Below are 57671 nucleotides of genomic sequence, written 5' to 3' on the forward strand. Positions count from 1 at the left end.
CGCATGTTCGACGGTCTGCTGCCGCCCTACGCGAACATCAATTCACTGCGCGTGGCAGGCGGGCTCGGTACCATTCCGCGCATCGTTGCCGAGAACATGGAGATCTATGCCCGTCGGCTGTCGGTGCAGGAGGGGCTCGATCGAATCGAAGCCGTCTATAAGCCATATCACGCGGCGTTGCGGCGGCTGATCGCCCGCACGCATGTCCAGTTCGGCTTCGGCGTGCTGATCGATTGCCACTCCATGCCGGGCAACGTTCGCGTCGCCGGCACCAATGCGCGGCCGGATTTCATCATCGGCGATCGCTACGGCACCAGTGCCTCGGCCGATCTGTCGCGTGCGGCTGTCGCCATCTTGGAGGAGATGGGCTTCACGGCAATCCGCAACAAGCCATATGCCGGCGGGTTTATCACGGAGCATTATGGCCGCCCGTCGCGTGGACTGCATGCGCTGCAGATTGAAGTGAACCGCTCGATCTATGTCGACGAAGTTACGCTGGAGAAGCGCTCCGACTTCGCCTTGGTTGCCGCAGCGATCACCGCCTTCATGCGCCAGATGGCGGTCTATGTGGCGCAGTTCGCGACCGACACCGCCCTCGCTGCCGAATAGGCCTTCAAGACATCAAAAAGAGACCGCCTCGCGGCGGTCTAAGTCTAGGGAGGAAACACCCAAGGAGGGCATTTACAGTCAAAGACTGTGGGCAAAAGCTACTATTGCGGTGCACAATTGTCAATCAAAATTTTGCAGTGCAAAAATATTGTGCAGCCGGCTAAAAGCTGCCGCTCTCGTTTGCAACGGGCGGCAATTCGGCTATGAAAAGCGGCACTCGCGCGCCACCAATGGATTCCACCATGTTGCCTGATCGCTCGTTCTTCAATCGCCTGGCGGAGGCCGCCAAGGCCGAAACGCTGCCACGGTTCCGTTCCGGACTTGACGTGACCAACAAGCTATCGAGCGGCTTTGACCCCGTCACCGAAGGCGACAGGGCGGCGGAAGTCGCCATTCGGGCGCTGATCGAGGAGCATTTCCCGGATCACGGCATTCTCGGCGAAGAGCACGGCAATGTTGGCCTGGACCGCGAATATGTCTGGGTGATCGACCCGATCGACGGTACGCGCGCGTTCATCTCCGGTGTACCGGTCTGGGGAACGCTGATCGGTCTGCAGCGAAACGGCCGGGCCGTCATGGGCATGATCGACCAGCCCTTTACTGGCGAAAGCTATTTCGCAGATGCGAACGGTTCGATCTATAACGGCCCGGAAGGGGAGCGGCGGCTGCAGGTTCGCGATTGCGGCGCACTGGCGAACGCCATTCTCTTCACCACCTCGCCGCATCTGTTTGCCGGTGTCGAGATGGAGAAATACCGTGAGATCGAGAGCCAGGTGCGGCTCTTCCGCTATGGCACGGACTGCTACGCCTACGCGCTGCTGGCCGCCGGCCATGTCGATCTTGTGATCGAAAACGGCCTGAAGCCCTACGATGTCGGTGGCATCATCCCCGTCATTGAGAATGCCGGCGGAATCATCACGACCTGGGATGGCGGGCGTCCGGAAAATGGCGGCTCGATCATTGCGGCCGGCAGCCGCGCCGTCTACGAGCAGGCGATGGCGGTTCTCAATCGATAGCATCCACCGGCATTTGTCGCGGTCGCTTGGATAGAGACCGGGCTAGGTACCAAACCCTTCGACTTCCTCGACGGCCTCGGCGTCACTGCCGGGGATGAAGGCGTGAAAGGCGGCAAGCGCCGCCTTGCGGTAGACGTCGCGTTCCTGCAGCACCTCATGCCGCGCACCATTGATCGGCACGAACTGGGCGGCGCGGAAATAGCGCGAGATCCGCTCCTGCGCGATATAGGGCACGATGGCGTCGCGCGTCGGCGCGATGACGACCGTCGGGATGGTGATCGAGAACAAATGGCTCGGAGCGGTTACGCGGTCGATCGTCAGCAGCGAGTCGTACAGCCAGCGCGCTGTCGGGGGGCCGAGCGTCAGCTCCGGATGTGCGGCGGCAACAGCGACATTGCGCTCGAAACGGGTCTCGTCCGATGTCAGAGGGTTGTCGCTGAACGGCTTCTCCTTGAGCTTGCGCGTCAGCGGGAACGAGCCGAGACCGAGCGAACAGGCGATCCCGGCAAGCGCCCGGATCGTACCTTCCGATGCTGCCTGACCTGAAAGACCAATAAAGGGTGCCGTCAGCACCATGCGCTCGATACGTGTCGATAGGTACGGGGCGGCGGACATCGCGATCAGCGCTCCGGTCGAATGCGCCAGAAGAAAGAACGGCAGGCGGGTATCCGGCAGCACGATTTTCTCGAGGAACGTGTCGAGGTCGTGCTCGTAATCGACGAAGCGGCGGACATGGCCATAGGTGCGCGTCTTCAGAAGCCGGTCCGAGCCGCCCTGGCCACGCAGATCGAAGGTCGCGACCCACAGGCCCTTGGCCGTCAGGTCGCGGATCGTCTCGAAATACTTCTCGATATACTCGTTGCGGCCCTGGAGGAGGACGACCGTACCCTTCGCCACCGGCGCGTCGGAGCGGAAGACGGCATAGCGCAGCCGATGGCCGTCATGCGTTTCGAAGAAGCCTTCGGTTCGGTTCTCCGGAGCCGGATTTTCGGGGGTCGAGAAAAGAACTTGTTCCATGGCCGATCGATCGTGTGCTTCGCGGATTCGCCTATTGAGTAAAACGGATAGCTGATTGGGCTGTCAAATCAAAGAAAAGAGGCTTGGTAACAGGCGGTGAACGTAAGCTGGCCGTTTTGCCGTCACGCCATAAAAAAAGCCGGCATGCTGAACTTGAGGTTCCGCGATGCCGGCTGGAGATCGGGCTGAAGACGAAGGGACGATACACTCCAGCCATCGGGCCAGTGTCACCCGATAGGCACGATTCCTAATCCCCTGCGCATGAATGGCTTCCGAACCGGCTGTTCATGCGGGGTTCACGCTGCGTGAGTTCCCTCCCAACGCCAGGGTCTTGAACTGCGCAAAGGCCATCCCCATCTCAATCCTGCGGGTGCCAAACGGGCCTGCTAAACCGTCCCGAAGCTGCCGATCAAGGGGTTTCAGGGGCAACTATCGCAACACGTCGCTTCCTTAAGGAGGACATCATGCGTCACGTAGACTTCTCTCCCCTTTATCGTTCGACCGTCGGTTTCGACCGTCTCTTCACCATGCTCGACAGCCTCGGCCAACCTGACCAGGGCCAGACTTATCCGCCCTACAACATCGAGCGTACTGGTGAAAACACCTACCGCATCACCATGGCCGTTGCCGGTTTCGATGAGACCGAAATCTCCATCGAGGCACAGGCTCACGCTCTCACCGTCAAGGGTGAAAAGAGCGAAGACAAGGTTGATGGCAGCGAGTTCCTCTATCGCGGCATTGCCAAGCGCGCCTTCGAGCGCCGCTTCCAGCTTGCCGACCATGTCGAGGTTACCGCCGCTTCGCTGAAGAACGGTCTTCTCCACATCGACCTGCTTCGCAGCATTCCGGAAGCCATGAAGCCGCGTAAGATCGCGATTGCGGCTGAGCCGGTCAGCGCGCCGAAGGCCATCGAGGCACAGGTCACCAACTAACCCAATCGGTCCTCCCAAGACCAAGCATGCCGGCGGCGCTCGTTTGAGCGCCGCCTTTTTGTTGTCTGCCATCAAGCCGGGCTTGCCGCTTCCTCGGTTTCTTCCGTGGTGATGCGATGTGCCGTCTTTGCCGCGTACTTCTGTGCGATGACCGCGCAAACCATCAGCTGGATCTGGTGGAACAGCATCAGCGGCAGCACGATCGCGCCGATCGATTGCCCGGCAAAAATGACGCTGGCCATCGGCGCGCCGCTGGCGAGGCTCTTCTTCGATCCGCAAAAGGTGATGGTGATCTCGTCGGCCTTGTTGAAACCGAGCAGGCGGCTGCCAAACATGGTGAAACACAATACGAAGGCAAGCAGCGCCGTGTCGGCGATGATGACGGCCGCGATGTCGGTGACCGAGAACTCGTGCCACAGCCCTTCAACGATTGCCTTGCTGAAGGCGAGGTAGACGACCATCAGGATCGAGCCACGATCAACAGGCATCAGCAGCGTCTTTTTCGCGCGGATCCAGGCCCCGATCCATGGCTGCAGCACCTGGCCGACGATGAACGGCAGCAGCAGTTGCATGAGGATTTGCCCGAGCACCTCCCATGAGAAGCCGCCATGGCCGCCGACGGAAAACAGCAGTCCGACCAGCAGCGGCGTCAGGAACATGCCGAAGATGTTCGATGCCGATGCAGAGCAGATGGCGGCCGGTACGTTGCCACCTGCCATGGAGGTGAAGGCGATCGACGACTGCACCGTCGAAGGCAGTACGCAGAGATAGAGTATGCCGAGATAAAGAGGCTTCGGCAGAATCCACTCCGGCACAAAGCCAAGGCCGAGGCCAAGGATGGGAAACAGGCCAAACGTCGTCAGCAGGATCACGAGATGCAGCCGCCAGTGCAGAACGCCGGCGATAACGACGTCGCGGGACAGGCGTGCGCCATGCAGGAAGAAGAGTAGGGCCACCGCGAGGTTCGTCGCTATGCCGAAATAGCCGGCAAAGGTGCCCGTGGCCGGCAGGAATGAGGCGAGGATGACTGTGCAGACGAGCAGGATCGTAAATGTATCGGGCAAGAAGCGGCGCATGGCTTTACTCATCGGATCGGTGGATCATTTCTCTTTCTTCCATTATGATACAGGATGCAAGGAATAACAGTTATCGTATTTCTGGATCACCATGCTCGATCTTACCCAACTCCGCAGCTTTGTTGCCGTCGAACAGATGGGAAGCTTCACGCTGGCTGCCGAACGGCTCGGTCTCGGGCAGTCGACCGTCAGCCAGCACATCCAGCGGCTCGAAAGCGCGGTCGGGCGGCGATTGCTGGCGCGCGACACCCACAAGGTAGTCATGACGACAGACGGGGAAGCGTTGCTCAGCCACGCGCGGGCGATGCTGGCGATCGAAGCGCAAGTGCAATCGCAATTCAAAGGGCAAAATCTGCGCGGCAACCTGCGGCTCGGCGTCTCCGAGGATTTCGTGACCAGCCAGCTTCCGGCGGTGCTCGAGGATTTCGTTCGCTCGCACCCCTCCGTCGATCTCGAGCTGACGGTAGCCCTGTCAGGAACGCTTTACGAAATGCAGGACAACGGCGAGATCGACCTCGTGCTGGCGAAGCGCCGGTTGGGCGATGCGCGCGGACGGCTGGTCTACCGTGAGCCGCTGGTGTGGCTGGCGCGTGATCCGGAGCATGTCTTAAGCGGTGGGCCTCTGCCGCTGATCGCGTTTCCGCCGCCGAGCGTGACGCGCAGCATCGCGCTCGAAGCCCTGGGCCGAAGCCAGGTCGCCTGGCGGATCGTCTGCACCTGCGGCAGCCTCAGCGGACTGACGGCGGCCGCACGGGCCGGCATGGGCGTGCTGGTGCAGCCGCGCAGCATGGCACCTTCCGGTCTGAAGGAGATCGGGCGCGATAGGCTTCCCATCCTCGAGGAGGTGGAGTTCGTCCTTGTGCCGCGCAAGGGCGCCGACCAGGCGCTGGTGCATGCGCTGTCGGAGGACATCCTCGGCAAGGTACGTCGTCTTGGTTCCGGCGGATGAGACCTGTTAAGGCGTCTTAAGTGGCGGTGAAGGCGTTGTGATAGCAGACTTTGCCGACAGGCAGCGGGCCATCGAACCGTTGGCGCATGAAATATTCCGCCGGCACGCCCTCGAAAATCAGATTGACGTCATTCTCGAAGCCGAAGCGCTCGTAGTAGCCGGGGTCGCCGAGAACAACGCAGCCCCTGGCGCCGATACCGGTCAGCCGCGACAGGCCGTCGCGAATGAGGTTTCCACCGATGCCCTCGTTCTGGCGGTCGGGTCGCACCGAAACCGGACCAAGCCCGTACCAGCCGTAGTCGCCACCATCGATCGTGACGGGCGAGAAGGCGACATGTCCGATGACTGCGCCACCGTCGACGGCGACGAGCGAAATTTTCAACGCGTTGGCCTTGCGGAGCGCGTCGATGATTTCCGCCTCTGTCTGGCTACCGTATTCCATCGGCGCGAAGGCCGCCTTTGTAATCTGGCGGATCGTCGCGATGTCGCTCGGCTGTTCAGGACGGATTTCCATCGGCGTTCTCTAGTCGTCTTCAGGTATCAGGGCATGGCCCGTGATAGCGCGACCTCGGCATGGTGGCCAGCAGATCGGCAATCAATCATGGTCCGATCACGCAATAACGCTTCGTTGCCGCGCAATGTTCATTCGCTGCCTCGCCCAAAAGTTAATGGCCTGCTTGCCATCTTAAGGTGCCCTCAACCGTACCACTTAGGCATCTGGTTAGGTTCGGAGCCTAGGCTCGGATCACCATGGTCGATCTTCGGGGCAAGGAGAACGGACCGATGACGTATGGTGTACTCTTCGTATCCGGGCTGGTTGCCTGTGTGATGCTGATTGTCGTGGCAGGACACGACGCGAAAACGACGGATGGTGGCAAGCCGCAATCCGCCGTGACAGGCCATCAGAATTGAGGCTCAGAACTCAGTTTGCGAGGCAGTCCAGGAAACCATCGACATCTGCCTCGCTGGTCGCAAAGCTGGTGACGAGGCGGATCAGCGTCTCATCCCGGCCGACAAGCTCGGGTGTGGCCGGTGGCACCGGCCATTCATAGAACTTCGCGCCCTTTTCTTGTGCCGTTTTCGCCGCGCCTTTCGGAATGACGGCGAAGACTTCGTTGGCCGAGGTCGGCCACGCCAGCCGGGACGCGTTGCTCGCGGTGATGCCCGCGCGCAGACGATCGGACATACCGTTCGCATGGCGGGCGAGATCGAGCCAGAGATCGTGCTCGAAATAGGCATCGAACTGGGCGGCGATGAAGCGTGACTTCGAGAACAGCTGGGCGGCGCGCTTGCGGATGAACGGCATCTCCTTGGCCTGCTCCGGATTGAGGAAGACGATCGCTTCCGCGCACCAGCAACCGTTCTTCGTGCCGCCGAAGGACAGCATGTCGATGCCGCGCTTCCAGGTCATCTCGGCCGGGCTGACACCAAGGGAGACGAGGGCATTGGCAAAGCGCGCGCCGTCCATATGAAGCGGCAGCCCGTCCTTTCGGGCGATCGCAGCGATCTCGTCGATCTCCGTGAGCGAGTAGACCGTTCCGGCTTCCGTTGCCTGAGTGATCGTGACCGCCGTTGCCCGCCCGTGCTGCACTGCCGTCTGCGGGAACTCCGCGATCCTTTCCCTGAGTTTTTCCGGGTCGATCTTTCCTTCCGGGCCAGGAACGCCGAGCAGGCGGGCACCGCTGAAGAAGTCGGGTGCGCCGCATTCGTCCGCAATCACATGTGCTTCGGAATGGCAGAAGGTGATGCCGCCCGGCCGTTGGACGCTCGCGAGCGACAAGGAGTTCGCTGCTGTGCCGGTGCCGACGAAAAGAACGGCGACTTCACGCTCGAAGACTTCTGCAAAGCGGCGCTCGACACGCCGGTCGAGATCACTTGCGCCATAGGCCGCGGCAAAGCCGTCGGATTCCCTGAGCAGACGTTCGGCGATGGATCGATGGGCGCCTGCCCAGTTGTCGGATGCAAAATACATGAAAGGAGACCGCTTGGGATGTGGTGGAGGATCAGGTTCGGCGGCGACATTACGCCAACGCTCCGGCTGGTCAAAGGGGCGGCGTGAAATCCATCACAAAAATTGACGTCGGCAATCAATAAACAAAATAATGCGTAAACGTGTAATTTTATGTCTTGCCGATAGGCTATTTGAGCAATATTAAGTCGTAAACCGCCGATTTTTTGAATCTGCACTCTTGCGAAGGCCAGATGTTTCTGGCATAGATCAAGTGAATTAGGACAGTGTTGTTGTCCTATTTTGGCCGCGACGGCCGAAGAGGCGCCAAAAAACCTTACACTCGTGGGGTTTCACGCTATAGTTCTTCAAAAGCGGGTAAGAGCCCGCATGCGGAGGCGGATGGCAGGCGCAGGAGCGCACGGTTGCTTTCCCTGGAGAGCCTGCCGCCGGCGACCGGATCTTCGATAATGCAACAGCGCTGTAACGCGCCGAACCTAGGATCAGGGACGGCGCGGGACAAGAAGCCGCCCGCGGCCCCGCGGGCTCTGACAGGAGGGAAAGATGACGAAGACGCCATCCACGGGTTTTGACCAGTTCGCAGCAGCAACGACGCGCGCGACGGCCAATACGCGTAAATTCGCCTCCGGTCTGCCGCGAAAACAGGGGCTTTACGACCCACGCAACGAGCACGATGCCTGCGGCGTCGGCTTTGTCGCCCATATGAAGGGTCAGAAGTCGCACCAGATCGTCAAGGACGGTCTCTTCATTCTCGAGAACCTGACGCACCGCGGTGCCGTCGGCGCCGACCCCCTTATGGGTGATGGCGCGGGCATTCTCGTGCAGATCCCGGACCGCTTCTTCCGTGAGGAAATGGCCAAGCAGGGCATCACCCTGCCGAAGGTCGGCGAGTACGGCATGGGTCACATCTTCATGCCGCACGATGAAAAGCAGATCGCGCATTTCAAGAAGGTGATCCAGGACGTCATCACCGATGAAGGCCAGGTCTTCATCGGATTCCGCGACGTGCCCGTCGACAACTCCTCGCTGTCGAAGGCGCCCGACATCGCCGCCACCGAGCCGCATCACGTTCAGGTCTTCATCGGCGCTGGCAAGGACGCGGCGACGAACGACGAGTTCGAGCGCCGCCTGTTCACGCTCCGCAAGGTGATCTCCAACCGCATCTACGACGAGTTCGACGGCGAGGAGAGCAACTTCTACCCGGTGTCGCTGTCGTCGGCGACCGTCGTCTACAAGGGCATGTTCCTGGCCTATCAGGTCGGTGCCTACTACAAGGACCTGTCGGACCCGCGCTTCGAGTCCGCGGTTGCCCTCGTGCACCAGCGCTTCTCGACCAACACCTTCCCGTCCTGGAAGCTGGCGCACCCTTACCGCATGGTCGCCCACAACGGCGAAATCAACACGCTGCGCTCCAACGTCAACTGGATGGCGGCGCGCCAGGCATCGGTGTCTTCGCCGCTCTTCGGTGAGGATATCTCCAAGCTCTGGCCGATCTCGTATGAAGGCCAGTCGGACACTGCCTGTTTTGACAACGCGCTCGAGTTCCTCGTGCGCGGCGGCTACTCCATGGCACATGCCGTGATGATGCTGATCCCGGAAGCCTGGGCCGGCAACCAGTCGATGGCGGCCGAGCGGAAGGCATTCTACGAATACCATGCGGCCCTGATGGAGCCGTGGGACGGACCGGCTGCTGTCGCCTTCACCGATGGCAAGCAGATCGGCGCGACGCTCGACCGTAACGGTCTGCGCCCGGCCCGCTATCTCGTCACGTCAGACGACCGCGTCATCCTCGCTTCGGAAGCCGGCACGCTGCCGGTGGCTGAAGAGGATATCGTGCAGAAGTGGCGCCTGCAGCCGGGCAAGATGCTGCTGATCGACATGGAGAAGGGCCGCATCGTTTCCGACGAGGAAGTGAAGTCCGAACTCGCGACCAAGCATCCTTACCGCAACTGGCTGGATCGCACTCAGCTCATCCTCGAAGACCTGAAGCCGGTCGAGCCGCGTGCGCTGCGCCGCGACGTGTCGCTGCTCAACCGCCAGCAGGCTTTCGGCTACACGACCGAAGACACCAAGATCCTGATGTCGCCGATGGCGACCACGGGCCAGGAAGCCGTCGGCTCGATGGGCACGGACACGCCGATCTCGGCCATGTCGGAAAAGTCGAAGCTGCTCTACACCTACTTCAAGCAGAACTTCGCGCAGGTTACCAACCCGCCGATCGACCCGATCCGCGAAGAGCTCGTCATGAGCCTCGTTTCGTTCATCGGGCCGCGTCCGAACATTCTCGACCATACCGGCATGGCAAACGCCAAGCGCCTGGAAGTGCGTCAGCCGATCCTTACCAACGGCGATCTCGAAAAGATCCGTTCGATCGGTCACACGGAAGACCGCTTCGACACGAAGACGCTCGACTTCACCTATGATGTCGAGCGTGGCGCCGAAGGCATGCCTGAGATGCTCGATCGCCTCTGCGAGCGCGCGGAAGCGGCCGTCAAGGGCGGCTACAACATCATCGTTCTCTCCGACCGCCAGATCGGGCCTGATCGTATAGCGATCCCGGCACTGCTGGCGACGGCTGCCGTGCACCATCACCTGATCCGCAAGGGTCTGCGCACCTCGGTCGGCCTCGTCGTCGAGACCGGCGAGCCGCGCGAAGTGCATCACTTCTGCCTGCTCGCAGGTTACGGCGCCGAAGCGATCAACCCTTATCTTGCCTTCGACACGCTGCTCGACATGCATGCCAAGGGCGAGTTCCCGAAGGAAGTGGACGCCTCCGAAGTTGTCTACCGCTACATCAAGGCGGTCGGTAAGGGCATCCTCAAGGTCATGTCGAAGATGGGCATCTCGACCTATCAGTCCTATTGCGGCGGTCAGATCTTCGATGCGATCGGCCTGCAGCAGGAACTGGTTGACAAGTACTTCTTCGGTACCGCGACGATGATCGAAGGCGTCGATCTCACGGCGATCGCCGAAGAGACTGTTGCGCGTCACACCTCCGCCTTCGGCAAGGATCCGCTGCTCGCGACCACGCTCGATATCGGTGGCGAATATGCCTACCGCATGCGCGGTGAAAGCCATGCCTGGACTCCGGATGCGGTGGCCACACTGCAGCACGCCGTTCGCGGCAATGCCGAGGACCGCTACCGCGAGTTCGCCGAGATGGTGAACACCTCGGCCTTGCGCATGAACACCATCCGCGGCCTCTTTAACATCAAGAGCGCCGAACAGCTCGGCCGCGAGCCGGTTTCGGTCGATGAGGTCGAGCCTGCTGCCGATATCGTCAAACGTTTCTCGACGGGCGCGATGTCCTTCGGCTCGATCTCCCGCGAGGCGCACACGACGCTCGCGATCGCGATGAACAAGATCGGCGGCAAGTCAAACACCGGCGAAGGTGGCGAAGAGTCCGACCGCTACATGCCGCTGCCGGATGGTTCGTCGAACCCCGAGCGTTCGGCGATCAAGCAGATCGCGTCGGGACGTTTCGGTGTCACGACCGAATATCTCGTCAACGCGGATATGCTGCAGATCAAGGTCGCGCAGGGCGCAAAGCCCGGCGAGGGTGGCCAGCTGCCCGGCCACAAGGTCGACGCGACCGTTGCCAAGACACGTCACTCGACCCCGGGTGTCGGCCTTATCTCGCCGCCGCCGCACCATGACATCTATTCGATCGAAGATCTGGCGCAGCTGATCTACGACCTGAAGAACGTCAACCCGACGTCCGATGTCTCGGTCAAGCTCGTCTCGGAAGTCGGCGTCGGCACGGTCGCCGCCGGCGTTGCCAAGGCGCGCGCCGACCACATCACCGTCTCCGGCTTCGACGGTGGCACCGGCGCATCGCCGCTGACCTCGCTGAAGCATGCCGGTTCTCCGTGGGAAATCGGCCTTGCCGAGACGCAGCAGACGCTTGTCTTGAACGGCCTGCGTTCGCGTATCGCCCTGCAGGTCGATGGCGGTCTGAAGACCGGCCGCGACGTCATTATCGGTGCGCTTCTCGGTGCCGACGAATTCGGCTTCGCGACCGCGCCGCTCATCGCCGCCGGCTGCATCATGATGCGCAAGTGCCACCTGAACACCTGTCCTGTCGGCGTTGCCACGCAGGATCCGGTCCTGCGCAAGCGCTTCAAGGGCACGCCTGAGCACGTCGTCAACTACTTCTTCTTCGTCGCCAACGAAGTGCGCGAAATCTTGGCCTCGCTCGGCTTCACCAAGCTCGATGACATCATCGGCGCTTCGGAGCTGCTCGAGAAGGACGAGATGCTGGCGCATTGGAAGTCCAAGGGCCTCGACTTCAGCCGCATCTTCCACAAGGTCGAGGCGCCGAAGGATGCGACCTACTGGACATCACGCCAGAAGCACCCGATCGACGACGTTCTCGACCGCAAGCTGATCGCGGAGGCCGAGCCGGCACTGTCTTCGAAGACCCCTGTGTCCTTCGAGGTCGATATCAAGAACGTCGACCGTTCGGCTGGCGCGATGCTGTCCGGCGAAGTCGCCAAGCGCTACAACCACCGCGGCCTCAAGGACGACACGATCAACGTGACGCTCAAGGGCACGGCCGGCCAGTCGTTCGGCGCCTTCCTGGCACGCGGCATCACATTCAATCTGGTCGGTGACGGCAATGACTATGTCGGCAAAGGCCTCTCGGGCGGCAAGATCATCGTCCGGCCACCTGAGAATTCGAAGATCGTCGCGGAAGAGTCGATCATCGTCGGCAACACCGTTCTCTATGGTGCGACCGAAGGCGAGTGCTACTTCCGCGGTGTCGCGGGCGAGCGCTTCGCGGTCCGCAACTCGGGTGCGATCGCCATCGTCGAAGGCGTGGGCGACCACGGCTGCGAATACATGACGGGTGGTGTGGTGGTCGTTCTCGGCCAAACGGGCCGTAACTTCGCGGCCGGTATGTCCGGTGGCGTTGCCTACGTACTCGACGAGGCCGGCGATTTCGCCAAGCGCTGCAACATGGCGATGGTCGAGCTCGAGCCGGTTCCTGAGGAGGACGACATGCTGGAGAAGCTGCATCATCACGGCGGCGACCTCATGCACAAGGGACGCGTCGACGTCTCCGGTGACATGACGCGCCACGATGAGGAGCGCCTCTACCAGTTGATCTCCAACCACCTGCACTATACGGGCTCCACCCGCGCCAAGCAGATCTTGGACAACTGGGCCGACTACCGTCCGAAGTTCCGCAAGGTCATGCCGGTCGAGTACCGCCGTGCGCTTGAAGAAATGGAACGCGCCCGCATGGGAATTGCGGCCGAGTAAATACGCTTACTTCCGTTGCGCCGGCGAAGGCTGGCGCGGCGGATGACCGAAATATCTCAATGACCCACGGATCGGCAGCAGCCTCAGGCAGCGCAGACGCGTGGATAGCACTCAAGGGATATGCTGGATGACGGTCGAAAGAAGCAACTTGCCTCCACTGTCGAGGCTGACGATGGACAACTGGCCGCAGGCGAGGCGGTCATGAGTGTAAGGGACGAAAATATGGGTAAGGTCACAGGGTTTCTGGAAATCGACCGGCAGGTGGCAAAGTATCAGCCTGCCTCGGATCGCATCCGGCATTTCCGCGAATTCACGATCCCGATGTCGGACCAGGAAGTGCAGAAACAGGCAGCGCGCTGCATGGACTGTGGCATTCCCTATTGCCATGGGCCAACCGGCTGCCCTGTTCATAACCAGATCCCGGATTGGAACGACCTCGTCTACAACAACAACTGGGAAGCGGCGATCCAGAACCTGCATTCGACGAACAACTTCCCGGAGTTCACCGGCCGCGTCTGCCCGGCGCCCTGCGAGGAAGCCTGCACGCTGAACCTCGAGGACACGCCGGTTGCGATCAAGACCGTCGAACAGGCGATCGCTGACAAGGCCTACGAGCTCGGCTTCATCCGTCCGCAGCCGGCAACGGTTCACACCGGCAAGAAGGTTGCGATCGTCGGTTCCGGCCCGGCCGGCATGGCGGCTGCACAGCAGCTCGGCCGCGCAGGGCATGAGGTTCACGTGTACGAACGCGAAAGCAAGCCCGGCGGCCTGCTGCGCTACGGTATCCCTGACTTCAAGATGGAAAAGAACTTCATCGATCGCCGCGTCGAGCAGATGAAGGGCGAAGGCGTCACCTTCCACTGTGGCGTCAATGTCGGTGTCGACGTGAAGGTCGAGCAGCTGCTCGCAGACCACGATGCGGTTCTCTATTGCGGCGGTTCTGAAACGCCACGCGAAGCGGGTATCCCGGGCATCGAGCTTTCGGGCGTCCATGACGCGATGCCCTACCTCGTGCAGCAGAACAAGCGCGTCGGCCGTGAAAACATCGACAGCGTCGGCTGGGCCTCTGACCCGATCCTCGCCGGCGCCAAGCATGTCGTCGTCGTCGGCGGTGGCGATACCGCATCGGACTGCGTCGGTACGGCGTTCCGCCAGGGCGCGGTGAAGGTCACGCAGCTCGACATCCGCCCGCAGCCGCCGGAGAAGGAAGACAAGCTCGCTGTCTGGCCGTTCTGGGCAACGAAGATGCGCACGTCGTCCTCGCAAGCGGAAGGCGCAATTCGCGAGTTCCAGGTGGCAACACTCGAGTTCGTCGGTGAAGATGGCGTTCTGACCGGCGTGAAGTGCTGCGAAGTCGACGAGCGTCGCAAGCCGATCGCCGGCACCGAGTTCATCATCAAGGCCGACCTTGCTTTCATCGCGATCGGTTTCAGCGGCCCGTTCAAGGACAGCGTGCTCAAGGAACTCGACGGCAAGCTCACGCTCAACACCGACCGTCGCGGCTCGACCAACGTCGTTGCCGACGACCGCGACTACAAGACCTCGGTCGACAAGCTCTGGACGGCGGGCGACGTGCGCCGCGGTCAGTCGCTGGTGGTCTGGGCGATCCGCGAAGGCCGCCAGGCCGCCCGCGCCATCGACGAAGCCCTGATGGGCTCGACGGTTCTGCCGCGGTAAGCGACACAGTTGATGATTGGATTTTGGGCCGCTCTGAGCGGCCCTTTTTCGTTTGGTGAGCCTCGCGTTCGACTGAGATCAAGAGCGCGTTTTTGGAGCGCGGCTTCATGCAGCCGGGCTATTTGATGGTGACCTGAGCGGTGGGCTTCACAGGAGCCATGCGATAGTCATCTACGCGGCCAACAGGGGGAGCCGCCATCTCGCCATCCTGAACCAGAAGATCACGTGGCGACTTGGTGGCACTGACCGGGAGTGCCCTGCCGCCAAGAAGTTCCGCGCCGCCATCCAGGTTGGGATCAGAGAGGCTGATCGGCTCGGTGCGGCCGGGCATTGCCACAGCGTCGATCACCGGCGCATTGCCCGCGTCAAGGCGGACGAGGTCCGGGCTTGCCTGTACCCCGAGAATGCGGCGCACGGGCTTTTCGACATAGAAGGCAAGCTTGCGCCGGCCTGCTTCCGTGAGGTTGATGCCATCCGAGGTGCGTAGGCGGACCTGCTGGCCGTTGATATCCGAGCCGGTGACGATGAAGTCGCCGCCTTCGCTGACGAAACCGTCCCAGATGTCGACGAACTCGCCGCCGACGCTCTCCATCTGCTTGCGGAACAGCTGGTTAAGCTGCACGGCATCGGCGGTCATCGCAGGCGAATCGAAGGCGGGTAGTCCGACCCAGAGCAGCGGAATCTTGCGGCTGGTGACCTGCTGGCCGAAGGCCACGACGCGGCGCTGATATTCGGCATACCAACCGTCGGTCCTGAATTTCTCCTTGCCGATATCCGTCACCATCTGCTGGCGGTCATTCGCGCCGAGCATGACGATGACCATGGCGGGCTTCGCCTCGTCCATGAATTTTGTCAGCTGTTGCGGCCAGTCATAGTAGTCGTCTCGGACCAGACCCGAGGCGACGTTGCTATGTGTCTCGACCACGACGCCGGGAGAATCCTTGAAAGCAGCGTCCATGCCGACGCCAAGACCGCCGGCGAGAAAATCGCCGACGACGAGGATCTTCTGGGCGTTGGCAAGCTTCTCGACCGCCTTTTCCTCAACGACGACGGGAGCGGCGGGACGGGGAGCCGCAGCCGCCTTCGGCGACGGCGCTTTCCTTCTCGGCGCAGGCTGTCGCTGCGGCGCGTTCTGAGACGGTGCCTGTGGCGGATATTCCTGGATGTAGCGACGGCCAAAGAAAAAATCGAGAATCGAGCGGCGATAGTAATACCGCTCCTGCGCATCGGCCACGTGCACCGGCAGCGCGCTGAAGACGAGCACCAACGTTGCGGTGCCAATCGCACCCCAGCGGAGCGTTGCCCGGTGTACTCGTTTACGCATAATCAGCAGCCTCGCATCTGCCGGCATTCTCGCATGGAGCGGGAACTCGCGTCCACACTCCAAAAGTGTATGTTGCCGATTATTCCGTCTACTTGCGAAGCGCGTTCAGGAGCGGCAGCGATGGCTCACCGTCCTGCTGCATTCCGATGCGAGCCTGGACCGCGGCAATCGCGGCCTTGGATCCGCTGCCGAAGTTCCCGTCGACCTCGCCGTCGTAATAACCGAGTGTCTTCAGGCGCGTCTGCAGTTCGAACTTTTGCTTCATATCAAGCGTACCGTTCGGTCGTGGCCAGGGCTGCTTCATGCCGCCGTAGCCGGCGATCTCGTCCGCCAGCAGTCCGACCGCAATCGCGTAACTGTCCGACGCGTTGTAGTTCTTGATGGTGAAGAAATTGCTGGTCATCAGGAAGCCCGGGCCATCGGGGCCGGCCGGCATCTTGAGCACGGCCTTGCTGCCGCCATCGCGGAAGCTCTTGCCGTTCGGCCGGCTAAGGCCGAGGGAGGCCCACTGCGCCAGTGTATGCGTTTTACCGACCTGTTTTCTGGCATTCGGCGGCACGACCACTTCATAGCCCCAGGTTTTGCCAGCATCCCACCCGTTTTTCCGCAGCAGGTTGGCGGACGTGGCGAGAGCATCAGGCACGGAGTTCCAGATGTCGCGATGTCCGTTGCCGTCGGCGTCGACCGCATAGAGCAGGTAGCTTGTCGGAATGAATTGGGTGTGGCCCATGGCGCCGGCCCAGGAGCCGGTCATGCCATCGGGCGAGATATCGCCATTCTGCAGGATCTTCAGCGCCGCAATGAGTTGCTTCTTGGCGAACTTCGCGCGGCGTTCGTCGGCATAGGCGAGGGTCGCCAAGGCGCGCGGCACGTAGTGCAGGCGGTCGTCCTTGTCGAGAACTGCGCCATAATTGGATTCCATCGACCAGATGGCCAGGAGAATCGTCTTGTCCACACCGAACTGGCGTTGGACCGCATTCAGCGTCGAGGCATGTTTGGCGGCCATCTGACGGCCGATCTGCACCGTGTACGGATTTACACGGGAATCAACGTAGTCCCAGATTTTCGTTGTAAATTCAGGCTGATAGGCAGCCTTTTCCAGCACTGTCGGATCCGGATCGCTGACGCCTGAGAAGGCTTTGCGATAGGTTGCCTTGCTGATGCCATTTTGAGCGGCAGTTTGATAGAAGTCCGCGATCCACTTCTGGAACCGCTGATCTGCTTTCGCGTTGATGGGGGCCAGGCCGGCGGACGCGGTCACGATGAGTGCAATAGCAAGACCACGAAGGGAATTTCTGTGATTTTGAGTCATCGGCGGTCATCCGTCCTTTCGTTTCAGGCACAGCGGAGCGCAAATTTCCGCTCAGGCCTGAGACTACCTGAACGAAGTCAACAAATTCTTTACCATGACGTAGGAACGCAGTCACCATTTGCAAAACTGTAGCAAATCGCATCTAGTTCAATCAAAAATGCCTTTATTTCAAGCGGTGTAGTTATCGCAGGAGGATTGTGTGGCAGAGCATAAAAAAGTTCGCAAAGCTGTATTTCCGGTCGCGGGTCTCGGGACTCGCTTTCTCCCGGCCACCAAAGCCGTGCCGAAGGAAATGCTGACTGTCGTCGACAAACCGATCATTCAGTATGTGGTCGACGAAGCTTTGGAAGCGGGCATCGAGCATTTCGTTTTCGTCACAGGTCGTAACAAACACATCATCGAAGACTACTTCGATATCCATTTCGAGCTTGAGCAGACGCTGCGCGAGCGCAGCAAGCAGGCGGAAATGACGCTGCTTGCTGGCCAGCTTCCCAAGGCTGGTACGGTCAGCTTCACTCGTCAGCAGGAGCCGCTTGGCCTCGGCCATGCCGTCTGGTGTGCTCGCGAGATCGTCGGCAACGAGCCGTTTGCGCTGCTCTTGCCCGACATGATCATGAAGAGCGAAGGCAAGGGATGCATGAAGGGCATGATCGACCTTTATGCCCAGAGCGGCGGCAACATCATCGCCGTCGAGGAATGCGCCCCGGATCAAGCTCACAAGTACGGCATCGTCGGCGTCGGCGAAGCGATCGGTGATGGCTTTCGCATCACCGGCATGGTCGAGAAGCCTGCCAAGGGCACGGCACCGTCGAACTATTTCATCAACGGCCGCTATATCCTGCAGCCTGAAGTCTTCAAGATCCTGGAAACCCAGGAACGAGGCGCTGGCAACGAAATCCAGCTGACCGACGGCATGCTGAAGCTGCTGAAGGACCAGACGTTCGCGGGCTATCACTTCCGCGGCACGACCTATGACTGCGGCGCCAAAGACGGCTTCATCCTGGCCAACGTGGCCTTCGCCCTGGAACGTGCGGACATCCGCCCGACCGTCGAGGAAGGCTTCAAGGCGCTGCTGAAGGGCCTCTGAAACCAGCCTGCCTGTCAAACGAATTAGTCCGCCTCCAAGGCTCCCACTTGGAGGCGGATTTCGTTTCAGTGCTTCAGTTTCAGACCGACGCCGGCCCGCCATTGCTCGGAATCGCTGCTTGTCTTGCGGGACGTCAGCTCGTAGCCAATGGTGCTGGTCATATCGAGGTAGCGGTTGATGTTCCAGGTCAGCCCGGCGCTCGTGGTGTAGACCGTCTCGTCGCTGGTCGGGCTATCCGACGGATAGTCGCGATAGATGATGCCGCCGAGGACAGTGCCTGTCAGATTATCACGCAGTTGATGCGTGACGCCCGTCGTCAAAGCATGCGAAACGTAGCCCGATTCGCCAGCTGTGGTCGACGGGTTGATGCTTGTCAGCAGGCCGATGTCGACGTCCGTACCTCTGAGCGGCGACCAGAATAGCTGAGCATCCACCACGGCCGCGTCGATGTCCGAGAGGCGGTCGTCGTCGAAGGTGGCAGTCTGATAGCCAACCCCGACCTCGCCGCGGAGTTTTTCACCCAAATCGAGCTCGACGCCGACCTTGGCGCCATAGCTATCTCCCGACCTGCGGAAGCCGGCGGAATCGATACTCTCGTCATAGACCGTCTTGCCGACATTGCCTTCGATGAAGGGGATGAGAGCCGGGGAAAGCTCGTAGCCGATGCGGCCGCGGATCGTGCCGCTCGTCTCGTTGCGATCGGCCAGCGAAACGGTCGTTCCATCGGACAATGTCGCGTCGGAATAGATCGTACGGCTGACATCGATAGCGGTGCTGCCGCGCAGGATGCCGAAGTCGCGTTCGATCGAGGCGCCGGTGCTGAATTCCTGAACATCCGATTGCTGGTCCGCGTTCTGGATGGCATTCGGATCATCAGTGTCTTCGCGGTAGAAATGGTAGCCGCCGATGATATGTGCGGTCGTATCCTCGGGAAGATCGAGCCGCAGGTCGCCGTCGATCCTGAAATCCGGCTGTTCCTCGCCTTCGCCGCTGACGTTCTTCTGCCAGGCGCCGTCGGTGGTCACCGTGAGTTGGTGCAGCGCCCAGTCGGAGGTCATCGTGGCGTGCAGATCCGTTTCGAGGAAGCCACGCGTCTGTTTGATGCCGGCGTCCTTCTGCGTCTCGGTGTTGATGCTCTGGGTAACGGTCGGACGCAGAACGAAGGTGCCGATGCGGATGCCCGGCGTTTCCTCGGCCGCCGGATTCGGCTCCGGCTTGCGGGCCGGCAGCCGCTCGTCGAGCGGCGCTTCGCGCGTGTTGAGGCGTATCATGTCCTCATCGAGGATCGCACCGGTCGTCTCGTCGCTCGGTTTTTGATCGGCAGCCGCAATCGGCGCAGCAGTGGCCGCTGGCGCCGCATTGTCGGCCGTTGACATAGTGCCGGCCGGTGTTTCAGGGATATCGCCTTCATCCTCCACCGCCGCAGCAGCAGGTGCGGTGGACGAGCGGATCGAGCTGTTGGAAACGGGCGTCGACTGCGCAAGTACGGCGTGGGGCGCGAGGAAAGTGCCTGTCATCAGAGCCATGGACACGGCAAAGCCCGTCGCGCGGAGCGGCGTGAGACTGCTCGTGTCCTTCCAATGGCTCATGTGTATCCTGGCATGCGTCGAAGCGTTACCCGAACGTAAAGGCTTGTGGTTAACCATTCGTTGCGCTGCGATGCCCGTGAGGGCAGCCGATGGACACGGCGGATGAAAACCGCTAACGCAGTGCCATGATCAAGAGAGCGGTAAATGTCATCGAAAACGGTGTCCTGGAGTCTGCGAAACGGACAATCGGCACCGAGAGGCGGGCGCTTGAGGCCCTGGAGCGAGCTTTTGACGACGGCTTGGCCGGGCCTTTCATGCGGGCCGTCGAGACGATCAACGGCGTCACCGGTCGCGTCATCGTTACAGGCGTCGGCAAGAGCGGCCACATCGGTGTGAAGATCGCGGCGACGCTGGCGTCGACAGGAACGCCGGCCTTCTTTGTCCATGCGGCCGAGGCAAACCATGGCGATCTCGGAATGATCGGCACGACGGATATCGTCCTTGCCCTTTCCAAGGGCGGCGAAAGTGCCGAGCTTCGCAGCATCATCGGCTATACGCGCCGGTTCTCGATTCCGCTGATTGCCGTCACATGTTCCGAAAGATCGTCGCTTGCCACGGCATCCGACATTGTCCTGTTGATGCCGAACGAGGAAGAGGCCTGTCCGCATGGGCTGGCTCCGACCACCTCGACGCTGATGCAGCTCGCCATGGGCGATGCGCTTGCCATCGCGCTGCTTGAGGCACGAGGCTTTACGGCGCGCGACTTTCACGTGTTCCATCCGGGCGGCAAACTCGGGGCGAGTCTCAGCCATGTCGCCGATATCATGCATACGGGCGATCGCGTCCCGTTGGTGGCCAAGGGAACGCCGGTGCCGCTGGCGATCTCGACGTTGTCTCGGAAGCATTTCGGCTGCGTCGGTATTCTGGACGAGGATGAGCGCCTCTGCGGCATCATCACGGAAGGCGACCTGGCACGCAACCTGACGCGCAACCTCTCCGAGCTCGTTGTCGACGATATCATGACGCGGACACCAAAGACGGTGAAGCCGACAGTGCTGGCAACGGCCGCGCTTGCCATGCTCAACCAGCACAGCATCGGAGCACTGATCGTGGTCGACGACGACAACCGCCCGATCGGGCTCGTGCACTTCCATGATCTGCTTCGGATCGGCGTGGCCTGATCAGACCTGTTCTACCGTCAGATCGCGCCCGCTGCTCGCCACCACCTTTACCTTGGTGCCTACAGGCAGGTCCGGGCCGTTTACGAGCCAGAACGTATCGTCGAGGCGAATACGACCGCGCCCTTCGCGGATGGGCTCCGCCAGCGTCGCGGTGCGCCCGATGAGGCTTTCGGCCCGCTGATTGAGGAAAGGCTGATCGGTTTCACCGTGCTGCAGGGTCAGCTTGCGGCCGACCACCGTTGCCACGACTGCAAGAAGCGCAAAGAGGATGGCCTGAACCTGCCAAAGCCAGAAGCTGCTGTCCCAGAACAGTAGCGACAGCATGCCGACGATAAGGGCGGCAAGCCCGATCCAGACAAGGAAGACGCCCGGCGCGATCAATTCTGCGGCCAGCAGCACCAAGCCGGCGATCCACCAGCTCCAGGGTCCGAGTTCCGCGACGAGGCTGGCGATCATGGCTCAGCGCTCCGTTGGCGGGTTGAAGGGGTTGACGGCCGGGGTGGTTCGCGGGGTTGACTGCTGGCGTGGTGGTGGCGGCGGCGTCGGGTTGTCGCCGAAGACCTCCCTGGCGATCGCTCCAATGCCGCCAAGCGAGCCGATGATGGACGAAGCCTCGACCGGCATCAGCACGACCTTCGAACTACCGGCGGTACCGATCGCGGTGAGAGCTTCGGTATATTTCTGGGCTACGAAATAGTTGACGGCCTGAATGTTGCCCGATGCAATCGCCTCCGACACCATCTTGGTTGCCTTGGCTTCTGCTTCGGCGAGGCGTTCTCGAGCCTCGGCGTTGCGGAAGGCGGCTTCGCGCTGACCCTCGGCCTGCAGGATTGCCGATTGCTTGGAGCCCTCGGCACGCAGGATCTGAGCGTTACGGGAGCCTTCGGCCTCCAGCACCTGCGCGCGCTTCTCGCGTTCGGCCTTCATCTGCCGCGCCATGGCGTCCACCAGGTCGCGTGGTGGCTGGATGTCCTTGATCTCGATGCGCGTCACCTTGATGCCCCAAGGCCGGACGGCATCGTCGACGACGTGCAGCAGCCGGTCGTTGATGGCATCACGGTTCGAGAGCAATTCGTCGAGATCCATCGACCCCATGACGGTACGGATGTTGGTCATCGTCAGGTTCAAGACGGCATTCTCGAGGTTCGCGACCTGATAGGCTGCCTCGGCGGCGTTGAGGACCTGGTAGAAAGCGACGGCGTCGGTCGAGATGGAGGCGTTATCCTTGGTTATAACCTCCTGGGTCGGCACGTTCAGGACCTGTTCCATGACGTTCATGCGGGCGCCGATACGCTCGATGAAGGGGGTGATGAGGTTGAGGCCGGGCTCCAGCGTGCGCGTATAGCGGCCGAAACGCTCGAGGGTGTAGCGGTAGCCCTGCGGCACGATCTTGATGCCTGCAAACAGCACGAGGATGACGAAGATCACCAGTGCTATGACGACGATATCGAAGCCACTCAGAACCATGAAACTCCCCCGCGATAGAATCGACTGATGCAACCTTAGACGAGCCGGCCTGAAACGCCAGCATCTTCGGCTGGCGAAGCTATCCGGTTTATGGATTCGATATGGGATGTCAGTCGACTATTCACAACGGGAGCGCTTTGCATTAGAAGGCGCGCAGGAAATACCGGTCGCAGCCCACCCGGTCAAAACAAGGGATCCTCATCATGAAGACGATCGTCATCTGCTCCGGCGGATTGGACTCCATTTCGCTCGCCCATCGCGTGGCGGCGGAGCATCAGCTTATCAGCCTGCTTTCCTTCGATTACGGACAGCGCCACCGCAAGGAACTGGACTTTGCCACAGCCTGCGCCAAGCGGCTCGGCGTACCGCACCAGATCATCGACATCCGCACCATCGGCCGGCACCTGACGGGTTCGGCCCTGACCGACGATGTCGACGTGCCCGACGGCCACTATGCCGAGGAGACGATGAAGGCGACCGTGGTGCCGAACCGCAACGCAATCATGCTTGCAATCGCGTTCGGTCTCGCAGCGGCCCAGAAAGCCGACGCGGTCGCCGTTGCCGTGCATGGCGGCGACCACTTCATCTATCCCGATTGCCGCCCGGGCTTCATCGATGCTTTCCAGGAGATGCAGAACCAGGCGCTGGATGGCTATGCCAGTGTTTCGCTGCTGGCTCCCTACGTCAACGTCTCGAAAGCCGATATCGTTACCGATGGTGCGAAATACGGGACGCCATTTGCCGAGACATGGTCCTGCTACAAGGGCGGTACGCGCCATTGCGGACGGTGCGGCACCTGCGTCGAGCGGCGCGAGGCCTTTCATCTGGCCGGCGTCGCCGACCCCACGGAATACGAGGATCCGGATTTCTGGGTGGCGGCCACAGCAGGCTATTCGGCCAGGGAGGTGAAGTGATGTTTCGCATCACCAAGGAGTTTCACTTTTCCGCGTCGCATCAGCTGACGCATCTGCCCGCCGATCACCAGTGTGCTCGCCTGCACGGTCACAACTATATCGTCGTGGTGGAACTGGCCGCCGCCGAACTCGACGAGAACGGCTTCGTTCGAGACTATCAAGAGCTTTCGCCGCTGAAGCGCTACATCGACGAGCGCTTCGACCATCGGCATCTGAATGAGGTGTTCGGCCATGATCGCGTGACCTCGGAATATCTCGCCAAGCACTTCTACGACTGGTGCAAGGAGCGACTGCCGGAGACTTCCGCCGTGCGCGTCAGCGAGACACCGAAGACCTGGGCGGAATACCGACCGTGAGCGGGGCTCGCGAGGCCCAGATCCGCGTCAGCGAGATCTTCGGGCCGACGATCCAGGGGGAAGGCGTCCTGATCGGCCTGCCGACCGTCTTCGTTCGCACCGGCGGCTGCGATTATCGCTGTTCTTGGTGCGACAGCCTGCATGCTGTGGATAGCGAGTATCGCGATCAATGGCTGCCGATGACCGTCGATGGCATATGGGCGGAGGTGACGCGGCTCTCCGGCGGCAAGCCTCTGATGGTCTCGCTTTCGGGTGGCAACCCGGCGATCCAGCCGCTTGGCGGTCTGATCGCGCATGGGCATGAGCAAGGCTACAGATTCGCGCTGGAAACGCAGGGGAGCGTCGCCAAGGAGTGGTTTGCCGATCTTGATGTGCTGGTGCTGAGCCTGAAGCCGCCCTCGAGCGGCATGGCGACGGATTGGGATGCGTTCGAGGTCTGTCTCAAGATGGCGGCCTGCGGGCCCGATATCGCGCTGAAGATCGTCGTCTTCGACGACCGCGACTATGCCTATGCCCGCGAGGCGGCGGCGCGCTATCCCGATCTGCCCGTCTATCTGCAGCCGGGGAACCACACGCCTCCGCCGCCTGACGACGACGATGCGCGCGTCGATATCGACGGTATCATGGACAGGATGCTGTGGCTGGTCGACAAGGTGACCGAGGACCGGTGGTTCGAGGCCCGTGTGCTGCCCCAGTTGCATGTTCTGCTCTGGGGCAACAAGCGCGGCGTCTGATCAGGCCCAGCCGAGCAGTTCGCGGCGAACGACCTTTTCGAGCACTCGCATGCCATCCTCGCTGTCGTTGAGGCAGGGGATGTGAGCGAACTTCTCGCCGCCATTCTCATGGAAGGAATGAGCGGCCTGCTCGGCGATTTCTTCCAGTGTCTCCAGACAGTCGGACACGAAACCGGGGTTCAGAACGGCGATCTTCTTGACGCCGTCTTGGGCCAGCTTCTCCACCGTCTTGTCGGTATAGGGCTGCAGCCACTCTTCCGGCCCGAAACGGGATTGGAAGGTCACCATGAACTTGTCTTCCGGCAGTCCCAGCCGTTCGCGCAGCAGGCGGCCGGTCTTCTGGCACTGGCAATAATAGGGATCGCCAAGCTTGAAATAGGACATAGGAATGCCGTGGAAGGAGGCGAGTACCATGTCCGGCTGCCAGTCGAGCGTCGCCAAATGGTCCTTCACCGAATTGGCAAGTGCTTCGATGTAGGTCTCGTCGTCGTGATAGTCAGGGACGGTCCGCAGCGCCGGCTGCCAGCGCATCTTGAGTAGCTGCTGGAAGGCCTTGTCGTTGACGGTTGCCGTCGTTGCGGCGGCGTATTGCGGATAAAGCGGGAAAAGAACGATGCGATCGCAACCCTCGTCCTTCAGCGCCTCGATGCGCGATGGAATCGAGGGCGTGCCATAGCGCATTGCCCAATCCACCTTCACGTTTGGCAGGTCCTTCAAGCGTTCGGCCATGAGATCGGACTGGTTGCGCGTGTAGGTGCGCAGGTAGCTCTCGTTCCTGTCCTTGTTCCAGATCGTCTCATAGGCCTTGCCCACCTTTTGCGGGCGCGTGTTGAGGACGATGCCGAAGAGGATCGGGTACCACTTCCAGGGTGACCACTCGATGACGCGCTTGTCGGTCAGGAATTCCTTCAGGTAACGGCGCATGGACGTGTAATCGGTGCCATCGGGCGTGCCCAGATTAACGAGCAGGACGCCGACCTTGCCTGATTTGACGGGCGGGTGGTCCGCCGGGCGGTGCGCAGTTTCAATGGTCGTCATTTAAACCCTTGGTGTCTTGTCTGACCGGCTCACACGCAGCCGGACTTCGGTGGTTCACCCTATAGAAACAAAAGCCGGTCCGCGGAACCCCGGACCGGCTTTCAGAATCGAGACAAATCGTCTTACTTCGACGGAATCTGCAGTTCCTTACCGATCGTCAGGTGGCGTGGCGCCGGCGTGCCGTTGGCGTCGGAAATCTTCTTCCAGAGCGCGCCCTCGCCATAGAACTGCTTGGAGAGATCCCAAAGCGTATCGCCGGCGGCGATGACGTGGTTGGTCGGCGTATTCGGGGCGAGCGCTGCCGGAGCTGCCGCGGTGGGTGCCGTAGAAGCTGCCGGTGCTGCCGGGGAGGCGGGCGCGGCCTGTGCGGGTGCCGTCGTGGCAGCTGCCTGGGTACCGGAGGCTGCGACTTCGGTCACGCGACCGTCCGTATAAGGCTTGTAGGGCGAGTGCGCTGCAAGATATTCGGCAGTCACGTCGGCGAGGTCCGGTCCGAAGTCGTAGGCATTCTTGCCCGCCGTCTCGAAGATCGAGTAGCCATCGCCACCTGCACGCATGAAGTTGTTGGTGACGACGCCGTAGGTCTTAGCATCGTCGAGCACCACGAAGGCGTCGCCTTCCTTCGCTTCGACGGAAACGAGGCGGCTGCCGGCAGGTTTGGTCTTATCGAAGGTGTATTTCAAGCCCGATACCTGAGGGAAACGGCCGGCGCCCTGTTCAATCTGGCTCAGGCCATTTTCGAGAGCCTTGCGGATATCGGCACCCGTCAGCTGGAAGGTCGCCAGCGTGTTCTGGAACGGCAGCACGGTGATGACTTCGCCCTGAGTGACGTCGCCGGCATCGATCGAGGCGCGCAGACCGCCGCCATTCTGGATGGCGACGCTCATGCCCTGGCTCTTGCCGCGGTCGAGCATGGCGTCGGCGACGAGGTTGCCCATTGAGCATTCCTCGACTCGGCAGACAGTGCGGTCGCCTTGGATCGGGGCTTCGCTGGAACCGATGACCTTCTTGCGCAGTTCTTCGATCGGCTTGGCGAGTTCGGCGATACGCGCGGTGAGGCTCGGATCCGGAGTGAAGGAGAAATCGATCAGGATCGGGTCGCCCTTGGCGTCCTTGACGACGCCGTTGTCATCGAAGGTGACGACGAGGTCGCCGAGATACTTGCTGTACGATGCCGCCTGAACCACCGGCACCTTGTAGCCGCCGGGATTGTCGACCATCGTCGGGTAGGGGCCTTCCGCCTTCGGGTCGGTGTTGGACAGCAGGCTGTGCGAATGGCCGCCGACGACGACGTCGACATCGGGGATCTTGGCGATGGCTGCGAGGTCGCGCGGATAGCCGACATGGGTCAGCGCGATGATCTTGTTGATGCCTTGCTTCTTCAAGTCTTCGACGGCCGCGGTGATGGTCTGCACGTCGTCGGCGATCATCACCTTCGGGCCGGGCGAGGACAGTTCTTCGGTATCGTTGGTCACGGCGCCGACGATGCCAATCTTCTGGCCGCCGACCTCGAGCACCAGCGAAGGCTTGATGCGATCGCCGAGCTTGGAGCCGTCACCGGCCAGGACATTGGCCGAAATGACTGGGAATTGCACCTTGTCGAGGAAGGTCGCCAGGCCATCCTCGCTGTCGTCGAACTCGTGGTTGCCGACGGTCATGACGTCGAACTTCATGTCATTCAGCATTTCGGCTTCGACCGCGCCCTTGTAGGTCGTGTAGAAGAGCGATCCCTGGAAATTGTCGCCGGCATTCAGCAGCAGCGTGTTCTTGCCGTTCAGGGCGGCGCGACGCTGGTCGATCGCGGTCTTCAGGCGGGCGGCGCCGCCGAAGCATTCCTTCTTGCCTTCTTCCTCGGCCGAGCAGGTGGAATCGAACTTGTTGATCGACTCGATGCGCGAATGGAAATCGTTGATGTGAAGGATATTGAGTTCGTAATCGGCAAAAGCGGCGCTGCTTGACAGCGCCAGCATCGACGCGGTCAACAGACCGAACTGAAAATTCGTCATCCTGCTCTCCTGATTTTTCGGCGAAGCCATATCCCCTGCGCTCCGCCGTCCCTAGGTGATCAATGTTTCCACCAAGCATTTAGCGGCGGCAAGAGAAAAAGCTGTGACAGAAGCGGCGCATTCCAAGGGCGGTAAACGAAAAACCTCGCGAGAGGCTGCTTTCAACAAACCCTAGAGCTGCTTTCTTTTTTCGAACGACGAAAATCCGCTCAGGCTGCGAACGCAGTCATCCTCTGAAACCGGCTTGTTGAGAATTTGAGGACGGCCAGCGTGATCTCGCGGCAGCAACGTGACGTCAATCGGTCGCCCGACCCCGTTCTATAAATAACGGCGGTCGCGTCCTCGGGGCCTTTTGGCAGACCAGAACCATTTAGTCCAACGCAAATCGAACCTTACAGCTCTACATGCGGCGCGTGAGCGTGAATTGGGAACCGGCGTCGGAGGTGCAATTGAGCTGGCTCTGGGTCACCAGCGCGCAGTTGACCTTGGATTGCGTCTTGCGCACCAGCGAGGTCATGTTGATCTCGACCAGCGACGGGGAGGTGTTCACATAAGTGCCCGACGCGAGAAGCTGGTTGCTGTCGGTCGTGCGCGTGGTGAAGGTTCCGGCCTGGAATGTGGAGATGATGCCGTTCGGATCCGACCATGAACCCTCAACGCCTGTCTGAGCCGGGGTTGCAGCGACCGGTACCGGGCGCGGCGACGACGTGGTGCAGGCGCTCAACGCCGCGGACGCGCCGATGAGGACAAGGAGGGGTCTGATTCTCATGAGTTTCTCCCGGGGCTTCGGAACGAGAACTATCCGTGTGGTTGTGAAACACATGGCGCGAGCCGGTAGTTAAGGCAAGACTTCAAGGTCTCATGACGGCATTTATACAGCAGGCGTTACAAAAATGCCCGCCGCAAGGCGGGCATCTTCAAATGCGGTTCGGGCTGGGATCAGCGAACGAGGATGTTCTTGAACTGCCACGGATCCTTGGTGTCGATCTCTTCCGGGAAGAGCCCCGGGCGACCTTCCAGCGGCGTCCACTCGGTGTAGTGGCCTTCGACCGGGCCGAGGTACCGGCTCTGCACCTCGAGGCAGCGCTTGTAGTCGATTTCGTCGGCTTCGACGATACCGGCCGTCGGATTTTCAAGGGCCCAGACCATGCCGGCGAGAACGGCGGAGGTGACCTGCATGCCCGTCGCGTTCTGGTAAGGCGCGATGCGGCGCGTTTCCTCCAGCGACAGGCGGGAACCGTACCAGTAAGCGTTCTTCTCATGGCCGTAGAGCAGGACGCCGAGTTCGTCGATGCCGTCCTCCAACTCGTCCTCGTCGAGAACGTGGTGAACCGGCTGCGGGTTGCCGCCGTTGCCGAACATCTCATGCATCGAGAGAACCGCGTCGTTCGCCGGATGGTAGGCGTAGTGGCAGGTCGGACGGAAGGTGACTTCGCCGTCCTTGTCGCGAACGGTGAAGAAGTCGGCGATCGAGATCGCCTCGTTGTGCGTTACGAGGAAGCCGTACTGCGGACCGGGGGTCGGGCACCACGTGCGGACGCGAGTGTTGGCGCCCGGCTGCTCGAGGTAGATACCAGCCTTGCAACCCTTCTTGTGCTTCTTGCCGTTCTTCGGCATCCAGTTTTCGTGGGTGCCCCAGCCGAGTTCGGCCGGCTGCAAGCCTTCGGAGATGAAGCCTTCAACCGACCAGGTGTTCCAGAAGACGTTAAGCGGCTTCGGATGCTTGGTACGCTGCGTGTCGCGCTCGGCGATGTGGATGCCCTTGACGCCGACCTTCTTCATCAGCTTCGCCCAGCCTTCGCGGTCGTGCTGATCCGGCTCTTCGAACTTCACACCGATATCGTTGGCGAGGTTGACGAGCGCCTTCTTGACGAACCACGAAACCATACCCGGGTTTGCGCCGCAGGTGGAGACAGCAGTCGGACCGCCCGGGTTCTTCGCCTTTTCCTTGCGAAGAGTTTCACGCAGTGCGTAGTTGGTGCGGTCGGCATTCTTCATGCTCTTGTCGAAGTAGAAACCGAGCCAGGGCTCGATGACGGTATCGATGTAGAGAGCGCCGAGCTTGCGGCAGAGCTTCATCAGGTCGACCGAACCGGTGTCGACGGAGAGATTGACGCAAAAACCCTGGCCACTGCCTTCGGTCAGAAGCGGTTTCAGCAGTTCCTTGTAGTTTTCCTTCGTGACATGAGCCTTGATGTGCTTCACGCCATGCTTTGCCATGATTTCGGTGTGATCTGCGTCGTCGCGCGGGTCGATGACTACCATCCGGCTCTTGTCGAATTTGAAGTGGCGCTCGATCAGCGGCAGGGTACCGCGGCCGATGGAGCCAAAGCCGATCATCACGATCGGGCCAGTAATTTCGGCATATACCGGGTGGGTTTGTTCCGTCATTCTTTCTTTTCTCCTGTGGAAGGCGACGAAGGCGATGGGCCTTTAGGAATTCATCTGGAAATTGCGCAGAGAATGCGAGATTATCGGCTCTAACCACAAAACGGCGTCACAATAAAGAGCAAGAGCATAAAACTCAGGCGGGAGAGAGGGTGTCCGCGAGCGCTCGAAGCTTCGCGACGAGTTCGGCCTTCTGCAGTATCAGACCTTTATAGGCCGCCTGCTGCTCATCGAGACTATCCAGCTGCGCGGCGAAGCTTCCGGCAAGTTTGGCGGCATTCGGGTGGTCGGCGATCGCGGCTATCGAATCGACATAGACGCGGATGGTAAACAGAATATCGCCCGACTTCGGCAGTTTGTGCAGCGTCTGGCGCTCGACGCGAGCAAAGCGCTCGGCGAGCGTGAACGGGTCGGCCGACGGCGGGCGGCGGTGTTTGGAGAGTGGCAAAAATAGTTCATCCGTGACGTTCACGGACCAGTTCAGCCGTTCCACAGGTTGCGAAACCTGCAGGTTATCGAAGATGCGGGTGATGAGTGTCGCGTTACGCGTACCTTCGCCGAAACCGGGCACGTCGGCGTGAATTGCCTGCATCGGGCGACCGAACTTCTCCTGCAGCGACCATGAGGACGGGAAGGCGACAAAGCCGGCGACAAGATGCCAGCCGTCTTCCCTACGTCGCATGATGACGAGATCGTCCTGCACCAGCAGGCCGGCACGCAGCAGGGGCGGTGCATCCCGCTCGGTTGCATGGGCAACGCTGTCGGCAAGCTTCGGATGATATTCCGCAAGATAAGCCAGCAGGAGATCGAAGACCTCCTGCTGTGCTTCCGCGGTATCCGCCTCGGCAACGAAGATCTCGTCGCGATGTGTCTCGATCAGGCGTCGTTTCTCGCCGACATAGCGGGCCCAATCGTCATCCGGCTCGATCCAGCGGCTAGGATCGAGCGGCATCAAACCGATGGTGAAAGGCCGGGCGGAGCCGCCATAGGGTGTATAGGTCAGAGGCGTCATGATCGCACTCTATGCCGCCAATGTCCCCCGATGGAAGACCGTCCGCCACAGACTGTCCGGATGGGGCCAGATTTGGCTCATGCCCTGACCCGACAAGCCCTCAGTAGTCCCAGAAGACCGGCACCCAACGAAAATCGTCGCCCTCGACTGCAACGTGGCCAACGGACGGGAACGGCAGATGAGTAGCCACCAGCAGTCCGCCGGTCTCCGCCAGCTCCCGCAAAAGTCGGACCCGGACGCGGGCCGCTTCTTCTGGATCGTGTTCGAAACCGTTATACCAGTCGGGGTGTTCGAACCCGACCGCGAACACGGCGTCGCCGGCAAACATCAGCCGATCGTTGCCGGACGCCACGCGGACCACGCTGTGCCCAGGGGTGTGACCGCCGGTACGTGTGGCGACCACGCCCGGCGCTACCGCTTGCTCTTCATCGAACAGCCGCAGATGGCTGCGGTATTCTTCCGTGAAACGTTTGGCGGCCGCCCGAAGCGCGTCCGGGAACCCCGGCGGCATCGAGACGCGGGAGAAATCGGGCGACTCCCAGAATTTGACCTCGGCGGCCGCCACGTGAATCCGCAGGTCCGGCCGCAGCCGTTCCTTCACTCCGTCGACGAGCAGCCCGCCAACATGGTCCATGTGCATGTGGGTGAGCACGATGTCGGTGACGGATCCAAGATCGATGCCAGCCGCCTCCAGTCGCTTGGTCAACTGCCCGGCCCGCGGCAAGTTCAAGTCCGGGTCCAATCCCAGCCCAGCGTCGATGAGTATGGTCTGCCCGCCGCTGCGCACCACGACCACGTTCAGCGCCCAGTCGAAAGCGTCCGGCGGCAGGAACATGTCCTTAAGCCAGGCCGCCCGGGCGGTCGGGTCGGCGTTATGTCCCAACATCGCGGTTGGAAGCGGCAGTACCCCATCGCTGACCACCAGCACGTCAATCTCACCGACCCGGACCGCGTAGCGCGACGGGACCAACTCTTCGGGCCGCAATCTTCCGGGCTGTGAGGTGTTGTTCTGGGTCATACCTGACTTCTGCTGACCCATCGTACCGCGTTTTGCTTCAGCCTGTGACATAATGCGCTCCTGTCTTTCGTGAGAGACATATCGGGCAACGGACCATGCGGACTCTATGGTGAAGCGTTTTGGCGGTCGAGGTACACCTAAGTTTGGGGCGGCCCGTGCTCCAAGTAGAGCACAGTGAATTGGCGGTGCGCCGGTTGTGAATCAGCCCTTTAAAATATCCAATCCCTCGATAGTCGTGGTGATGGCGACCTCGGTGATCTCGTATTCGGCGATGCCATGCACCGTGAAGGGATCTTTTGCGACGTAGGCCTCGATTTCGGCATGCTGACCGACCGCGAGCACCACGCCGCCAGTTCGCGGCACCTTGCGGCCGGAGGCGAGGAACCAGCCTTTTGCATAGCCTTCCTTGACCCAGGCCATATGCGGCTCCATATGCCTGTCGGCTTCCTCGTTCGGCTTCACATAGGTCAGGGCGAGGATGAACATCGCAGAATTTCCTTTCGGGGTGTTGTGTTCCGATGCATGTGAATATTCAATCGGCGCCGAGCCATCCATCTTCTTTTTTGAGCTCTGCGCCAAAGTGCGAACCATTGTTTGCAGCGTGCCCCGGAACAATTGGATGAACCAGATATCTGAGCGGCTTGCCGAATTGCAGGAAGAAAGCGCGGTCCTGATCGCCGTTTACGATCAGGAAGACCGGTTGCGCTATGCAAATGCTGCCTTTCGTTCGACTTTCGCCATCGAACCGGACGAGACTCCCTTGTGGTCGGAACTCATGCGGCGCAATACGAAGGCGGGCAAGGGGACGATCATTCGCACTGCTGATTTCGAGACTTGGCTCGTTTCCGCGCAATCGCGCCGGGGCAAGCTGCCGTTCAGGGCGTTCGAAACCGACGTCGTCGACGGTCGCTGGTTCTGGATGACCGAGACCGTGCAGAAAGACGGCTGGATGCTTTGTGTTGCTAGCGACATCACCTTTCTGAAGCAAAGCGGGCGAGACGTACGGCAGGACCGCGACTTTGCGCTGCGGGCCTCGCAGACGGATGAGTTGACCAGTATTTCCAACCGTCGCTTCATGATGGCGGCGCTGGAGAGCCTGATCGCGGGGCAGGCCTCTGCCAATCCCGGCACTGTGGGCTGCATCTGCATCATCGACCTTGATTTCTTCAAGCGCATCAATGACATCTATGGCCACCAGTTCGGCGACGATGTGCTGATTGATTTCTCACGCCGCGTGCAGCCGGTTATCCGCCGACGTGACAGCTTCGGGCGGATCGGCGGCGAGGAATTCATGTTGATCCTGCCGGATACGACCCTGGCGCAGGCCGAACTGATCATAGAACGCCTCATCGGAATGGTGCGCGGCGCGCGTCCTATACCCACCGCACCGTCCTTCTCTTACACCTGCTCTGCAGGGTTGGCGGAGTTGCGGCCAGGAGAGACGGCGCGCGAGGTCTATGCCCGCGCCGACGAAGCCCTGTATCACGCCAAGCAAAGCGGCCGCGATCGGTTGAAGATCGTGGCCTAGCTGAGGAGGCGGGCCGGTATCAGTCCGCGCAACGAATTACCCATATAGAGTGTTCCGGCTGTCAGATCGTGGACAGAGATGCGTCCAACCCGCGCCTTGCGCTGGCAGATCAACTCGGTGCGCAAGACGCCGGCGAGCAGGCCGCAGGAGATTGGTGGCGTGCGCAACACGCCTGATCCGTCGTCGAGAAAGACTGAGGTGATGGTGCCTTCGCAGACCTCGCCGCGCTCGTTCAGAAGCAGAACTTCGTCAACTTCGGACGACGGATAGTCGGCGCGTGCGGTCTCGTAGACACCACGGCGCGTCGTTTTCATCCGCAGCAATTTGTCGGCGGAATCGAGACGGGTTTCGGCAATCCGGACCTTCCATGTGGTGCCTTCTGGGATCGGCGCGAAGGGAGCCGTGGTGATCTCGATCTGCCCCAGCCGGTCGAGCGTCAGACGCGTTCGCCGTGCCGTTGTGGCGCTGCTAACCGCTTCTTTCAGTTTCGCGGTAGCATCCGTGGGGTCTGGAAAGCCGATGCGGCGCGCGGAGCGGGAGAGGCGCGCCAGGTGCAGGCGCAGCCTGACGAAACCGGCTTCGGGTTCCCAACGCAGTGTTTCGAGCAGCGAGAAGTCGTTCATCGCACGATCTCCTGATCGCCGATCGCAAACCGCGCTTTCAGCAGGCACTCCTCGTATTCGGCTTCGGCGGTGGAATCAAAGACGATGCCGCCGCCGACGTTGAAGACCGCCTTGCCATCGGAAAAGAGGCTAATGGTGCGGATCGCCACCGAGAAGCGCATGCCGCCGCCGGGCGCAATCATGCCGATCGCGCCGCAATAGGCGTCGCGCGGTGTGTCTTCCAGCGCGTGCAGGATCTGCATGGCACTGAGTTTTGGGGCGCCGGTGATCGATCCGCAGGGAAAGAGGGCAGCGAAGATATCGCGAATGGTCAGATTCGGAAGGAGTTTCGCCTGCACGTGGCTGACCATCTGGTGGACGGTCGGATAGGTCTCGATGTCGAAGAGTTTCGGGACATCCAGGGTGCCGACCTCCGTGATGCGCGAGATGTCGTTGCGCAGCAGATCGACGATCATGCGGTTTTCGGCTTGCGTCTTTATGTCGTCGCGCATCGCGGCGACGATTGCCGCGTCCTCGGTATCATCGGCCCCGCGTTTTGCCGTTCCCTTCATCGGATGTGTTTCGATCCAGCCCTCTTCGTCGGTGCGGAAGAAGAGCTCGGGCGAGCGTGAAAGCAGGATGGGGCCGCCGAGATCGACCAGCGCGCCGTATTTCACAGGCTGCCTCGAAATCAGCGACCAGAAGGCGTCGCGCGGATCGCCGGACCAGCGGGCGGTGATCGGCATGGTGAGGTTTGCCTGGTAGCAATCGCCCTGACGTAGGTGCCAATGCAGGCGATCGAATCGCTCTTTATATCGAGCAAAGTCCCAACCGGCCTTGGGCTCGCTCAGGAATTCGTCGTTTTCGCTGCGGTGTGTCTGCTGCGCGAGAGGATGGATACCGGCTTCGGGAGTATCGAAGACGCCGAAGGCGAGCAGCGGCGTCTCCCGGCCTTCAGGCAGGAAAGCGGCGAGCTTTTCCTCGAAGAGGTAGCCGGCTTCATAAGCCATGTAGCCCGCCAGCCATTTGCCAGCCGCTTTTGCCTCTTCCATACGGGCAAGGCCCGCAAGGAACTCGGCGCGCGTCCGGGCAATGATGATCTCCGACGGATCGGAAAAGAGCATCACTTGCCCGGTCGTGTCATCCCGGAACAGAACGTAGCGTTCAGCCTTGGTCATGCCTGCCTTTGGATCGAGAGCTTATGCGCTCTTATCAAGTGCTTCCAATTCGTCGATCAGCCCTTCGATCATCGACAACCCCTTGCTCCAGAACGACGGATCGGTGGCGTCGAGGCCGAATGGCTTCAAAAGCTCCGAATGATGCTTGGTGCCGCCCGCCTTCAGAAGCTCGAAATACTTCTCCTGAAAGCCCTTGTCGGCCTTCTGGTAGACGGCATAGAGCGAGTTCACCAGGCAATCGCCGAAGGCGTAGGCGTAGACGTAGAAGGGCGAGTGGATGAAGTGCGGGATATAAGCCCAGTAGGTCTCGTAGCCTTCCGAGATCTTGATCGCCGGCCCGAGGCTTTCGGATTGCACTGAGAGCCAGAGTTCTCCGATATCATCCGATGTCAGTTCGCCGGCCTTGCGGGCGGTGTGGACTTTGCGCTCGAACTCGTAGAAGGCGATTTGGCGCACGACCGTATTGATCATGTCCTCGACCTTCTGGGCAAGCATCGCCTTGCGCTCACGCTTGTCCTTGGTCTTGTCGAGAAGGGCGCGGAAAGTCAGCATTTCGCCGAAGACGGATGCGGTTTCGGCAAGCGTCAGCGGCGTCTGGCACATAAGCGCGCCCTGGGCGCCGGCCAGAACCTGATGGACGCCATGGCCAAGCTCGTGGGCGAGCGTCATCACGTCGCGCGGCTTGCCGAGATAGTTGACGAGCACATAGGGGTGCGCCGACGGAACGGTCGGGTGCGCGAAGGCGCCGGGCGCCTTGCCGGGGCGGACGGGGGCGTCGATCCACTGCTCGTCGAAGAAGCGCTTGGCGATTGCGGCCATCTCCGGCGCAAAGTTGCCATAGGCCGACAGCACCGTGTCCTTCGCCTCGTTCCAGGAAATCACGGCATTGGAGGTTTCCGGCAGCGGTGCGTTGCGGTCCCAGAAGTTCATTTGGTCCATGCCGAGCCATTTTGCCTTCATCTTGTAGTATCGGTGCGAGAGGCGGGGATAGGCTTCCTTGACGGCAGCCGCCAGCGCGTCGACCACCTCGCGCTCGACACGGTTGGCAAGATGCCTGCTGTCAGCAATGTCCTCGAAGCCGCGCCAGCGGTCCGAGATGTCCTTATCCTTGGCGAGCGTGTTGGTGATCAGCGCGAAGATGCGCAGGTTTTCCTTGAAGGTCTTCGCCAGCGCCATCGCAGCCTTATGGCGAACCTCAGGATCCTTTTCCTGGAGCATGTTCAGCGTGACTTCGAGCGGCAGCTTCTCGCCGTCGACCTCGAAGCGCAGGTCCGCCATCGTCTCGTCGAACAGGCGGTTAAAGGCAGCCGCCGAGGTCATCGATTTTTCTAGGAACAGCTGTTCGAGCTTGTCTTCCAGCTGATAGGGCTTGTCCTTGCGCAGGTCGATGAGCCAGGGTCGGTAGTGGCCGGCATCCGGGTCGTTTGCCATGCAGGCATTGATGACGGCGTCGTCGATGCGATTGAGTTCAAGCGCAAAAAACAACAGATGGCTGGAGAATTCGGTGATCTTTGTCTGGGCGTCACCATAGAGCTTGCCGTTCACCGGGTTCGATGTGTCGGAGAAATAAGTAAGGCCGGCAAAGGAGCCGAGGCGCCCGATAATGTCGTCCAGCGCCTCATACTCCTTCAGTGCCTGACCGATGCCCTCGGCGCCTTTTTTTGTCGCGGCATCGGCAAGCTTGCCCTTCCACTTCTCTTCGAAGGCGATTGCCTGTCTGCCGGCCTTCTCCATGTCGGCGGTAAAGGCCGTGGACGTTGCGGAGGGGTAGAGATCCTGCAGCTTCCAGGTCGGCAGTTCGCCCAGAGCGGCGTCGGTCGCGGAGGCAGCAGAACTTGCCGAAAAATTAATGGCGGTGCCGGAGAGCGTGTTTTTCATCATCGGGGTCCTCTTCCTCTTTTGCGACAGGCTTGACTGTCTATGCCGCTAAAGGCTTGGCATCAAGGGGCTTTCGCCTGCCCACAAGCTCCGTTTCGGGTCGGATTCGGCCTCGTCACAAACGTTAAAATGCAATTGTTTCTCAAAACTGGATGTTCAAGCCTTTCTGCCAAAGTGCCTCTCAGGTTTCGCATGAAGTGAGGCAGCAATGACCGGTTACCATGAGCTCAAGGGTGCAGCGCAGATACTCGTCGTCGAGGACGACCCGATCCAGCGTCGACTGCTCAAGAACGCGATAGAGCGTCACGGCCACGTCGTCCATCAGGCGGAAAACGGCCGGATCGGGCTGGAGATGGTGAAGAGAGGCAGCGGCCTCTATAATGTCATCGTTCTCGACCTGATGATGCCGGAGATGACGGGCCTCGAATTCCTCGAGGCACTGCACGAATTCGGCACGCATGTTCCGGTGATTGTCCAGACAGGGCAGGGCGGTATCGAGACCGTGGTGCAGGCAATGCGCGCCGGCGCCTTCGATTTCGTCGTCAAGCCGGTCTCTCCGGAGCGGATTGCCAATTCGATCTCCAACGCCCTGAAGCTCGACCAGCGCGAGGTCAAGGCACGCGCCGGCCGCCGATCGCGCTCCGGCGCAGTCGGCTTCGATGATATCGTTTCGGCCAGCCCGGCAATGCTCCGCGTCATCGATCTGGCGCAGCGCGCAGCGCAGTCGAACATTCCTGTCGTGCTTGAAGGCGAGTCCGGCGTCGGCAAGGAACTGGTCGCCCGTGCGATCCAGTCCGGCAGCGACCGTTCCGGCAAGCCATTCGTCACGGTCAATTGCGGCGCCATTCCGCACAATCTGGTCGAAAGCATTCTCTTCGGCCACGAAAAGGGCGCCTTCACCGGTGCCACCGAAAAGCATATCGGCAAGTTCATGGAAGCCGATGGCGGCACCATCTTCCTCGATGAGATCGGCGACCTGCCGCTCGAGGTTCAAGTCAAGCTGCTGCGCGCCGTCCAGCAGGGGGAAATTGAGACCGTTGGCGCGCGCACTGCGCACAAGGTCAATGTCCGGCTGATTTCGGCGACAAACAAGGATCTGATCGAAGAGGTCAAGAACGGTCACTTCCGCGAGGACCTCTACTATCGCCTGAATGTCTTCCCGATCACCATTCCCGCGCTCCGCAAGCGAAAGGAAGACATTCCGCATCTCGTGCGCGTCTTCACCGAGCGCTTCTCGAGCGAGCAGAAGAACGGCCGTCGTATGTCGGTTAGCTCCGGTGCATTGGCTTTGCTCACAGCCTATGACTGGCCGGGCAATATCCGCCAGCTCGAGAACGCGATTTTCCGCGCGGTGGTCCTCGCCGAAGGCGGTGAGCTGACCGAAGCGGATTTCCCGCAGATTGCGGCACAGCTGCCCGAATACGAGGTCGTTGATCATTTGGCGCTGGTCGCCGACAACAGGCGTGTCGATCGACAAAACGACTTTTCAGCCACCGATTATCCGGCCCATCAGGCCAGCGTCGAAGAGGCGGTTGCACGAATCACGGAGGCGCCCGACAACGCAATTGCGAGCACAAACCCTGCCGGGGATGTGCGCAAGCTCGCGGATGTGGAGGAAGAACTGATCCGATTCGCCCTTAAATTCTATCGGGGGCAGATGAGTCAAGTGGCTCGGAAATTGGGTATCGGAAGGTCCACATTGTACCGGAAACTCAAGGATTACGGCATAGACCCCGACAATCCGCTGAAGGACGCGGCATAGGTTTTCTAATTAACACTCCGGCAATCATCTTTTGTTACGAAACATAAACCACTTGTTAGTGGGCTGTTCACTATGTAAAGAAAAGGTTGAACGCGTGTGGCATTTTTGCCATCGTGTGACCGCATTTAACAGTCAACGGTGTCAAAGAGGGACCATCGGCTGTCTGACGGGGATTGAGTTGCCGGATCTGAATCGGAATACGAGACCTTCGCGCTTGAACTGGCGCACAAGGTCCACGGGCCTTTGCGGAAAGGTGTTTAGGACGGCTATGGCCGCCCTTCTCGCACTCGCCGTTTCGTCGCCTGTTCTAGTCAGTTCGCCTTCCGAGGCGGCAGGCGAAACGCGTAGTCTCAAACTCTATTTCGTCCATACCGGCGAAAAAGCCGTCATCACCTACAAGCGCAACGGCCGGTTTGACCCGAAGGGTCTCCAGCAACTGAACCGGTTCCTTCGCGACTGGCGTAAGAACCAGCCGACGAACATGGACCCGCGCCTTTTCGACCTCATCTGGGAAGTCTACCGTCAGAGCGGCTCGCGCGACTACATCAACGTCGTCTGCGGCTTCCGTTCTCCGGCCACCAACGCCATGCTGAAGTCGCGTTCGCGCAATTCCGGCGTCGCCGAGAAGAGCCAGCATATGCTTGGCAAGGCGATGGATTTCTTCATTCCCGACGTCAAACTGGCCACTTTGCGCGGCATCGGCATGAAAATGCAGGTCGGCGGCGTTGGATTCTATCCGAAATCCGGCTCTCCCTTCGTCCACATGGACGTCGGCGGCGTCCGCGCCTGGCCGCGCATGAGCCGCGAAGAACTGGTCCGGCTCTTCCCCAACGGCAACACGATGCACATCCCATCGGATGGCCGTCCGCTGCCGGGCTACGAGCAGGCGGTGGCCGATTACAAGCGTCGCGTGAGCTCGACGCAGGTGCAGATGGCAAGCTCCGGCGCCTATTCGGGCTCGTCGGTCGGCGATCAGCCAAAGCATAAGACGCTGTTTGCAGCCCTGTTTGGAGGCGGCGCCGACGAGGCCGAAGACAGCTCCGATGATGATAGCAGCGCAGCAGTGGCGGTCGCGAAGGCGACGCCGCCAGCGGCTAACATGCCGAACGCCGCCAATCCCGGCGAGCAAGTGCCCGCGCAGGCTACTGAAGTCGCAAGTGTAAACGCGCCGATTCCGCAGGTGCGTCCGGCGTTCGCCAATCAGCCAGGCGGTAGCGAGATGGCCAGCGCCCTCGTCGCTCCGCAATCCGGAAATGCAGCGCAGCAAGCCCTTTCCGCTGTGACCGAGCAAGGTCAGCAGCAGTTCGCGGATCTCAGCGCCTACAGCGTACCGGTTCCTTCCCTACTCGGACCGCGCCGCTCTCCAGGAGACGCGGAAGTCGCCTCGGCTGATCCATCTGCGATGACGGGGAATCTCGCAGCGGTTCCGACGCCGGGTGAACGACCGGCGCTTGCCGAAAAGCTTCTGGCCGCGGCGAGTGCCGATGCCGAAGCTGAGGACGACATGGTGGACCAGGAAGATACGCTTTCTCCGGCCGTTGCCGATGCCCTCGACCAGCAAAATGTTGATGGCGATCGTCAAGTCGCATCCAACCAGGCGCCGGTCACGAGCGTCGAGCAGGCTATTAACGCGGCAATGCCGCAAAAGGTTCCGGGCGAAAGGCCGCAATTGCAGCTTGCCGCTCTGGTGCCGGCGACGAAGTCCGCAAGCTTCGGCGATGCGTTCGATGCACCGAAGCCGACCGATGCGAATGGACTGTCGCAGGGCCTGCCGACCAAGGGCGGCCGCCCGACGAAGCATGAGGCGGCAGAGGCCGACGCCAGCCGCGCAACGGTTCGCACCGAGCCGAAGCTGACGCAGAAGATCATCTCGCAGTGGGCGCTCACCAATGCCCGCATGGAAATGGTCACCAAGCCGGTCAAGGCGCCTCGCTTCGTCAGCCAGACGCTTCGTGCCCAGCCGACCGCGGTCTATGCGGAGGGCTTCACGAAGACAGCCTCCATCGATCCGGGCCGCTTCAGCGGCACTGCGGTCAACTTCATGGAAGTGCGGAAGTTCGACTCGAACTAAGTCGGACAGAACAAGAATTTCGAAGAGCCGTCGGAGCAATCCGGCGGCTCTTTTGTTTTCCGGGCCAGGGCGGAAAAATCGGGCAACGCGGTCACATCCCAGAAAGAGCGGTTGATTTTCGTTTCCATTTAGAGAATAAAGCGCCTCCCGTATTCTTTTCGAGCGAATATATGGATCTGTCGTCAATTGAAATCTTCAAGGCAGTCGCGGCGCATTCCAGCGTCACGAAGGCGGCGGCCGCAGTGGGGCGTGTGCCGTCGAACGTCACGACGCGCGTCCAGCAGCTCGAAGAGGATCTTGGGGTGGCGCTGTTTTCTCGAGACGGCAAAAAGATGTCGTTGACGCGCGAAGGCACGATCTTTCTATCCTATGCGACACGTCTTGCCGATCTGGCCGTGGAAGCAAAGCAGGCCGTGCGGCCGCTGGCTGCATCGGGCGTGATGCGCGTCGGAACGATGGAAAGCACGGCCGCGAGCCGACTCCCCGAGGTCATCAGGCGGTTCGGGTCGCTGTGGCCCGACGTTTCCCTGCAATTGACGATGGGGGCGACACGGGAGCTCATGCAGAGCGTGCTCGCCGAAGAGCTGGATTGCGCGTTGATCGCGCGGCCGCCGCAGACGTCGCTGGACGAGACGCGCTATGCCGATCTCGACCTCGGCCGGTTTGAAGCGCGGCGGATCTATCTCGAGGATCTGATCCTCGTCCTTCCGCCGAAGCATCCCGAGGTGAAAGCCGCAGCCGATCTGCGTGTCGGGACGCTCGCCGTGATGGAACCAGGCTGCACCTATCGGCGCATGGCCGAGGAGTGGGCTGAGGACGCCGCTTCGCCGCGCACGCTCGAGCTCGGCTCCTATCATGCGATCCTCGCCAGCATTGTCGCCGGCAACGCCTTCGGCGTCATGCCGCGCTCCGTCTACGACCTTCTGCGCTGGCCCGCCGATATCGTCACCCGCGATATTGGCGCAGTGGAGACCTTTCTCGTTCGCCGCAAGGGTGACCGATCGGACGCGTTCGAGGCTTTTCACGATGTCCTCATTGCCTCGAGGGGCAGGGACGGCCTCTCACCTCCAAGCGGCTGACCTCTGCGCGCAACCTTCTTGCAACCCGCACGCTTCGTTTCACAAACTGTCGGTTCGTCATGTCAGATTCCAGCACTCCCAAGGCCCTCGGCCGCCGCTTGTTTTCGCCGATCCTCGCCGGCGCCACGCTGCGTGAGCGCATGCTTGCCTGCCTTGGCGCGCTGATTGCGATCGCGCTGACAGGCATGGTCTGTGGCTACTTTTTCGGCCAGGGCCCGCACCTGCCGCTAATCGTCGCGCCGATGGGGGCTTCGGCCGTGCTGCTTTTCGCCGTGCCGGCAAGTCCGCTGGCACAGCCCTGGTCGATCATTGGTGGCAACACGATCTCCGCCATGATGGGCATTCTCGCCGCACACTTCATTCACGAACCGATCATCGCGATCGGCGTCGGCGTCTCGTTGGCGATCGGCGCCATGTCGTTCACCCGCTGCCTGCACCCGCCGGGTGGCGCCGCGGCGCTGACCGCCGTGCTGGGCGGCCCGGCGGTAGCGAGCTGGGGGCTGCTTTTCCCCTTTGTGCCGGTGGCGCTGAATTCCTGCATCCTGGTGGCGCTCGGCATTGTTTTCCATAAACTGGGACGGCGAAACTATCCGCACGTCGCCGTGCCGGCGCCGGTCAATACGCATCAGACGATCGATCCGCCGTCCGTGACACGGATAGGCTTCCGCGAGGAAGACGTCGATGCGGCGCTGGCGAAGTTCGAGGAAACGTTCGATATCGATCGTGGTGACTTGAGCCGCTTGCTGCGGCAGGTCGAGGTAGAGGCTGCCGTTCGTTCCCATGGCACCGTCAGCTGCGCCGATATCATGTCGCGTGATGTGATTGCGGTCGGGGAGAATGCCACGGCGGAGGATGCGCGCGCGCTGCTTTTGAAGCACAACATCCGCACGCTGCCCGTTAAGGATGGCACTGGGCGATTGATCGGCACGGTCGGGCTGCGCGAATTGATGCAGGCCGAGCAGGTTGCCGGCCATATCGTGACGGCGGCAACCGCTCCTCCAGATGCGCCGGCCGTCAGTCTGTTGCCCGTCTTGACGGACGGGCGCACCCACGCCGTTGTCATCGTCGATCCCACCGGCCATGTCGTCGGGCTCATCTCGCAGACGGACCTGCTAAGCGCCACGGCCCACATGCTGCCGGAACGGACGGCGCGGATCGCGGCCTGAATGGCGGCTAGAAGAGAGTGGGCGGTCCGAACTGCAGGTATGCGGCTAGACTAAGCGCGGAAAGCGAGATGGCAAACGGCGGCGCCGGCGTGCGCATCGTCCAGCCGAGAAGCAGGCCTAGCGCCGCGATCAGCATGCCGAGCCATGGTCCGTTGCCGGCGAAGGCCAATCCGAGAGCGGAAAGGCTGACGGCGCTGGCGATCATGGTCAGCGGCGCAGTTGCCACCGCGGCCTGTGTTTCGCCGCGAAAGATGCTGCTGAAGCGCGGCCAGCTCAAGGCAATGGCAAGAACGAGGAGGGCGGGGGCGATCTTGTGGAGTTGCATCAGCGCGCACCCATGACCAAACGATGATCACCGTCGAAACCGTTCGTGTCGCGAACGTTCAGGCGTGCTGCAAGCGCACTGCCGACCGCAATCAGTACCGGATTGTCGTAGCCGATCGCCGCAATTCCCTCAGGGATGGTTGCGAGCGTGCCGCTCCAGTCACGTTCGGTCGAACGGCTCACGTCGCTGATGATGATGGCCGGCGTTTCCGGCGGCAGGCCTTCCTCGATCAACCGGTCGGCGATGAGCGGTGCCGTCCTGCCACCCATGTAGAAGACAGCTGTGGTGTGGCGATCGGCGACAGCGGCCCAGTCGACATCGATCGGCAGGCCGCCATGACGAGAATGGCCGGTGATGAAGCGGACGGATTGGGCATGGTTGCGATGCGTCAGCGAAATCCCGAGGCGGGAGGCCATGGCGCTTGCGGCTGTTATGCCGGGGATGACATCGACGGGGATGTTTTCGCGATCGAGATGGGCAATCTCTTCGCCGGCGCGGCCGAAGATCATCGGATCGCCGGACTTCAGTCGTACGACCCGCTTGCCTGATTTGGCGAGCTTCACCATCATGGCGTTGATGTCTTCCTGGCGGCAGCTTGTGCGGCCACCGCGCTTGCCAACCAACATGCGCTTGGCTTCTCGCCGGGCAAGCTCCAGAACCTCTGAAGAAACCAGGTCGTCGAAGAGGATCACGTCTGCGGCTTGCAGGGCGCGGACGGCCTTCAACGTCAGAAGCTCCGCATCACCCGGGCCGGCGCCGACCAGCGTCACGCGACCGCGCGAGGAGTGGGCGGGCGCTTCCCGAAGCCTGTCGGCCTCCTCGAGAAGCAGCCCGCCGACGCCCTCCTCCGGCGTATCCGAACTTGAAAAGGCGCGATCGACAAATCGCTCCCAAAAGGCGCGGCGGAGCGGGCCGGGAGTCAGTCGTTCATTGACCCGGTCGCGCAATGTCTGAGCGAGTTCAGCCCAACCCTTCAGTGTCCAAGGCAGCAATGTCTCGATGCGACGCCGGATCGCCTGGGCGAGGATCGGGGCGGCGCCATCCGTCGAGATCGAGACGACGACGGGTGAGCGGTTGACGATGGAGCCGAACTGGAACTGGCAGAAGGCAGGCTTGTCTATGACGTTGACTGGGACGCCGGCCATGCGGGCGGCGTCGAAGAAGGCTTTCGCCTCGTCCTCTTCCTCACAGTCGGCGATGGCGATGGCCGCGCCGGCGAAGATGGTTTCATTCCAGCCATGGCAGTGACGGACGAAACTGCCCCGAGGATGCTCGGCGCCGCGCGAGATCAGGTTCTCGAAAGTGTCGGAAACCGCGTCGGCGTAGACATGCACCTCCGCGCCGCAGGCAGCGAGAAGCTCGGCTTTCCAGGCGGCGGCATCGGATCCGCCGGCGACGATCACGCGCTTGGATTCAAGTGCCCAGAACACCGGCAGCTTGGCAAGCGGTTCCATGCGGGCGGGTGCTTCATTCCGCGGCTGCTGCAAGACATCCATCGATGATCCCCCTGATTTCGGCGCGGCACGAGCCGCAGTTGGTTCCGGCATTGAGTTCCTTGCCGACGGCTTCGACGCTGTGGCAGCCGCCGCGTACAGCGGCGACGATCTGGTTGACGCCGACGCCGAAGCAGGAGCAGACGGTGGCACCCGGATCGGGCTTGTCTGCGCCCGGGCGACCGGCAACGAGAGCGAAGCGCTTGCGCAGATTGGTGTGCTCGGCGGTGAGCTGCGAGATCGCCCAGTTGCGCGCAACAGCCACCGGTTCGCGCGCCAGGAACAAGGCGGCAAGCAGTCGCTGGCCGCCAAAGAAGGCAAGCCTCAGATCGCCGGATTGCTGGTCGGCGTAACCAAGCGGCTCGACGCCCTCGGGAATAGCGAAGGTGCTGCGGCACCACGTGCACCAGTCCTCGACCGGCCGGTCGAAGGCGAGCTCCACTCGCCAGCCGCCTTCGGCCTTTGCCAGCGCCCAATAGGCGGCATCGAGGTGATCAGGCTTGGCTGCGGAAACGGCAAAGCCGTAGCGCGCCGCTTTGAAGCGTCGAGCAGCAACCGCACCATTCTTCGATGCCGGCTGGCCGGAGATTGCGTCGGTCAAGGGTGCGACGACGGCGTCGATGCGTGCCTTCGCGGCGAACTGATCGTTCCAGTGCATCGGTACGAAAATGCTGCCGCGCGCCTGGCGCTCGGTGATCAGGGCGCGAACCAGGGCTTTGCCGTGAGGGCTTTCGATTTCGACGAGGCCGGCATTGCCGACGCGGATCTCGATGGCGTCGCGCGGATGAAGCTCTGCGAAGGGCTCGGCGATGTGCGAGGAGAGCCGCGCACTTTTGCCCGTCCGGGTCATCGTGTGCCACTGGTCGCGGATACGGCCGGTGTTCAGTGTGAAGGGATAGTCGGCGCTGGTGCGATCCGAGGCGACCGGTTCGACGGCGATGAAACGTGCCTTGCCGTCGGCGTGGTAGAAGCCGCCCTTGGCGAAGAAGCGGGTCTCGGTCGCGTTGTGGCCTGCGGGCTGTGGCCACTGGAAAGGGGGGAGTTCGTCGTACGACTGACGGTTCAAGCCGACGTATGCGCCGATATCAAAGTCGCGACGGCCGTTGTTCTCGAAGGCGGAGAGAGCGGCGTGCTCGTCGAAGATTTCGGCATTGGAGCTGAAGTCGAAGGCTTGGGCAAAATCCATGCGACGCGCCACTTCGGCAAGCTGCCACCAGTCGGCGCGGGCCTCTCCCGGTGCATCGAGGAAGGGGCGCTGGCGGGAGATGCGGCGCTCGGAGTTGGTGACAGTGCCGCTCTTCTCACCCCAGCCGAGCGAGGGCAGAAGGACATGGGCGTGACGGGCGGTGTCTGTGCTTTTCAGGACATCGGAGACCACGACGAAGGGACAAGCCTTGATGGCGGCCTCGACGGCGTCGGCATCCGGCATGGAAACAACCGGGTTGGTCGCCATGATCCAGAGCGCCTTGATGCGGCCGTCGGCGACAGCCCTGAACATGTCGACGGCCTTCAGGCCCGGCTTTTGCGCAATGGCCGGCGCATTCCAGAAGCGCTGGACACGGTCGCGGTCCTCGGCATTTTCGATGGCCATGTGGGCGGCAAGCATGTTGGCAAGCCCACCGACTTCGCGACCACCCATCGCATTCGGCTGGCCGGTGAGCGAGAACGGGCCCATGCCCGGCCGGCCGATGCGGCCGGTGGCGAGATGACAGTTGATGATGGCGTTGACCTTGTCGGTGCCAGATGAGGACTGGTTGACGCCCTGGCTGTAGCAGGTGACGACCTTCTCGGTCGTGGCAAAGAGGCGGTAGAATTCGCGAAGCTGCATGGCCGGCAGGCCGGTCATATCAAGCACCTCGTTGAAGGAGACGCCTGTGGCAGCCGTAAAGGCCTCCGCAAAGCCGTTGGTATGTTCGGCGACGTAGTTCTGGTCGATGGCGTTGCTTGCGATCAGGTGTTCGAAAAGGCCGACGAAAAGGGCAACATCGCTGTCCGGGCGGATGGCGAGATGCAGGTCGGCGATATCTGATGTCATCGTCCGCCGCGGATCGATGACGACGACCTTCATGCCGGGGCGCGCGGCCTTGGCCGCCGCCAGCCGCTGGTAGATGACCGGGTGGCACCAGGCGAGGTTCGAGCCGGTGAGGATCACCAGATCGGCAAGCTCGATGTCTTCGTAGGTGCCCGGCACTGTGTCCGAGCCGAAGGCGCGGCGGTGACCGGCGACGGAGGACGACATACAGAGCCGCGAATTGGTGTCGATGTTGGCCGAACCGATGAAGCCCTTCATCAGCTTGTTGGCGATATAGTAGTCCTCGGTCAGCAGCTGGCCGGACACATAGAAAGCAACGGAATCGGGGCCGTGCTCGGCGATGGCATCGGAAAATCGTTGCGCGACGAGGTCAAGCGCCTGTCCCCATTCCGCCCGCTCCCCCGCAATTTCCGGATGGAGGATGCGCCCGTCGAGATCGACGGTTTCTCCGAGCGCCGAGCCCTTCGAGCACAGCCGCCCGAAGTTGGAGGGATGGTCCGGGTCGCCCTTGACGGACACCTTGCCGTCTTCCGCGAGCTTGGCGATGACGCCGCAGCCGACACCGCAATAGGGACAGGTTGTCTTGACCTCTTTCTGCATCATTCGGCTGCCATCATCAGGCTTTCAAGCGCGATGTAGAGGGCGCCGTCCTCGTTGCGGACGGGAATGGTCCGCACTTCGCCCTCATCGGCGCCGAGCGCCTTGCCGGTTTCGAGCGAGATCACCCAGTTGTGCAACGGGCAGGTGACTGCCTTGGCATGGACGATGCCCTGGGAGAGCGGCCCGCCCTTGTGCGGGCAGTGGTCCTCGATGGCGAAGACCTCGTTTTCGGCCGTTCGGAAGACGGCGATCTTTCCCTGGGGTGTCTTCACGCAGCGAGCGCCCCGCAGCGGAATGTCGGAGATGTCGCCGATTGAAATCCAGTTCATATCAATCTCCTTACTCAGCGGCCTGCGGGTAACCGATGGTCGCCATCGGCTTGAACTCATGCTTGTCCTTGCCGGAGACGCGCTCCGACCAGGGATCGACCTGGGCGAATTTCTGGGAGAAGACGAAGCGATCGTAGTAAGCCTCGCGCTTGTCGGCGTCGCCCATGATCTGGCGGCGTATTTCCTCCAAGCCGACGCGCTTTGCCCACTTGTAGATGCGCTCGAGATAGCGGGCCTGCTCGCGATACATCTGTGTCAGCGCCACGATATGCTCCAGCGCCTCGTCCTCGGTCCTGACGAGGCCGAGGACCTCCGTGCCCTTGATGTCGAGGCCGGCGGCGCCGGCGAAGTGGATCTCGAAACCCGAGTCGACGCAGATGACGCCTATATCCTTGCAGGTCGCTTCGGCGCAGTTGCGCGGGCAGCCGGAGACGGCGAGCTTCAGCTTCGCCGGCGTCCAGGAGCCCCACATGAACTTCTCGATGCGGATACCGAGGCCGGTGGAGTCCTGCGTGCCGAAGCGGCACCAATCGGAGCCGACGCAGGTCTTCACCGTGCGCAGGCCCTTGGCATAGGCCTGTCCGGAAACAAATCCTGCCTTGCCGAGATCGGCCCAGACAGCCGGCAGGTCTTCCTTCTCGATGCCGAGCAGGTCGATGCGCTGGCCGCCCGTCACCTTCACCATCGGGATTTCGAACTTGTCGACGACATCAGCGATGGCGCGCAGTTCGTTGGAGTTCGTCACGCCGCCCCACATGCGCGGAACGACGGAATAGGTGCCGTCCTTCTGGATGTTGGCGTGGACGCGTTCGTTGATGAAGCGCGACTGGTAGTCGTCGGCATATTCGTCCGGCCAGTCGCAGACGAGGTAGTAGTTGAGAGCCGGGCGACACTTGGCGCAACCGCACGACGTCTTCCATTCGAGCTCCTGCATGACGGCAGGGATGCTCTTCAGACCCTTGGCCTTGATGAGGCGGCGGACGTCGTCATGGCTGAGTTCGGTGCAGGTGCACATCGGCGTGACGGCGGCCGGGTTGTAGCTGTCGCCAAGCGTCAGCGTCATCAGCTTTTCAACGAGGCCGGTGCAGGAGCCGCAGGAGGCGGACGCCTTGGTGTGGGCGCGCACGTCGTCCAGTGACGTCAGGCCTTTGGACGTGATCGTCGACGTGATCTTGCCCTTGCATACGCCGTTGCAGCCACAGATTTCCGCGTCATCCGGCAAGGCTGCAACGGCCGCCATAGGGTCCAGCGGCGACCCTCCCTGGTAGGCCTGACCAAAGATCAGCGTTTCGCGCATTTCCTTGATATCGGTCTGTTTCTTTTTCAGATCGTTGAACCAGGCGCCGTCGGCGGTTTCGCCGTAGAGCACGGTGCCGATGATCCTGTTGTCCTTCAACACGAGGCGCTTATAGACGCCGGCTGAGGCGTCGCGCAGCACGATTTCCTCTCGGTCGTCGCCATCGGCGAAGTCACCGAGCGAGAAGAGCTCGATGCCTGTCACTTTGAGCTTGGTCGGCGTGTCGGAATGCACGAAGGCAGCGGAACGGTCGCCGGATAGATGCGAGGCGGCGACGCGGGCCATCTCGTAAAGCGGAGCGACAAGGCCGTAGACCATGCCGCCGACTTCGGCGCATTCGCCGAGCGCCATGATGCTGCCGTCCGAGGTCAGCATGCCGTCATCGACGACGATGCCGCGGTTGACGGCAATGCCGGCGTCCTTGGCGAGCCCAACGCTCGGGCGGATGCCGACCGCCATGACGACGAGGGTCGCCGGAATGATACGGCCGTCGTCGAGCTCGATGCCCTCGACCTTGCCGTTACCGATGATGGCCTTGGTATTGGCCTTGCAGATGACCTTGATGCCTCGCTCTTCCACTGCCTTCTGCAGGAGATAGCCGGCAGCAGGATCGAGCTGGCGCTCCATCAGTGTCGGCATGACATGCAGGACAGTGACGTCCATGCCGCGAGAGGCAAGGCCGGCCGCCGCTTCAAGGCCGAGCAGGCCGCCGCCGATGACGATCGCTTTCTCGCGAGACTGGGCGGCGAGCAGCATCGCCTGCACGTCGTCGAGGTCGCGATAGGTGATGACGCCGGGCAGATCCTTGCCGGGCACGGGAATGATGAAGGGCACGGAGCCGGTGGCGATCACCAGCTTGTCGTAGCTTTCCGTGACGCCGTGATCCGACGTGACCGTCTTGGCCGCACGGTCGATCTTGATGATCTTGTGGCCCTTGTAGAGGGTGATGCCGTGCTTGATGTACCATCCATCGCCGTGGATGATGATCTCTTCGTAGTCCTTTTCGCCGGACAGAACCGGCGAGAGCATGATGCGGTCGTAGTTGACGCGCGGCTCGGCGTTGAAGATCGTGACCTGATATTGGCCCGGCGTCCTTTCGAACAGGTGCTCGAGCATGCGCCCGGGCGCCATGCCGTTGCCGATGATGACAAGCTTCTCAGTCATGGTTTCAGGTCCTCAGATCAGGTGGCAGCGACGGCTTGGGCGGAGAGGCCACGGCGGTCGAGTTGCTTGACCGACAGGTGCATCCAGACCAGCGAAATGATCACGATCGCAAAGAGCAGCATGAAGCAGCTCGACCAGAGGCCGGTCATATCCTTGAGAAAGCCGAAGGCGATCGGCAGGATGAAGCCGCCAAGGCCGCCCATCATGCCGACGATGCCGCCAACGGCGCCGACGCTTTCAGGGTAGTAGGCCGGGATGTGCTTGTAGACGGCGGCCTTGCCGAGGCTCATGACGAAGCCGAGAGCGAAGATGACGACGATGAAGACCGCAGGCGTGATGCCGACCGTTGCGCTTGCGCCGGCAGCCGGGAGTGACAGGATGAGTGTCGCGACAGCTGCGACGGCGAACATCACATACATCACGCTGCGGGCGCCCTTCTTGTCGGAGACAACACCGCCGAATGCACGAAAGATGCTGCCCGGAATGGAATAAGCGGCTGCGACCATGCCTGCAGTTGCTAGATTGAAGCCGTAAACACCGACCAGATAGCGGGGCAGCCACAGCGACAGGGCAACGAAACCGCCGAAGGCGAAGAAGTAGTAGAGGGAGAAACGCCAGACCTGGACGTTTTTCAGCGGCGCGAATTCCTGTGCCAGGCTCTTGGAGGCAACCTTGCCCTCGCGGCGAAGGCGGAAGGCTGGATCATCCGTTGTGGTGAACCAGAAGACGATTGCCATTAATGCCAGGCCGACCGCCCAGATCTGAGCAACCGCCTGCCAGCCCCAGGCGATCAAGACGAAGGGTGCCGCGAATTTGGTCACTGCGGCGCCGACGTTGCCGGCACCGAAGATGCCGAGCGCCGTTCCCTGCTTTTGAGGCGGGAAGAAGGGCGAGACATAGGCGACGCCGACTGCGAAGGAGCCGCCGGCAAGGCCGACGCCGAGGCCGGCGATCAGCATCTGCGTGTAGGTCTGGGCATAGGAGAGGAGGAAGGTCGCCAGGGCAGCAGCCAACATGGTGAGCGTGTAGACGAGGCGGCCGCCATAACGGCCGGTCCAGATGCCAAGGACGATACGGACAAGCGAACCGGTCAGAACGGGCGTGCCGACCAGCAATCCGAACTCGGCTTCGTTCAGGCCGAGATCCTGTTTGATGCGGATGCCGATGATCGCGAAGATCGTCCAGACGGCAAAACAGAGGGTGAAGGCAATCGTGGACATCCACAATGCTTTGGCTGGTTCGCCGGCGGACATGGACTGCGTGTTCCTGATAACAGACATGGCTTCTCCGGGGCCCGACAAGGTCGTGCCTATCCATCGCTAGGGGTTAAAAACAAAAAGCCGCTGGTCAGGGCGCGCTTTCACTAGACGTGCGCGAGATATCCTGATCAGCGGCTTTGCTGTGGGCGCCCGTCGTTGGACGCGGAATTCTTGGCCTGTTGGCCTGCTTATAACAAAGCAAGGGCCGTGCCAGTTTTAGTAAGCTATTGGTTTTGAATGAAAATCGTTGGTCGCGGAGATCCCGCGAACGTCCTCGGTGTCAACGCACGTGCAACAATCACTCTAAAATTTGTGCAATGCGTATAAAATAAGCACGTGCTCAGCGGCGAGCTTGGCTCGCGATATAGCTGTCGACGTCATCGGGATCGAACAGGCCGCCGTCGAAGAAGCCGTCCGGCCCAAGGGTTAGCGCGCCGCTCGAGCCGACGGGCGTCTCGACCTTGAGCGCACCCTCCACCTTCGAACTCGCCGCCGGCATCGAGACATCAAGCGCCTTCAAGGCGCTTCGGTAAATATCGGGCCTGTAGGTGTCGTTGGCGATCTGCTGGTTTTCTGCGGTATGCCGGATGTGCCCCCAGCGAACCATCTGCGTGTAGAACCACAAGGCGTGGCTCTTCCAAGGGAACGTCGCTGCCTTGGCATTGGGGACAAAGAAGTCCTTGATGCTCAGCGTCTCCTTCCCGCCAATGTGCAGCAGACCGGTCAATGCGGGTAGCAGACTTTCCAAAGGCCGATCGACATAGGCGGGCTTCGCGAGCAGCTTGGCAAGCTCCTCGTGATTGCGGATGTCGGCGCACCAGCGGGAGGCCGTGTAAAGCGCCCGCAGGAGGGCCGCGAGCGCTTCCGGATGCCCGTCGGCCCAGCGGCTGTTGACGCCAAGCACCTTTTCAGGGCTCGATTTCCAGATGGCGGCCTTCACCGTCGCCAGATGCGCGCGGTTATGGAGCACGCCGAGTGTGTTCCATGGCTCGCCGGCGCAGTAGCCGTCGATGAGGCCTGATGTCAGCGCGTCCGCCATATCGGGCGGAGGCAGGACGCCGATCTCCACATCCTTGTCGGGATCGATGCCGCTTGCGGAGAGCCAGTAGCGCAGCTCGTAGTTATGACCTGAATAGGGGTGGACGACGCCGAAGCGCAGACGCTCGCCGTTCCTGTTATCAATGACGCGCCGCAGGGCAAGGCCGCTCGCGTGGGCGTCGAGATCGGGCGAGGCACCGCATGCGGCCATCTCGCTCCAGACGTCGGCGGAGACAGTCACGGCATTGCCGCCAAGTCCAAGCGCCATCGGCACGATCATACGCGGCGCCGGCGCGGTCAGTCCGAGATTGCAGGCGATCGGCATGGGGCCGAGAATATGCGCCACGTCGAAATGGCTGACCGCAAGCCGGTCGCGAATCGTCGCCCATGAGCGTTCACGCACGAGCCTCAGCTCGATGTCCTGTTCCGCTGCAAAGCCCTTCTCCTTGGCGGCGACCAGAATTGCGCTGTCGAGAAGCGGCAGAAAGCCGGCGGTGATCTGATGTGTGCTCGTCATGCGTCGGTTCCCGGATCCAGAAGGCTCGCAGCCGTGATCAGGCTTTGGGCAATCTCGACGATTTTTCTATTCTGGTTCATGGCCGTTCGCCGCATGAGCGCATAGGCCTCATCTTCGCTCAGTCCACGGGATCGCATCAGAAATCCCTTCGCGCGGTCGATCAGCTTGCGGTTTTCCAGTTCGCCGCGCGTTTCCTCCAACTCGCGGTTCAGGCGCGAGAAGGCATTGAAACGGCTGATCGCCATCTTGAGGATCGGGCGGACACGCTCCTGCTTCAGACCGTCGACGATATAGGCGGAGACGCCGGCCTCGACGGCGGCCTCGATGGAGGCCTCGTCCGACTGGTCAACGAACATTGCAATGGGGCGCTTAACCGCGCGGGAAATCTGGAAGATGCTTTCCAGCATGTCGCGGTTCGGGTTCTCGAGGTCGATGACGATGACGTCGGGGTTGATCTCCGTGATACGCCTCGCGAGGCCGTTCATGTCGTCGATGATCGTGACGTTGTCGTAGCCTGCCTCCCGCAGGCCAACATCGATGATCGACGCGCGGATGCTGTTCTCGTCGATGACGAGCACGTTGAGGTCACCAGGCTTGGAAGAGCGGTTGGCCACGGGGTCTACCGCCGGTCGTCAGGGATTTGCGTCAGATGAGATAGCGTCGGCATTGATATCGCGAAAGGTGCCATGCTGCGGTTGTCTTGCCCTATGATCTCTGAGGCCAAGGTCGAAGTCCCTTGTGCGGCATTGAATGCGCGAACGACGCCTCAAAATCAAGCAATTTGTTTCAATGCTTATTCTATGAGCATTGGCGAGGGCGGCGGGCGCAGCGTTCCCACGCAAATTTGCACAGGGTTGAGCTTCCTACACTGCGTTACATATCGCGATGGAGCCTGACATATCAGCGATACGTCGCGCAGACCAGATTACCCACGTTTTCAACCTCAGCCGCGCCTCCCGACCATTTCAAGCCCGGCATCCCATAGATTAAAGGAGCGACCGCATGAACCGCCGTATCGTTTCCACCTTCGCACTGGCACTCGCCACCAGCGTCATCGCCTTTGCGTCCCAGGCCGCTGACATCAAGAACATCGTCATTGTTCACGGCGCCTTCGCCGACGGATCCGGCTGGCGCCAGGCCACCGAAATCCTGGAGCGGCGCGGCTTTCACGTTACGGTCGTACAGGAACCTTTGACCTCGCTCGCCGACGACGTCGCTGCGGCGAACCGCGTGCTGGACCTGCAGGATGGGCCGACGCTACTGGTCGGGCATAGCTATGGCGGCATGGTCATTACGGAAGCCGGCCGGAACCCGCATGTCGAGGGACTTGTCTATGTGGCGGCCTTCCAGCCTGACAAGGGCGAAAGTGTAGCTACTCTTGCGGCCTCAAAGCCTCCGGCCGGAAAGGGCATCAAGGAAACCAAGGACGGCAAGTATCTCTATCTCGATCCAAGCGTCTTTCACGCCGATTTTGCCGCCGACCTGCCTAAGGCCGAAGCAGCCTTCGTGGCGCAGTCACAGGTCTTTGCTGCGAAAGAGGTCTTTGGCACCAAAGTCGGGGAACCTGCCTGGCGGACGAAAAAGAGCTGGTCCATCGTGGCGACCGAGGATCGCTCCATCAACCCCGAACTGGAGCGGACCATGGCAAAGCGTGCCGGCAGCGTGGTCACCGAGATCAAGTCCAGTCACGCGGTCTTCGCCTCGCAGCCGAAAAAGGTTGCTGACGTGATCGAGAAGGCGGCCAAGGAAGCCGGCAGATAAGTTCTGCCCGACCCAATCGCAAACAAAATAGCCGCCGAGAATGTCGGCGGCTTTGAAGGTAAGGCGCGAAACGATCAGCCTTCCGGCGGAGCTTCGATCATGCCGAGTGCATGCAGATAGGTGTCGAGGATTGCGTCCTCTTCCATACGTTCCTGCTCGTCCTTTTTGCGCAGCGCAACGACCTTCTTGAGGATCTTGGTATCGAAGCCCATGCCCTTGGCTTCGCCGTAGACGTCCTTGATGTCGTCGGCGATGGTCTTCTTTTCTTCTTCCAGGCGTTCAATGCGCTCCACAAAGGCGCGAAGCTGATCGCGGGCGACGCCATGAGCATCAGACATCGTGTTCTCCTGATTGGGGGTGGGAAAATTCGGATGGCGTTGACTGCCGCGAAGCGTGTCCGGGGTCAAGCCGATTCGAGCCGCACAGGAATTATTTGTGCGGCTTGTTCAGCTCAAACGCTGCTTTTTGCTCCGCCGAGGCGTCGTTCTGGTGGAGGTTCTTCCAATCGTCATACGGCATGCCGTAGACGATTTCGCGCGATTCGTCTTTGGAGAGCGGAACTCCGTCCGTCTCGGCTGCTTCGCGGTACCAGTTGGACAGGCAGTTGCGGCAGAAGCCCGCAAGGTTCATCAAATCGATGTTCTGGACATCGCTGCGCTCGCGCAGGTGCTCCACGAGGCGACGAAAAGCCGCAGCCTCGAATTCGGTCTGTTGTTGTCTCGTCAGGGCGGCCATCTCGGTCTCCTTTATTCGTACGGACCGGTGCGCGACACATGCACGTTGTACTCGTGCAGTGCCGGATCGGCATTCATGGTCTCGAAGATCGGTGCGAGACGGTCCGCCCACGCAGCAATACCCGGCTCGTCGCCGATCAGATCCTGGCGTACCTCGAGCAGCGCGTGCGGAATGCCGGTCAGCATGCAATGTCGATACATTGTATCGCCCTTCAGCGCGCCGTCGTAAGGCTCGTTGTCACCGACCACGAGATCGGGATCGCTGCGCAACAAATCAAGCAAGGGGGCGACTGCGCGCTTGTCGGTATCCCACAGGACGGCTGCGTGCCAGGGGCGGGGAAAGTGTTTCCAGACCGGCGTGTAGGAATGAAGCGAGAGAACGAGCGGCGCACTCCCGGTCTTGTTGGCGACTCTGTCGATCGTTTCGCTGACGGCATTGTGATAGGGCCGGTGGAACGTTTCGATCCGGTAATTCCACTCCTCCACGGTGATCGGATGGTTGCCCGGCACGATCGCGCCGTCCGATATCTTCATGATCAGCGTGGGGTCGTCTTCGCCCCGGTTCGGGTCGATCAGCAACCGCGAAAAGCCGCCCAGGACGGCGGGCACTCGGAGCCTCGTCGACAGGTTCCTGACAAGTCCCTCGATGCCGATGTCATAGGCGATGTGGCGCTCGAAGGCATTGTCCGGCAAGCCAAGTCGTCCATAGCGCTCCGGCAGTCGATTCATCGCGTGATCGCCGAGCAGCACCATGCCTTTGTCATGATCGCCGGCTAGTAGTTCAAATGATTTGAAAGTGCTCATGGATGAAATGTCGATCGCAGTTTACGGGGCCGTCTTTGATCGCACGCGTCACCGATGGGTTCAAGCGCGCTTGGCAAGCAAAGGCTGCGGCCCGGCCGAAGTACGGTCGGTCATCTAGGATATAATCGATTAGCATTGCGTTGACATTCGCCGGGAGGCAGCGCAAGAAAGCACAAACATCGAATAACCGGGAGCCAATTGGAAGTCGTGTTGATCCAGACCGCGCCAAGTTTCCTTACGCGTTCCGGGCCGCTTGCCCGTTTTGCCCTTTTTGTCCTTGCGGCGTTCTCGCCGTTCTTCATTGCCGATGTGGCCCGCGCGGATTTCCGTGTGTGCAACGGAACGCAGAATCTGGTGGGCGTGGCGATCGGATATCGAGCCAAGGATGGCTGGATGACGGAAGGCTGGTGGCAAGTGCCGGCGACGACCTGTGCGACGCTGATCGAGGGGGAGTTGCAGTCCCGATACTATTATCTCTACGCCGAAGACGCTGCCCGGGGAGGCCGATGGACGGGTGACGTGCAGATGTGCGTGGCGGAAAACGAGTTCAAGATCACGGGAGTCAATGATTGCTACGCCCGTGGCTATCAAAAGATGGGGTTCAAGGAATATGACACGGGCCGCCAGGGCAGCTGGATGGTTCAACTTTCCGATACCCCAGGCACCCAAGAAAGCCCGAATCAATGAAGCGCAACCGCAAAGTTAAAATCCTCGCCACCCTCGGACCCGCCTCGTCCGAGGAATCGATGATCGAGAAGCTGCACCAGGCCGGTGCCGACGTCTTTCGCATCAACATGAGCCACGCCAGCCATGACGTGATGCGCACGCTGATCAAGCGTATCCGCGCCGTCGAAGCGCGCTCCGGCCGTCCGATCGGCATCCTTGCCGACCTGCAGGGCCCGAAGCTGCGCGTCGGCAAGTTCGCCGAAGGCAAGGTCGACCTGAAGCCGGGCGACACCTTCACGCTCGACAACAAGGACATTCCCGGCGACGCCACCCGCGTGTTCCTGCCGCATCCGGAAATTCTGGAATCGGTGCAGCCCGGTCACCGCCTGCTGATCGACGACGGCAAGCTCGCCCTGCGCGCTGAAAAGTGCGACGGCAAGAGCATCGTCACGACGGTCATTTCCGGCACGAAGATTTCCGACCGCAAGGGCGTCAGCCTTCCCGACACGCTG

General features: G+C 61.3%; 50 protein-coding genes (2 of these 50 running past the window's edge). 20 read left to right on the forward strand and 30 right to left on the reverse strand.

Annotation, left to right across the window (positions count from 1 at the left end; all coding sequences use genetic code 11):
* Together IB248_RS20890 and hisN are read left to right on the forward strand one after the other, a co-directional pair.
* Positions 1-609, forward strand: the 3' portion of a protein-coding gene (locus IB248_RS20890; RefSeq protein WP_018859901.1) for an N-formylglutamate amidohydrolase. The gene continues 273 nt to the left of window position 1, outside the view; 609 of the gene's 882 nt are visible here — the last part of the coding sequence; the start codon falls outside the window, past its left edge; its stop codon occupies positions 607-609.
* Positions 610-851: 242 nt separating this feature from the next.
* Positions 852-1625, forward strand: coding sequence for a histidinol-phosphatase (gene hisN, locus IB248_RS20895; protein ID WP_026372158.1), 774 nt, complete (start codon positions 852-854; stop codon positions 1623-1625).
* A 42-nt stretch (positions 1626-1667) separates the two neighbouring features.
* Here hisN and IB248_RS20900 read toward each other — a convergent pair whose 3' ends face one another.
* Positions 1668-2642 (reverse strand): alpha/beta hydrolase, encoded by a 975-nt coding sequence (locus IB248_RS20900; protein ID WP_018859903.1) that lies wholly within the window; start codon positions 2640-2642, stop codon positions 1668-1670.
* 464 nt (positions 2643-3106) lie between these two features.
* On the opposite strand from IB248_RS20900, the gene IB248_RS20905 reads away from it, so the two are divergent.
* Positions 3107-3574, forward strand: coding sequence for an Hsp20 family protein (locus IB248_RS20905; RefSeq protein WP_018859904.1), 468 nt, complete (start codon positions 3107-3109; stop codon positions 3572-3574).
* 71 nt (positions 3575-3645) lie between these two features.
* On the opposite strand, the gene IB248_RS20910 is transcribed toward IB248_RS20905, so the two are convergent.
* Positions 3646-4650, reverse strand: a complete 1005-nt coding sequence (locus tag IB248_RS20910; RefSeq protein ID WP_018859905.1) for a bile acid:sodium symporter family protein — start codon at positions 4648-4650, stop codon at positions 3646-3648.
* Between the two features lie 91 nt (positions 4651-4741).
* On the opposite strand from IB248_RS20910, the gene IB248_RS20915 reads away from it, so the two are divergent.
* Entirely contained in the window at positions 4742-5599 is an 858-nt protein-coding gene (locus IB248_RS20915; protein ID WP_018859906.1) for a LysR substrate-binding domain-containing protein, read from the forward strand.
* 16 nt (positions 5600-5615) lie between these two features.
* Here IB248_RS20915 and IB248_RS20920 read toward each other — a convergent pair whose 3' ends face one another.
* Entirely contained in the window at positions 5616-6113 is a 498-nt protein-coding gene (locus tag IB248_RS20920) for an N-acetyltransferase (protein ID WP_192241588.1), read from the reverse strand.
* Positions 6114-6382: 269 nt separating this feature from the next.
* Here IB248_RS20920 and IB248_RS32205 point away from each other — a divergent pair, with 269 nt between their 5' ends.
* Positions 6383-6511, forward strand: coding sequence for a hypothetical protein (locus tag IB248_RS32205; RefSeq protein ID WP_019280707.1), 129 nt, complete (start codon positions 6383-6385; stop codon positions 6509-6511).
* 10 nt (positions 6512-6521) lie between these two features.
* On the opposite strand, the gene IB248_RS20925 is transcribed toward IB248_RS32205, so the two are convergent.
* On the reverse strand, positions 6522-7571 hold the full coding sequence (locus IB248_RS20925) for a low specificity L-threonine aldolase (protein ID WP_169682329.1): 1050 nt from the start codon (positions 7569-7571) through the stop codon (positions 6522-6524).
* 540 nt (positions 7572-8111) lie between these two features.
* On the opposite strand from IB248_RS20925, the gene gltB reads away from it, so the two are divergent.
* Positions 8112-12833, forward strand: a complete 4722-nt coding sequence (gene gltB / locus IB248_RS20930; protein WP_018859910.1) for a glutamate synthase large subunit — start codon at positions 8112-8114, stop codon at positions 12831-12833.
* Positions 12834-13055: 222 nt separating this feature from the next.
* Entirely contained in the window at positions 13056-14510 is a 1455-nt protein-coding gene (locus IB248_RS20935; RefSeq protein ID WP_026372160.1) for a glutamate synthase subunit beta, read from the forward strand.
* A 118-nt stretch (positions 14511-14628) separates the two neighbouring features.
* Here the strand turns inward: IB248_RS20935 and IB248_RS20940 are convergent, their stop codons facing one another.
* Together IB248_RS20940 and IB248_RS20945 are read right to left on the reverse strand one after the other, a co-directional pair.
* Positions 14629-15861, reverse strand: a complete 1233-nt coding sequence (locus IB248_RS20940) for a DUF459 domain-containing protein (RefSeq protein WP_113470644.1) — start codon at positions 15859-15861, stop codon at positions 14629-14631.
* A gap of 61 nt (positions 15862-15922) precedes the next feature.
* Positions 15923-17146, reverse strand: a complete 1224-nt coding sequence (locus IB248_RS20945; RefSeq protein ID WP_018859913.1) for a lytic murein transglycosylase — start codon at positions 17144-17146, stop codon at positions 15923-15925.
* A 199-nt stretch (positions 17147-17345) separates the two neighbouring features.
* Here IB248_RS20945 and galU point away from each other — a divergent pair, with 199 nt between their 5' ends.
* Positions 17346-18233 (forward strand): UTP--glucose-1-phosphate uridylyltransferase GalU, encoded by an 888-nt coding sequence (gene galU, locus IB248_RS20950; protein ID WP_007797839.1) that lies wholly within the window; start codon positions 17346-17348, stop codon positions 18231-18233.
* Between the two features lie 65 nt (positions 18234-18298).
* Here the strand turns inward: galU and IB248_RS20955 are convergent, their stop codons facing one another.
* Entirely contained in the window at positions 18299-19822 is a 1524-nt protein-coding gene (locus IB248_RS20955) for an outer membrane beta-barrel protein (protein ID WP_192241589.1), read from the reverse strand.
* A gap of 125 nt (positions 19823-19947) precedes the next feature.
* On the opposite strand from IB248_RS20955, the gene IB248_RS20960 reads away from it, so the two are divergent.
* Positions 19948-20943 carry a KpsF/GutQ family sugar-phosphate isomerase gene (locus IB248_RS20960; RefSeq protein ID WP_018859915.1) on the forward strand — a complete coding sequence of 332 codons (996 nt, stop codon included), beginning with the start codon at positions 19948-19950 and terminating at the stop codon, positions 20941-20943.
* On the opposite strand, the gene IB248_RS20965 is transcribed toward IB248_RS20960, so the two are convergent.
* Complete coding sequence (locus IB248_RS20965; protein ID WP_018859916.1) at positions 20944-21399, reverse strand: NfeD family protein; 456 nt, start codon at positions 21397-21399, stop codon at positions 20944-20946.
* Positions 21400-21402: 3 nt separating this feature from the next.
* Entirely contained in the window at positions 21403-22410 is a 1008-nt protein-coding gene (locus tag IB248_RS20970; protein WP_018859917.1) for an SPFH domain-containing protein, read from the reverse strand.
* 203 nt (positions 22411-22613) lie between these two features.
* On the opposite strand from IB248_RS20970, the gene queC reads away from it, so the two are divergent.
* The 3 genes from queC to queE are packed head-to-tail and all read left to right on the forward strand — an operon-like array spanning position 22614 to position 24414.
* Positions 22614-23324, forward strand: a complete 711-nt coding sequence (queC, locus tag IB248_RS20975; protein ID WP_018859918.1) for a 7-cyano-7-deazaguanine synthase QueC — start codon at positions 22614-22616, stop codon at positions 23322-23324.
* Complete coding sequence (gene queD / locus IB248_RS20980; RefSeq protein WP_018859919.1) at positions 23324-23680, forward strand: 6-carboxytetrahydropterin synthase QueD; 357 nt, start codon at positions 23324-23326, stop codon at positions 23678-23680. The genes queC and queD overlap by 1 nt, the downstream gene beginning before the upstream one ends.
* Positions 23677-24414, forward strand: a complete 738-nt coding sequence (gene queE / locus IB248_RS20985; protein WP_192241590.1) for a 7-carboxy-7-deazaguanine synthase QueE — start codon at positions 23677-23679, stop codon at positions 24412-24414. The genes queD and queE overlap by 4 nt, the downstream gene beginning before the upstream one ends.
* On the opposite strand, the gene hemH is transcribed toward queE, so the two are convergent.
* From hemH to IB248_RS21020, 7 genes are all read right to left on the reverse strand, one after another.
* Positions 24415-25452: a ferrochelatase gene (gene hemH / locus IB248_RS20990; RefSeq protein ID WP_113470647.1), complete on the reverse strand. Its 1038-nt coding sequence runs from the start codon at positions 25450-25452 to the stop codon at positions 24415-24417.
* A 122-nt stretch (positions 25453-25574) separates the two neighbouring features.
* On the reverse strand, positions 25575-27458 hold the full coding sequence (locus IB248_RS20995; protein WP_113470648.1) for a bifunctional metallophosphatase/5'-nucleotidase: 1884 nt from the start codon (positions 27456-27458) through the stop codon (positions 25575-25577).
* A 400-nt stretch (positions 27459-27858) separates the two neighbouring features.
* Positions 27859-28227, reverse strand: a complete 369-nt coding sequence (omp10, locus tag IB248_RS21000) for an outer membrane lipoprotein Omp10 (protein WP_018859923.1) — start codon at positions 28225-28227, stop codon at positions 27859-27861.
* A gap of 170 nt (positions 28228-28397) precedes the next feature.
* Positions 28398-29849, reverse strand: a complete 1452-nt coding sequence (locus IB248_RS21005; protein ID WP_062373039.1) for a homospermidine synthase — start codon at positions 29847-29849, stop codon at positions 28398-28400.
* A gap of 133 nt (positions 29850-29982) precedes the next feature.
* Positions 29983-30858 carry a DUF3445 domain-containing protein gene (locus IB248_RS21010; protein ID WP_192241591.1) on the reverse strand — a complete coding sequence of 292 codons (876 nt, stop codon included), beginning with the start codon at positions 30856-30858 and terminating at the stop codon, positions 29983-29985.
* A 100-nt stretch (positions 30859-30958) separates the two neighbouring features.
* Positions 30959-31927: an MBL fold metallo-hydrolase gene (locus tag IB248_RS21015; RefSeq protein WP_169682314.1), complete on the reverse strand. Its 969-nt coding sequence runs from the start codon at positions 31925-31927 to the stop codon at positions 30959-30961.
* A gap of 150 nt (positions 31928-32077) precedes the next feature.
* Positions 32078-32362 carry a YciI family protein gene (locus IB248_RS21020; RefSeq protein ID WP_018856047.1) on the reverse strand — a complete coding sequence of 95 codons (285 nt, stop codon included), beginning with the start codon at positions 32360-32362 and terminating at the stop codon, positions 32078-32080.
* 133 nt (positions 32363-32495) lie between these two features.
* Between IB248_RS21020 and IB248_RS21025 the strand changes: the two genes are divergently transcribed.
* Entirely contained in the window at positions 32496-33404 is a 909-nt protein-coding gene (locus IB248_RS21025) for a GGDEF domain-containing protein (RefSeq protein ID WP_113470651.1), read from the forward strand.
* Here the strand turns inward: IB248_RS21025 and IB248_RS21030 are convergent.
* The 3 genes from IB248_RS21030 to IB248_RS21040 are packed head-to-tail and all read right to left on the reverse strand — an operon-like array spanning position 33401 to position 37065.
* A complete protein-coding gene (locus IB248_RS21030) occupies positions 33401-34027 on the reverse strand; it encodes an aminotransferase class IV family protein (RefSeq protein WP_113470652.1) in 627 nt (208 codons plus the stop codon). The two genes, IB248_RS21025 and IB248_RS21030, sit on opposite strands and share 4 nt — an antisense overlap.
* Positions 34024-35184, reverse strand: a complete 1161-nt coding sequence (locus IB248_RS21035; RefSeq protein ID WP_018856044.1) for an aminodeoxychorismate synthase component I — start codon at positions 35182-35184, stop codon at positions 34024-34026. Before IB248_RS21035 ends, IB248_RS21030 begins: the two co-directional genes overlap by 4 nt.
* Before the next feature lie 21 nt (positions 35185-35205).
* Positions 35206-37065: a M3 family oligoendopeptidase gene (locus IB248_RS21040; protein WP_113470653.1), complete on the reverse strand. Its 1860-nt coding sequence runs from the start codon at positions 37063-37065 to the stop codon at positions 35206-35208.
* Positions 37066-37270: 205 nt separating this feature from the next.
* On the opposite strand from IB248_RS21040, the gene IB248_RS21045 reads away from it, so the two are divergent.
* The 4 genes from IB248_RS21045 (at position 37271) to IB248_RS21060 (ending at position 43140) form a co-directional block, all read left to right on the forward strand.
* Complete coding sequence (locus tag IB248_RS21045; RefSeq protein ID WP_192241592.1) at positions 37271-38824, forward strand: sigma-54 dependent transcriptional regulator; 1554 nt, start codon at positions 37271-37273, stop codon at positions 38822-38824.
* 178 nt (positions 38825-39002) lie between these two features.
* Complete coding sequence (locus IB248_RS21050) at positions 39003-40895, forward strand: DUF882 domain-containing protein (protein ID WP_192241593.1); 1893 nt, start codon at positions 39003-39005, stop codon at positions 40893-40895.
* 170 nt (positions 40896-41065) lie between these two features.
* Positions 41066-41974, forward strand: a complete 909-nt coding sequence (locus IB248_RS21055) for a LysR substrate-binding domain-containing protein (protein ID WP_192241594.1) — start codon at positions 41066-41068, stop codon at positions 41972-41974.
* A gap of 59 nt (positions 41975-42033) precedes the next feature.
* Positions 42034-43140 (forward strand): HPP family protein, encoded by a 1107-nt coding sequence (locus IB248_RS21060; RefSeq protein ID WP_192241595.1) that lies wholly within the window; start codon positions 42034-42036, stop codon positions 43138-43140.
* 7 nt (positions 43141-43147) lie between these two features.
* On the opposite strand, the gene IB248_RS21065 is transcribed toward IB248_RS21060, so the two are convergent.
* The 8 genes from IB248_RS21065 to IB248_RS21100 form a co-directional block, all read right to left on the reverse strand.
* On the reverse strand, positions 43148-43465 hold the full coding sequence (locus tag IB248_RS21065; RefSeq protein ID WP_113471946.1) for a hypothetical protein: 318 nt from the start codon (positions 43463-43465) through the stop codon (positions 43148-43150).
* Positions 43465-44961: a siroheme synthase CysG gene (gene cysG / locus IB248_RS21070; protein ID WP_113471947.1), complete on the reverse strand. Its 1497-nt coding sequence runs from the start codon at positions 44959-44961 to the stop codon at positions 43465-43467. The genes IB248_RS21065 and cysG overlap by 1 nt, the downstream gene beginning before the upstream one ends.
* Positions 44933-47590, reverse strand: a complete 2658-nt coding sequence (locus IB248_RS21075) for a nitrate reductase (protein ID WP_192241596.1) — start codon at positions 47588-47590, stop codon at positions 44933-44935. The genes cysG and IB248_RS21075 overlap by 29 nt, the downstream gene beginning before the upstream one ends.
* The gene (gene nirD, locus IB248_RS21080; RefSeq protein ID WP_018860287.1) at positions 47590-47919 is read right to left on the reverse strand and encodes a nitrite reductase small subunit NirD; all 330 of its coding nucleotides are present in this window, start codon (positions 47917-47919) and stop codon (positions 47590-47592) included. The genes IB248_RS21075 and nirD overlap by 1 nt, the downstream gene beginning before the upstream one ends.
* A 10-nt stretch (positions 47920-47929) precedes the next feature.
* On the reverse strand, positions 47930-50380 hold the full coding sequence (gene nirB / locus IB248_RS21085) for a nitrite reductase large subunit NirB (RefSeq protein WP_018860288.1): 2451 nt from the start codon (positions 50378-50380) through the stop codon (positions 47930-47932).
* A gap of 17 nt (positions 50381-50397) precedes the next feature.
* Entirely contained in the window at positions 50398-51660 is a 1263-nt protein-coding gene (locus IB248_RS21090) for a nitrate/nitrite transporter (protein WP_025658044.1), read from the reverse strand.
* 319 nt (positions 51661-51979) lie between these two features.
* The gene (locus tag IB248_RS21095) at positions 51980-53194 is read right to left on the reverse strand and encodes a CmpA/NrtA family ABC transporter substrate-binding protein (RefSeq protein WP_169682296.1); all 1215 of its coding nucleotides are present in this window, start codon (positions 53192-53194) and stop codon (positions 51980-51982) included.
* The gene (locus IB248_RS21100) at positions 53191-53808 is read right to left on the reverse strand and encodes an ANTAR domain-containing response regulator (RefSeq protein ID WP_169682294.1); all 618 of its coding nucleotides are present in this window, start codon (positions 53806-53808) and stop codon (positions 53191-53193) included. Before IB248_RS21100 ends, IB248_RS21095 begins: the two co-directional genes overlap by 4 nt.
* A gap of 388 nt (positions 53809-54196) precedes the next feature.
* Here IB248_RS21100 and IB248_RS21105 point away from each other — a divergent pair, with 388 nt between their 5' ends.
* Positions 54197-54955 carry an alpha/beta hydrolase gene (locus tag IB248_RS21105; RefSeq protein ID WP_169682292.1) on the forward strand — a complete coding sequence of 253 codons (759 nt, stop codon included), beginning with the start codon at positions 54197-54199 and terminating at the stop codon, positions 54953-54955.
* A gap of 74 nt (positions 54956-55029) precedes the next feature.
* On the opposite strand, the gene IB248_RS21110 is transcribed toward IB248_RS21105, so the two are convergent.
* The 3 genes from IB248_RS21110 to IB248_RS21120 all read right to left on the reverse strand — a co-directional run bounded on the left by IB248_RS21110 (position 55030) and on the right by IB248_RS21120 (position 56493).
* The gene (locus IB248_RS21110; protein ID WP_007527482.1) at positions 55030-55293 is read right to left on the reverse strand and encodes a DUF2312 domain-containing protein; all 264 of its coding nucleotides are present in this window, start codon (positions 55291-55293) and stop codon (positions 55030-55032) included.
* A gap of 91 nt (positions 55294-55384) precedes the next feature.
* Positions 55385-55690, reverse strand: coding sequence for a DUF1244 domain-containing protein (locus IB248_RS21115; protein ID WP_018860293.1), 306 nt, complete (start codon positions 55688-55690; stop codon positions 55385-55387).
* A gap of 11 nt (positions 55691-55701) precedes the next feature.
* Positions 55702-56493, reverse strand: coding sequence for an N-formylglutamate amidohydrolase (locus tag IB248_RS21120; protein WP_025658049.1), 792 nt, complete (start codon positions 56491-56493; stop codon positions 55702-55704).
* A gap of 198 nt (positions 56494-56691) precedes the next feature.
* On the opposite strand from IB248_RS21120, the gene IB248_RS21125 reads away from it, so the two are divergent.
* Entirely contained in the window at positions 56692-57180 is a 489-nt protein-coding gene (locus IB248_RS21125; protein WP_025658050.1) for a DUF1036 domain-containing protein, read from the forward strand.
* Positions 57177-57671: the beginning of a pyruvate kinase gene (pyk, locus tag IB248_RS21130; RefSeq protein ID WP_018860297.1), read on the forward strand. It continues 945 nt past the right edge of the window; 495 of the gene's 1440 nt are visible here — the first part of the coding sequence; it begins with the start codon at positions 57177-57179; the stop codon falls past the right edge of the window. Before IB248_RS21125 ends, pyk begins: the two co-directional genes overlap by 4 nt.

Origin of the sequence: Rhizobium sp. RHZ01, from assembly GCF_014851595.1 — a bacterium.
In the GTDB taxonomy this organism is placed as follows: Bacteria; Pseudomonadota; Alphaproteobacteria; order Rhizobiales; family Rhizobiaceae; genus Rhizobium; species Rhizobium altiplani.

Bases quoted from the DNA above. Each gene is read 5' to 3' on its own strand.
- hisN (WP_026372158.1), top strand. From the start codon at position 852: ATGTTGCCTGATCGCTCGTTCTTCAATCGCCTGGCGGAGGCCGCCAAG.
- IB248_RS20900 (WP_018859903.1), bottom strand. From the start codon at position 2,642: ATGGAACAAGTTCTTTTCTCGACCCCCGAAAATCCGGCTCCGGAGAAC.
- IB248_RS20905 (WP_018859904.1), top strand. From the start codon at position 3,107: ATGCGTCACGTAGACTTCTCTCCCCTTTATCGTTCGACCGTCGGTTTC.
- IB248_RS20910 (WP_018859905.1), bottom strand. From the start codon at position 4,650: ATGCGCCGCTTCTTGCCCGATACATTTACGATCCTGCTCGTCTGCACA.
- IB248_RS20915 (WP_018859906.1), top strand. From the start codon at position 4,742: ATGCTCGATCTTACCCAACTCCGCAGCTTTGTTGCCGTCGAACAGATG.
- IB248_RS20920 (WP_192241588.1), bottom strand. From the start codon at position 6,113: ATGGAAATCCGTCCTGAACAGCCGAGCGACATCGCGACGATCCGCCAG.
- IB248_RS32205 (WP_019280707.1), top strand. From the start codon at position 6,383: ATGACGTATGGTGTACTCTTCGTATCCGGGCTGGTTGCCTGTGTGATG.
- IB248_RS20925 (WP_169682329.1), bottom strand. From the start codon at position 7,571: ATGTATTTTGCATCCGACAACTGGGCAGGCGCCCATCGATCCATCGCC.
- gltB (WP_018859910.1), top strand. From the start codon at position 8,112: ATGACGAAGACGCCATCCACGGGTTTTGACCAGTTCGCAGCAGCAACG.
- IB248_RS20935 (WP_026372160.1), top strand. From the start codon at position 13,056: ATGGGTAAGGTCACAGGGTTTCTGGAAATCGACCGGCAGGTGGCAAAG.
- IB248_RS20940 (WP_113470644.1), bottom strand. From the start codon at position 15,861: ATGCCGGCAGATGCGAGGCTGCTGATTATGCGTAAACGAGTACACCGG.
- IB248_RS20945 (WP_018859913.1), bottom strand. From the start codon at position 17,146: ATGACTCAAAATCACAGAAATTCCCTTCGTGGTCTTGCTATTGCACTC.
- IB248_RS20955 (WP_192241589.1), bottom strand. From the start codon at position 19,822: ATGAGCCATTGGAAGGACACGAGCAGTCTCACGCCGCTCCGCGCGACG.
- IB248_RS20960 (WP_018859915.1), top strand. From the start codon at position 19,948: ATGATCAAGAGAGCGGTAAATGTCATCGAAAACGGTGTCCTGGAGTCT.
- IB248_RS20965 (WP_018859916.1), bottom strand. From the start codon at position 21,399: ATGATCGCCAGCCTCGTCGCGGAACTCGGACCCTGGAGCTGGTGGATC.
- IB248_RS20970 (WP_018859917.1), bottom strand. From the start codon at position 22,410: ATGGTTCTGAGTGGCTTCGATATCGTCGTCATAGCACTGGTGATCTTC.
- queC (WP_018859918.1), top strand. From the start codon at position 22,614: ATGAAGACGATCGTCATCTGCTCCGGCGGATTGGACTCCATTTCGCTC.
- queD (WP_018859919.1), top strand. From the start codon at position 23,324: ATGTTTCGCATCACCAAGGAGTTTCACTTTTCCGCGTCGCATCAGCTG.
- hemH (WP_113470647.1), bottom strand. From the start codon at position 25,452: ATGACGACCATTGAAACTGCGCACCGCCCGGCGGACCACCCGCCCGTC.
- IB248_RS20995 (WP_113470648.1), bottom strand. From the start codon at position 27,458: ATGACGAATTTTCAGTTCGGTCTGTTGACCGCGTCGATGCTGGCGCTG.
- omp10 (WP_018859923.1), bottom strand. From the start codon at position 28,227: ATGAGAATCAGACCCCTCCTTGTCCTCATCGGCGCGTCCGCGGCGTTG.
- IB248_RS21005 (WP_062373039.1), bottom strand. From the start codon at position 29,849: ATGACGGAACAAACCCACCCGGTATATGCCGAAATTACTGGCCCGATC.
- IB248_RS21010 (WP_192241591.1), bottom strand. From the start codon at position 30,858: ATGACGCCTCTGACCTATACACCCTATGGCGGCTCCGCCCGGCCTTTC.
- IB248_RS21015 (WP_169682314.1), bottom strand. From the start codon at position 31,927: ATGTCACAGGCTGAAGCAAAACGCGGTACGATGGGTCAGCAGAAGTCA.
- IB248_RS21020 (WP_018856047.1), bottom strand. From the start codon at position 32,362: ATGTTCATCCTCGCCCTGACCTATGTGAAGCCGAACGAGGAAGCCGAC.
- IB248_RS21025 (WP_113470651.1), top strand. From the start codon at position 32,496: ATGAACCAGATATCTGAGCGGCTTGCCGAATTGCAGGAAGAAAGCGCG.
- IB248_RS21030 (WP_113470652.1), bottom strand. From the start codon at position 34,027: ATGAACGACTTCTCGCTGCTCGAAACACTGCGTTGGGAACCCGAAGCC.
- IB248_RS21035 (WP_018856044.1), bottom strand. From the start codon at position 35,184: ATGACCAAGGCTGAACGCTACGTTCTGTTCCGGGATGACACGACCGGG.
- IB248_RS21040 (WP_113470653.1), bottom strand. From the start codon at position 37,065: ATGATGAAAAACACGCTCTCCGGCACCGCCATTAATTTTTCGGCAAGT.
- IB248_RS21045 (WP_192241592.1), top strand. From the start codon at position 37,271: ATGACCGGTTACCATGAGCTCAAGGGTGCAGCGCAGATACTCGTCGTC.
- IB248_RS21055 (WP_192241594.1), top strand. From the start codon at position 41,066: ATGGATCTGTCGTCAATTGAAATCTTCAAGGCAGTCGCGGCGCATTCC.
- IB248_RS21060 (WP_192241595.1), top strand. From the start codon at position 42,034: ATGTCAGATTCCAGCACTCCCAAGGCCCTCGGCCGCCGCTTGTTTTCG.
- IB248_RS21065 (WP_113471946.1), bottom strand. From the start codon at position 43,465: ATGCAACTCCACAAGATCGCCCCCGCCCTCCTCGTTCTTGCCATTGCC.
- cysG (WP_113471947.1), bottom strand. From the start codon at position 44,961: ATGGATGTCTTGCAGCAGCCGCGGAATGAAGCACCCGCCCGCATGGAA.
- IB248_RS21075 (WP_192241596.1), bottom strand. From the start codon at position 47,590: ATGCAGAAAGAGGTCAAGACAACCTGTCCCTATTGCGGTGTCGGCTGC.
- nirD (WP_018860287.1), bottom strand. From the start codon at position 47,919: ATGAACTGGATTTCAATCGGCGACATCTCCGACATTCCGCTGCGGGGC.
- nirB (WP_018860288.1), bottom strand. From the start codon at position 50,380: ATGACTGAGAAGCTTGTCATCATCGGCAACGGCATGGCGCCCGGGCGC.
- IB248_RS21090 (WP_025658044.1), bottom strand. From the start codon at position 51,660: ATGTCTGTTATCAGGAACACGCAGTCCATGTCCGCCGGCGAACCAGCC.
- IB248_RS21095 (WP_169682296.1), bottom strand. From the start codon at position 53,194: ATGACGAGCACACATCAGATCACCGCCGGCTTTCTGCCGCTTCTCGAC.
- IB248_RS21105 (WP_169682292.1), top strand. From the start codon at position 54,197: ATGAACCGCCGTATCGTTTCCACCTTCGCACTGGCACTCGCCACCAGC.
- IB248_RS21110 (WP_007527482.1), bottom strand. From the start codon at position 55,293: ATGTCTGATGCTCATGGCGTCGCCCGCGATCAGCTTCGCGCCTTTGTG.
- IB248_RS21115 (WP_018860293.1), bottom strand. From the start codon at position 55,690: ATGGCCGCCCTGACGAGACAACAACAGACCGAATTCGAGGCTGCGGCT.
- IB248_RS21120 (WP_025658049.1), bottom strand. From the start codon at position 56,493: ATGAGCACTTTCAAATCATTTGAACTACTAGCCGGCGATCATGACAAA.